Raw genomic sequence first — 57671 nt, 5'->3', positions numbered from 1 at the left:
GTGCGGCCGGGACAACTCCCAGCCGAGCAGCGCGGCCGAGACGAACCCCACGCCACCGGCGACGGCCCTGCGATGCCATGCCGGCGCTACGCGGACGGCGGGCACTCGCGGGAAGGAACGGGGCCGACCTTCGATCTTCATGCCACGAGGGTCCGGCACCCTGTCATACGCACCGCGTGCCGACAGCCGTGCACATGGCAAATGAGAGTCGTTCCGCACCGGATCTTGACCTTGCCGGTTCCCGGGATACGGAACGCCGACGGTTCTCCGGTCCGACCGGCGGCGGGTGGCGCCGCCGACGCCCCCCGCTCGGCCCGCGGGGTGACAAGCTTCGCACCGGCCATCCCGCCTCGCGTGGGATCACCAGGGACGGCCGGCGGTGAAAAGGCACGAACCGCCTCTAGCCGGACTCGGTTGATCGTGCTCAATTGAATAGGTCTGGTCCGTCGCAGGCGATGTGGTCGATCGTCCCGAGGGTGACGGCCCTCCTCAACACCTTGGTGGCATGTATGGAGTTCCGCATCCTCGGCCCGGTCGAAGTAATTGACGACACGGTAAGCGTGAGAATCGGAGGGCCGAAACCTCGGACCATTCTGGCGATGCTCCTCATGGCCCAAGGGCGGGTCGTTCCCGACTACCGGGTCATCGAGGTCGTCTGGCCCGGCAACGAACCCGCGACGGCCGAGGCCCAGCTGCGGACGTACATCTACGGGCTGCGCAGGAGCGTGGGGTCCGGAGCGCGCATCGTGCGGCACCCACCCGGTTATCGGCTGGAGACCGCTCACGACCAGATCGACCTGTTCGCCTTCGAGCAGCTCATCCGGGACGGACGCCGCGCGGCCGCGACGGGCCGGATGGAGGAGGCCGCTCGCCGTTTCGCCAAAGCGCTGTCGCTGTGGCGCGGCCCGGCCCTGTCCGGCGTCACCGAACCGCTCGCGCGCCTTGAGCAGCCCCGGCTGGAAGAGGCCAGGCTGGCGGCGGTGGAGGACTGGGCCGACGCGCTGCTGGCCCTCGGCCGGCACCACGAACTCATTCCGGAACTGACCAGCGTCGCCTCACAGCAGCCCTTGCGTGAGCGGCTGCGTGCGCAACTCATGGTCGCGCTGTATCGAAGCGGAATGCAGGCCGATGCCCTGAGTCTGTTTCATGACACGCGCCGTATTCTGGCCGACGAACTGGGGATCGACCCCGGTGCCGAACTCCGTCAGGTCCATGCGGCGATTCTCGCCGCCGACCCGGCTCTCGGAGCCGGCGGTGACGGTGCCGTCAGAATCCATCGCGAGGTTCCGGCGGAACCGGGTGGCCGTACCCGTCCGGTCGCGCGCCGCAAACAGCTTCCGCGCAACATCCCGGATTTCAGCGGCCGGGAGAAGCAGATCGGCCAGCTCTGCACCTTGTTGAAGGCACCCGCGGACCGGTCGGCGAAGGAAGCGCCGACCGTGCCCGTGATAACGGGCATGCCCGGGGTCGGCAAGACGGCCCTCGCGGTGCGCGTGGCTCACCTGTGCGTCGAGCACTATCCCAACGGCCAGCTCTACATCGACCTGCGAGGCGACCGGCCCGACCCCCTCTCGGGGATGGAGGCGCTGAGCCGGCTGCTGCTCATGCTGGGCGTCGACGGCTCGGCGATACCCGACGACCTGACGGAGCGCGTCCGGCTGTACCGGGACCGGCTCGCCGACCAGCGGATCCTCCTGCTGCTCGACAACGCGGCCGGGGAGGGACAGGTCCGGCCGCTGCTGCCGAACAACCCGGGCTGCCGGGCGATCGTCACCAGCCGGACCCGGCTGGCGGCCCTCGAGGGCAGCCAGATCTTCGACCTGAGCGTCTTCGAGCGGGACAGCGCTCTGGAACTGCTGGGCCGGGTGATCACGTCCGAGCGCGTGGCGGCCGACCCGCGGGCCGCCGAGCGGATCCTGACGATGTGCGGCTACCTGCCGCTGGCGGTGCGCATCGCGGCGGCCCGGCTGGCCGCCCGGCCGCACTGGCCGCTCGCCCGGATGGCCCGGCTGCTGGAGAACCACCATCGGCGGCTCGACGAGTTGCGTTTCGCCGATCTGGAGATACGCGCCGGACTGATGCTCGGTTACCGCGGGCTGCCCCCGACGGCCCGCCATGCCTTCCGGCTCCTCTCCCTGCCCGACGTTCCGCACGTCGGCGTCTGGCTCGCCGCCAGCCTCCTCGACGTGCCCATGGAGACGGCCGAGGAGTTACTCGACTCGCTCGTGGACGCTCACCTGATGGAGGTCGAGGGCGGCGACGGGCCCGGGCGTTTCCGGTACCGCTTCCACGACCTGGTCAGGGTGCTGGCGAGGGAGCTCGCCGCCGAGGAGGGCTCGGAGGAGGAGAACACCGCCGCCTGCGACCGGGCGCTGAGCGCCGCGCTGCACCTCGCCCGGCAGGCCGACGACCGCCTGCCGAGCCAGTGCTTCGGCGTCCTCGGCGACGTAGGGCCGGTCCGGGGCGTCGATCCGCGCGCGCTCGACCTCGTCGCGAGCGATCCGATCGCGTGGTTCGCGACGGAGCGAGAAGGGCTGGTCGGCATGGTCGTGCAGGCCGGCGCGCTCGGCCGCCCCCGGTTTCCGTGGCTGCTGGCCCAGGCGCTGACGAACTTCTTCGATCTGCGCGGTCTGTACGACGACTGGTCGCACACGCACCAGCACGCTCTCGACGCGGCCCGGGGGACCGGCGACCGGCTGGGCGAGGCGGTGATGCTGCGCGGCCTGGCCGAGCGGTGCGCCTTTCTGAGCGACAACGCCACGCGCCTGTCGTACGCGCAGCAGGCGCTCGCCCTGTTCGAGCAGCTCGGTGAGCCGGCCGGGCAGGCGGACGCGCTGTACCACTGCGCGGACGTCCACCGGCAGACAGGGCACACCGAGACCGCGATCGCCCTCCTCGAGCAGGGACTGCGGCGGGCGACCGATGCCGGCCACCTGGTGGGCGAGGCGCAGGCACAGGAAGGGCTCGGCAAGGTGCACACCGACCAGGGCCGCCTGGAGGAGGCGCTGCGCAACTACGAGCGGAGCGCGGCGATCTGGCAGGGGCTGGGCCGGCATCGGTACCGGGCGCTCATCACCCGCAGCATCGGCATCATCGAACGGGAGCTCGGCCGGTACCCCGCCGCCGCGCTGCGGTTCGAGGAGTGCCTGGCGGCGTTCCGTGACGTCGGCGATCGCGTGGGAGAGGCGTACACGCGCAACAGCCTGGGCGACCTGTGCCGCAAATGGGGGTCCACCGACCGGGCCAGGGTCCAGTACGAGCAGGCGATCAGCATCTTCACCGATCTGGGCCTGCAGCGCCACTTCGGGCACGCGGTGGCGCTGCGCGGGCTCGGCGCACTCGATCTGGCCGCCGGCCGTCTCGATTCGGCGATCGACCAGCTCACCCGGTCGCTCGGCCTGTGGCGGGAGCTCGACATGCCGGTGTGGGAGGCACGTACGCTGCTGGTCCTCGGCGAAGCGCACGCCATGCACGGCGACTCACGCGCCGCGCGGGACACCTGGCAGACCGCCCTGCTCCTGTGCCAGCGCCTCGGCCTGCCGGAGGCCGCCGAGCTGGCCCTGCGGCTGACGACCGCGAAGGGGAGCACCGCGGGCGTCTCGGTCTTGTCCGCCCACCGGCGGTCGTAGTTCTTTCAGAGATTTTTCGTACTCCCGCCGGGACGAGGCGGGCGAGACCTCCCGGAGCCGCCGACCTGGCCGGACGCCGCGGCGACTTTTTTCGTACGCGCCGGCCGCAGTGTGAATCCGACGACACAGCGACCTGATGTCGGAGGAGATCACGATGAACGGCCCTTGCCCCGCGAGCGTCCGGGTGAGTCAGTCTTCGCGGCCCGAGACGGCGATGTCCCTTGCGCGCTTCCGCCACTCCGACGACGAGTGGCGCGACCAGTCCAAACGCCTCGCCAGGTTCGCTTGGCGGCCCGGAACGCGCTGACGGCGACCCGACCGGTATCGAGACACGTCCCCCTACTTCCCGAGGAGATCGCCATGTCCATCGCAAATCCCCCTTCGTTCCTGCGGGTGAACGGATCCGCCATCACCGACGCCACCGGGCGCCCGGTCCGGTTGTACGGGATCGGGCTGGCCGGCTGGCTGAACATGGAGAACTGGATCACCGGCTATCCGGGGCACGAGAACGGCATGCTGACGGCCGTCAGGAACGTGCTGGGTCCGGACCTCGCCGCGGTGTTCCTCGACCGCTTCCTGGAGCACTTCTTCACGGCCGACGACGCCGCCTACCTCGCCTCGCTGGGGATCAACGTGGTGCGGATCCCGTTCCACTACAAGTACCTCGAAAGCGATGACGCCCCCTTCCAGCTCAGGGACGACGCGTTCACCCACCTCGACCGGGCCGTCCGGCTCTGCGCCGAGCACGGGATCCGGACGATCCTCGACCTGCACACGGTCCCCGGCTGGCAGAACCAGGACTGGCACTGCGACAACCCCACCAACACCGCGCAGTTCTGGCGGCACCCGCATTTCCAGGACCGGGTGCTGAACCTCTGGAAGGCGATCGCCGCGCACTACCGGGACGAGCCCTGGGTGGCCGGCTACAACCCGCTGAACGAGCCGGCGGACCCGACCGGCGAACGTGTCCTGCCCTTCTACCGGCGGCTGGTCGAGACGATCCGGGAGATCGACGACCGGCACATCATCTTCCTGGACGGCAACCGGTACGCCGTGGACTTCCACATCTTCGAGGAGACCTGGCCCAACGTCATCTACTCACCGCACGACTACCCCCCGCCGGGCCACACCCCCGGCAGCCGCTACCCCGGCCGGATCAACCTCGTGCACGTGGTGGCCCCCGAGGAGGGCAAGTCGGCCGAGGTGGAGCCCGCGATCCAGTACTGGGACAAGGACGCGGTGGAGCGGGGCTTCCTCGGTCGCGTCGAGTTCCCGCGCCGCACCGGGACGCCGATCGTGGTCGGCGAGTTCAACGCCGTGTTCCCCGGCGACCCGGAGACCGACCGGATGCGCCTCAACCTCATCGGGGACCAACTGGACGTCTTCCGGCGGCACGGCGCGCACTGGATCTACTGGTCGTACAAGGACGTCGGGCTGGCCGCCCCGCTCACGCTCGACCCGGACAGCCCGTGGATGCGCCGCGTCCGCCCCATCATGGAGAAGAAGGACCGTCTGGCGGTGGACCTCTGGGGCGGTCTCCTGGACAACATCGCACCGGTGCTCGACCCGATCCGCGACGTCTTCGCCAAAGAGTTCCCCGACTACTGCCCCTTCCCGTGGGGCGCCCAGTTCGCGATCAACCGGCTGGTGCCGAACATCCTGTTCGCCGAGGCGATGATCCCCGAGTTCGCGGAGCTGTTCCGCGGCATGGACGAGCAGGAGATCGACGACATGATGCGGTCGTTCCGCCTGGAGAACTGCCGGCCGAGAGAGCAGCTGGTCGCCACGCTGCGTGACGCCATCGCCGCCACCGAGGCGGCGGTCCAGCCCTCCCCGGCCGCGCCCTCCCTGGCCGCGCCCACCACGGTCCGCTGAACGGCCGCCGCACCGCCACCGCCGGGAGTTCGACCAATGCACCCCACGCTGACCGGCCTGCGCTCGGACCCGTGCCCGCCGTACGACGGCGAACGCTCTCTGCACGCCACGTTCACCGCGTCCTACCGCGTCGACGCCGTGCCCGGACTGTTCGATCACGGCAACGACACGTTGATCGACATGCTCGGGCCGGCTCGACGGCTGGTCGTCGCCTGCGACTCCACGGCCGCCGTCCGCAGAGACCTGCTCGTCTCCTATCTCGAGAACGCCCAGAGCCGAGGGCTGCTCGAAGACCTCATCGTGGTCGACATCGGCGATGACCACGAGCCGGACACCGACGGGATGGACGCCTGCGACGCCCTCGTCGATGCGGCGGTCAAGGTCCAGCTCGGCCGCCGAGACGCCTTCCTGGCCTTCGGCGGCGAACGGATCGGCCAGATCGTCGCCGTCACCGCCGCCTCGTTCCGCCGGCACACCACCGCCGTCCGCATCCACCGGGACCTCGCAGCCGTGGTCGCCTCCCTCCGCGATGGGGTACGGGTGCGCATGGCGGGCGGCCCGATCAGCGCGCTCCAGCGCCAGGCCCACGTCATCGTCGACGAGGACGGCCTGGCCGAGATTCCACTCGGACCGGCCGAGCCCGCGGCGCTGCTCGCCCTGGCACTGCTCGACCGGTCGCTGCTCGACCGGCTGCTCACCTGCGCGCCGCAAGAGTGGCGGGCCGAAGGGCTCGCCGCGGTCCTGCGCCTGTGCCGCAGACCCGGGCCCGGCAGCCCGGCCTGGCAGGTCGGGGAGGCGTGGTCGGGATTCGCGCCGAAGGAGCTGGACGCCGGACGGCGGCGGGTCTGGTCGATCCTGCTCGCGGCCAGGGTGGCCGAGCGAATGCGCCTCCTGCCGGCCGACACCCGGCTCAAGCTGACGGCCCTCGCCCGCCGGCTGGAGCCCGACCTGACGGCGGCCCGGGCGGTGACCGAGGGGATGGCCGATACGGCGGCTGACGCGGCGGCCGTACGACGGTGGCGCGCCGGCCACGAGGGCGGCAGAGGCGTCCTGGCGGTGGCGCTGCCGACCGCGCACGGGGTGGAGCTGGTGGAAGCGGACGTCACGGTTCTGGAGACCGCGCTGGCCGCCGCCCCGGAGGACGCCCTCGCCCGGCCCCACGCGGACGTCACCGTGCTCAGATCGGAACGGATCGTCCCGGCGGCCCTCCGGGCCCAGGCCCGGACGACCGTGTCCGCGGGCTTCTCGGTGGGGTTCACCGAGCGCCTGCTCGATCCCGGCAGCGCGGCCCTGGCCGACCTGCTGCCCACGGGCGGTGACGTGCTGGCGTTGGTGGACCCGTACCGGCCCGACCAGCTCCATCGGGTGCGGCGGCTCATGGCCGGGTACCAGCGCGAGGGCTACGTGGCGCGCTTCACCATCCTGCCGGTCACCCCGACCGATCGGGCCAAGACGCTCGACCAGGTCACCCGGATCGTGCACGCGGCGGAGGGGCTGGGGCTGGGCGAACACGACCGGATCATCGTGGTCGGCGGCGGGACGGTGATGGACATCGCCGGCTACGCCGCCTACCTCTACCGCGGCGACACGCCGTACATCCGGGTCCCGACCACGTTGGTCGGCATGATCGACGCGGGCATCGGCCTGAAGGTGGGCGTCAACGTCAACAACCAGAAGAACCTCATGGGCGCCTACCACCCGCCGCTCGCGTGCGTCTGCGACCCCGAGTTCCTGCGCACGCTGTCGCAGGACGAGCTGAGGTGCGGCCTCGCCGAGGCGGTGAAGATCGCTGCGGTGTGTGACGCGGGGCTGTTCGACCTGATCCGGGACCACCATCCCGACGTGCTGGCCAGCCGTGACACCACCGCGGTACGGGAGATCCTCGACCGGTCGATCCGGGCCATGCTGCAGCAGCTGCAGGCCAATCCGTTCGAGGACGACCTGCGCCGGCTGCCGGACTTCGGGCACGAGTTCGGCCATGTCCTCGAGTCGCTGTCCCGGTACCGGCTGCGGCACGGCGAGGCGGTGGCGATCGGCATGGCCCTGTCCTGTTGCCTGGCCGTCCACACCGGCCACCTGAGCCGGACCGACCTGGACCGGCTGCTGACCCTGCTGCGCGCGACCGGGCTCGCGCTGTACGACCCGGTCTGTGACCCCGACGTGCTGTGGCGAAAGCTGCACGACGACGTCATCCCGCACAAGGCAGGACGACTGCATCTCGTCGTGCCGCACCAGATCGGCGTGGGCGGCTTCATCGACTCCATCGAGGAGCTCGACGTGCGGATGCTGCACGAGGCCTGTGCGGAGCTGCGGGCCTGGACCCGGAAGGACCACGATGAACCAGACCACTGAGCCGGCCTCGATCGTGGTGGACATGGGCGGCACCACCACCCGCGTCGGCGCGTACCGCGACGGGTGGCTGACCGGCGACACGGTGCGCTTCGCCACGCCCAAGCCGGCGGGCGGCCGGTCCGTACGCGAGGAGCACCTGGACCGGATCGCGGCCGAGGTGGACCGGATGCGCAAGCGCCACCCCGCCCCGGACGTCCGCGAGGTCGGCGTGGCCGTCGGCGCCACCGTCGACTCCCGCGGCCGGATTCGCAACGCCTCCCTGCTGTGGAACGAGCCCGGCACCGGGTTCGATCTCGGCGCCGCCCTCGCCCGGCGGCTCGACTGGGCCCGGATCACGGTGTGCAACGACATCGCCGCCGCGGCCTGGCGATACCAGGACCTGGGCCGGTTCGCGCTGCTCACCATCAGCACCGGCGTCGCGATCAAGGTCTTCGACGCCCGGCTGCCCTTCGCCGCCCGGCTGCTGCTCGACGACGAGGGCCTGGGCGGAGAGATCGGCCACGTCCGCGTCGACCCCGAGCGCCGGGCCCCGCACCGTACGCTCGGGCGAGCGGCCGCCGCCGGGGACCTCGTCGCCCGGGCACGGCTCGGCGACGCGGGCCTGCGGTGGTGCGAGTGCGGGACCGTCGGGGACCTGTGCGCCCACGCCTCGGGACCCGCGACCGTGCGGGCCGCCGCCGCTCTCGCCCGCAGCGACCCCGGGCTCTGGGACGGCTCGGGACTCGCGGGCCGGTGCGAAGGCGACCCCGAGAAGATCACCGCGCCTGCCATCGCCGCGGCGGCACAGACCGGCGACGCGTTCACCCGGACGCTGCTGTCGGCCGCGACACGGCCGCTGGCGGCGCAGATCCTGCAGTTGTCCGCCGCGCTCGGGCTGCGCACCTTCGTGGTCATGGGCGGATTCGCCAACGGTGTGGGTGAGCCGTGGTTCGCCGAACTGCGCGCCAACCTCGCCGATCTGCTGCCCGACGGCGGCTGGTTCACCGGCTGGACGGACGCGGACGTGGACGCACTGGCCCGGCCGTCCCGCGACCGCGACGACAGCCTGATCGGCATGGGATGCCTCCTCGCCGAACGGCGCACCCAGGTCAGGGAGGTGCACAAGCCCGTCGGGGAGGCCCGCGCCCTGCTCCGCCACCGGAGCGCGCCACGGTGCGGCCGCAGGCAGTTCGCCGTGCGGATGGCGTTCGCCGGCATCTGCGGCACCGACCTGCAGGTCATCCGTGGCGACAGGGGCTGTGAGCCCGGCATTCCGGGTCACGAGTGCGTCGCCCAGGTCACCGAGGTCGGCGCCGACGTGTCGGGGGTGAGCGTCGGCGACGTCATCGGCGTGAACCCGAACCGGCCGGACGACGAGCACGACAAGTTCGGCCACAACCTCCCGGGTGTCTTCCGGGAGCGGGTCGTCTGGGACGAGCACCTGATCGACCGCGGTCAGATCATTCCGCTGCCCGCCGCCGGACTGGCCGAGTGGACGCTGCTGGAACCGCTGTCCACCGTGGTGCGCTCGGCCCGTGCCGGCCGGGACCGATGGCGGGACCGTCGTGTCCTGATCGTGGGGGCGGGCGTTTCCGGGCTGCTGCACGCGATGCTGGCCCGGCACGACAAGGCTCGACGCGTCCTGGTCGCCAACCGCAGCCCGCAGCGGCTGGAACTCGCGGTGGAGCGCGGCATCCTCGCCCCTGAGGACTGCCTGGCACTCGACGGCTCGCTGCCCGCCGCGATCGCGGAGGCGACCGGCGGCGCCGGAGTGGACGTCGTCGTCCTGGCCGTCCCGCGCGGCACCGGGCCCGCCATCCTGAACGACCTGTGGCCCGGCGTCGCGGACGGCGCGACCGTCCACCTCTTCGGCGGGTTCCACCCCGGCTCGACCGTACGCCTGCCCGGCGGGGAGCAGGTGGCGGCCCATCCGATCCGCGTTCGCGGTGAACGGCACCGGGCGAGTCTGGGCGGCGGCCGCGAGTGCACCCTGGTCGGGTCGAGCGGCGCGGATCGCGAGGACTACCAGCGCGCTCGCGACCTGTGCGTCGCCGGGGAGGACCGGCTGGACCTGGCCCCGCTGATCAGTCACGTGGTCTCGCTGGACGCCACGCCCGAGGTCCTCCGGCAACTGATGTCCGACGGCCGGCTCGGCGGCCGCCCGGCGCTACGGGTGATCATCGACTTCAGCCTGACGGGCGACGTCGTCCGGGCGGTGGACGGCCGTGACCTGCCCCGGATCGGAGTACGCACATGAACGACGCGAAACCGACAGGTCAGGCCGGTACGGGTCAGGCCGGCGCGGGACTGGACGGCGCGAGGCCGACCGGTGCGCCCGTGGCGGGTCAGGCCGGCGCCGGGTTGGACGGCCTGGACGGCGACACGCTGTGGACGGCCGTCCTCGCGGCCGCGGCCGGTTCGCGTGCCGGACCCGCCGCCTCGGTCGCACGGCTGTGCGAGGGCGGTGGCTCGACCCGGCTGGGCTGGGTCCGCCCGCCGGGCCGGCACCTGGTCGAGCAGAACCTCACGGAGATCCAGGCCGCCCTGGCCGTCCCCGAGGGCCGGCCGGTGGTGCTCCTGGGGACCGGCGGCTGGACGTTCGCCGTCCAGGCGCTGCGGGAGGTCCTCGGTCCCGACTCCGGAGTCGTGCCGATGGACAGCCTCTGTCCGGCGGCGATCCGCGCGACCCTCAACGACGCCGGTCCGCCGGGCGCCTACGTGGCGGTGTCCGCGTCGCGATCCACGATGGAGGCGGTGCGGCTGGCCGAATGCGTCCCGGCGTTCGCCGGAGCGGAGGGGGGCCGGCTGGTCTGGCTGAGCGACCAGGCCACGCCGCCGTCGGCGTTCGCGCTGTCCCCGCGGCACCTGCGGGACCAGACCGCGATCATCGGCGCGCCGCTGTCCACCGCGTTCCTGCTGCCGGCGGCGATCATGGCGGGGGCACGGCTGGCCGCGGTCTACACCGGTTTCGTGCGCCGCTACCGGCTGCTCGGGCTACGCGCCGCCCGGGAGGCCGTCGAAGCGCCCGCCGACGGTGCGCCGGACATCCACATCGTCGCCCCGCGCTGGGCGGGCCCGGGCCTTCGGCTGTGGCTGCTCCAACTCGGCAGGCAGGCGCTGTGCGGCAAGTCCGACCGCTTCCGGCCCGCGATCGCCGTGGTCGGCCCCGATGAGGACGCCCCGGCCACCGTGCGGCTGGATCTCTCCGCGGCCGAACCGGGGCTGGCCGGGCTGGTGGACACGATGTACCTCGCCGGGGCGTTCGCCGCCTGCCTCGCCCTCCGCGCCGGGGTCCCGGTCGCCGAGGAGTGCAACGTCCACGCGTACAAGGACCTGCTCCGCGGACCCGCCACGCCGGAGGCCGGGTCCCGGGCGCCGACCGCGCGCGCGCTGCCCGACGCGGCGGCGGACTGGCTGGCCGACCGGCCGGAGCTCACCAGGCTGCACGTGGTCCGCTACGACTCCGCCGCCGAGCTGCCCGACGCGGTGCGCGTGCGGTTCGCCGCCGTCACCCGGCGGCCCTGCGAGGTCCACGACGGCAGCGCCTGGAACCACCATTCCTTCCAGGCGGTCTACGCCGACCGGTCGGCAGCGGTCCTGGTGCTCGCGCCGCCGGAACCGGCCGGGGATCTCCCGCTCGCCGAGGCGGCGCGGGCACAGCACCGGATCGCGGTGGCGACGCACCGTTCGCTGGCCGATCGCAGCCGGCTGATCCGGGTGCAGCGGGAGGAAGACCGCTGTGAGGGAGACCGCCGTGGGTGAGGCACGGGCCGTCCTGCTGGACGTCGACGGCGTCCTGGTCGACACGACCGCGCTGTTCGCCGGGGTGTGGCGCCGATGGGCGGCCGCGCGATCGCTGGATCCGGTCCTCGTGGCCGGCCGTACGTCCGGGCGTCGCGTCCGCGACGTGCTGGCGGAGGTCGCCCCGCACCTCGATCCCGCCGCCGAATCGGCGGTGCTCGACGAGCTCACCGCAGCGGAACTCGGCCGGGTGCGGCCGATCCCGGGGGCGGCGGACCTGCTCCGGCGGCTCGACGGCGTTCCGTGGGCCATCGTGAGCAGCGGCAGCGAGTGGTGCGTCGAGGCATGCCTGCACGCGGCCGCGCTGCCTCTCCCCGCCGTCCGCGTCTTCGCGGAGGACGTACGGCTGGGCAAGCCGTCGCCCGAGGGATACCTGACCGCCGCCCGGCGGCTGGGGATCCCGGCCGCCGACTGCGTCGTGGTCGAGGACAGCCCCGCCGGCGTCCGGGCGGGCCTGGCCGCCGGATGCACGGTGGTCGCCGTGGCGACGACGCACAGCCCCCGCGAGCTCCAGGCGGCCGACGTGCGCGTGCCGACCCTGGCGGCCGCCTCCCGCCGGCTGGCGGGCGCCGTCGGCCCTTCCACCGCCACGGCCCACCTCCGGGCCCGGACACACGGAGGCCACCGATGACCGATCATGTGATGAGCGCGCGGGACCTGCGCAAACGTTACCGTCGCGGGGTCGCGGTCGATGGCGTCAGCCTGCACGTCGCGCCCGGCGAACGCGTGGCCCTGGTCGGGCCCAACGGCGCGGGCAAGACGACCACGCTGATGATGTGCCTCGGGGCGGTGCGGCCCGACGCCGGCACCGTCGAGATCCTCGGGCAGCGCACGGAACGCCAGCGCCGGGCCGTGCTGGCCCGGGTCGGGTTCGCCGCCGGCTATCTGCCGCTGCCGCCGCACATCCGGGTGATCGAGTACCTGACGATGTTCGGGCGGCTCTACGGGTCGCCGGATCCCAAAGGGCAGGCCCGCGCCGCCCTGGACCGGTTCGGGATCGGGCATCTGGCCCGGGCGATCGGCACGGAGATGTCCAGCGGCCAGCGCACCCTGGTCGGCATCGTCAAGGCCACGATGCACGCGCCGGCGCTGCTGATCCTGGACGAGCCCACCGCCTCACTCGACCCCGACATCGCGCTGCGCGTCCGTACGAGCCTGCTGGAGTTGTGTGAGAGCGAGGGCACCGCGCTGCTGGTGACCAGCCACAACATGACGGAGGTCGAGCGCCTCGCCGATCGCGTGGTCTTCCTGATGAACGGCCGGGTGATCGTCGACGGGGCGCTCGAGAGCGTCGCGGCACGGCTCGGGCAGTCGAATCTGGAGGACGTCTATCTGCACCTCAGCACGATTCCCCAAGCGTCCCGAGCTCGGAGGGCGACATGATGAGCACGATCTCGGCCGGGCGTCCGCGGGCCGTTCTCGCGATCCGCCGGATCCAGGCGATCGCGATACGCCATCTCCTGGTCACCGTACGGAATTGGCAGCGCGTGTTCGACATCGCGGTCTGGCCGGCCGTCGACACGATCCTCTACGGCTCCATCGCCACCTACGCGCAGCACGCGCCCGCCGGAGGTCCGGCACGGACGGCGCTGTCGGTGGTCGCCGGAATCGTGATGTGGCACCTGGTCTACCAGGCCGAGATCGCGGTCGCGACCGGGTTCTTCGAGGAGAGCCACTCGCGGCAGTTGCCCGGCCTGTTGGTGACACCGCTGCGTCCCCTCGAATGGGTCCTCGGGACCGCGCTGCAGGGAATGGCCAAGGTGGTCCTGGGCGTCACCGCGGTCGCCGGAACGGCGGCCCTGCTGTACGGCTACGACATGTTCGACCCGGGCCCCGGCATCGTGCCCGTCATGGGCCTCCTGCTGCTCAACGGCTGGGCGCTGGCGCTGATCGTCGTCGCGCTCGTCCTGTACTTCGGAGCGGGTTCGGAGGGACTCACCTGGGGGCTGCTGTTCGTCATCCTGCCGCTGTCGGGCGCCTTCTACCCGGTGTCGGCGCTGCCGGCCGCCGTCCGCCCCCTGTCGGCGGTGCTTCCGACGAGCTACACCTTCGCCGCGGCTCGTGACGTCACCGCCCACAGCGCCTCGGCCGGAACCCACATCGCGATCGCCGCGCTGGCCACCGTGGCACTCGTGATCGTCTCGGTCGGTTTCGTCACCGCCTCGCTGCGCACCTTCCAGCGGCGCGGGTTCATCAGCCGCTACCAGTAGGCAGGAGGATCCCGTGCCGAGCAGCGTGGACTATCTGCGCCGACTGCGGACCCCCGCCCCCGTGGCGCACCGCGACGCGGCCGGGCCGGGCGTCACCGTCCTGGTCCCGACCTACACCGCCCCGGAGACGGACCGGATCGAGAGCCTGCGGCTCTGCGCCGACAGCGTGCTGCGCGGCGGCCCGGCCCGCGGCGGCCTGCCGGTCTCGTTCGTCGTCGTGGACAACGGCCTGTCACCGGCCGCCGCCCGGCGGCTGGGCGCACTTCTGGCGGCCACCGGCCGCCCCCATCACATCGTGCGGAGCCCGAGCCGCCCGCCAGGCGATCGCTACACGGCGGCACACGCGCGGAACGCTGGCCTGGCCTACCTCGCCGGTCTGCCGGCCGACTCACCGCTCCGCCATCGGTACCTGCTGTTCCTCGACGACGACACCGCGCTCGCCCCGGACGCCCTCGAACTCCTGATCGCCACCCTGGAGACCCGCGGGCAGGCCGTCGCGGCCTGCCCGCGGGTCGTCCCCGTCGCCGATCCGGCCCGATGGCTCCATCGGCCCCGCCCGGGGCCCGCCCCGGCCGCGGTACGGCTGCCCGGCGCGCTGCGCGATGGCGAATACGACCTGTTGTCCACCACGTCGCACGGCAGCCTGGTGACCGGCCGTACGGTCGGGCTGCTGGTCCGCCAGGGGCCGGTGCTGGCGTCGGCCCGGCGCCACGGCCCGTTGTTCTACGAGGCGACGCCGTACGGCAGCACCGAGGACATCCTGGTCATGGCCGTCCTGTCGCACCTGGGCGAGCTGTGGTCGGTGCCCGCCGCCGAGGTCGCCGACGAGACCCGCAAGACCCCTGGCACGACCCGGGCGCAGCAGTACAAGTGGGGCTACGACCACGCCTGGCTGAGCAGGGCCATGTCCGACGCCGGTCTTCTCCGGCCCGGCGTCCACACGCTGAGCTGGACGCCCGGCCACGGATGGCGCTACGCCCGGCACGCCTGGGGCCCGGTGACCGGGTTCCTCATCAATCCCGACGAACTCGCCCTCGGACACCGGATGCTGTCGACCCTGACCGAGCAGCGATCGGTCGCCGCCGGCATGTTCGGCCCGCGGGCCGGTCAGATCACCGCGGGCACCCGGCTGCTGGGCCGGATCCTGCGACGGTGGCGGACCGGCCCCGCGCCCGAGGAACAGACGCCCCGCTCCGACCTGCCGCCCCTGGCCGGGCGTGACTGGGCCGGCCTGCGCGACGGGCTCGACGCGCTGGTCGGCCACCTGGCCGGAAACGCCGTCGGCAGTCTCGACAACCGCCCCGGCCCGGACGGCGTTCCCCTCTCCTTCCTCTATGGCGCCCGGCAGCCCGCTGTCCAGGGAGCGCCCGCGCTGACCACCCAGACCACCTCCTGACCCGAAGGGAGCGCCAGATGGATCTCAGGATCGGCATCGTCGGAGCCGGCTTCCTCACCCGTCACTCGCTCATCCCGGCACTGCGCTCGGTTCCGAACCTGCGGCTGGCCGCCGTACTCGACACCGAACCGGAAGCCCTGCGCGCGGTGACGGCGATGTGCTCGGACGTCGAGACGTACACCGACGAGGACGCCTTCTTCGACGCCGGGCTCGACGCCGTGCACGTGGCCACGCCCAACCACCTGCACGAGCACTTCGCGGTGCGGGCGCTGGACTGCGGGCTGGCCACGCTGATCGACAAGCCGCTGGCGCACATGGTGACCTCCGCCCAGCGGATCCTCGCCGTCGCGGCCAAGGCCACGGCCCCGGCCCTCGTCGGCTACATGTCGAAGTACAACGTCTACAACCGCGAAGCGCGGCGGCTGGTGCGCTCCGGGGCGATCGGCGCTCCGCGTGCCATGTCCGCGGCCCGGCTGGGCTGGCGCAAGTACGACTGGCGCAGCCGCCGCCGGTTCAGCGGCCTCGGCTGCCTCGCCGACCTCGGCATCTATCCGGTGCTGACGGCCATCGACCTGTTCGGCGAGGATCCGGTGCGCTGCCAGGGCACGCTCTGGCCGGTGAACGATCCCGAGTGCACCGACCTCCACGCGCAGGCGACCCTCTGGTTCGACGACCGGCGGTATCTGCAGTTCAAGACGGCCGCGACGTTCAACGAGGAACCCGCGTCGGCCGAGGTATCGGCGTACACGCTGGTCGGGGAGGAGGGCATCATCCAGGTGCGGGACTCCTGGGCCATGAGCGGTGCCGGGCATCTGGAACTGTGCGACGGCGGCGGCTGGCACCGCGCCGATCTGGTGCCCACCGATCCTTACGCCGAGCAGTACCGGCTCCTGGCCGAGTGCGCGGCCGGCGCCCCCGTACCCGAGGAGGTGGGCCTCGCGCGCGGGCTGGCGGACCTGGAGATCCTCTACGCGATCGCGGACAACGCCGCCGGGGCCGGCGGGGTCACGCCCATCCGGCACTCCCCGGCCGGGAACGGAACCGAGGCGGCAAGATCATGAAACTCGTCATGCACAGCTACTCGTTCCGGAACTACCCGATCGAGCACGTCTTCGCCGTCGCACGGCACTTCGGCTTCCCCGCGGTGGAACTGGCCTCCTGCCACTTCGACGCCGCAGAGGCCCGGCGCGACCTGGCCGCGGCGGTCCGGCTGGGCCGACGCTTCGGCGTGCACATCCACTGCGCCGGGTACTACGGCGACTTCATCGCCGACGGTGCCGTCCGCACCCGATCCATCGAGCTCGTCCGGGCGGTCATCGACGCCTGCGCGGACAACGGGATCGATCTCGTCAACGGGTTCGGCGGCTGGCTCGTGCGCGACGAGCCGGACTGGCGCCGCAACGGCAGCGCCATGGCCGGAGAGCGGGAGTACGAGCGCGCCGCGGCGGCCTATCGCATGCTCTGCGAGTACGCCGCCGAGCGTGGGGTCCGCGTCTCGGTGGAGGTGCACCCCAACACGGTCCACGACACGATCGAGGCCGCGCTGCGGCTGCGTGACCTGGTGGGCGGCGACTCGTTGATCATCACCCCGGATCCCGCCAATTCGTACATCCTCTCGGAGCCCGACCGCGATCCGGGCATCCTCGACCGGCTCGGTCAGGTTCCCTACTTCCACCTGAAGAACTGCCGGCCGGCCGACCCGTGCCCCGACTTCACCGTGGGTACGGCGGACGGGGCCATCGACAACCACCGCTGGCTGGAGAAGCTGAGTCTGCTGAAGGTGCCCGCCGTGTGCCTCGAGTACTGCGGAAGCGGCGACCCCCACCCTCCGATCGCGGCGGCCCGCGAGTACGTGCACGACTGCCTGCGGCTCGGCGAAGCCCTCCGGGACCACGGCCGGGGGAGCTCATGACGATCACCTGGGGCGTTCTCGGCACCGGCTGGGTCGCCGGAGTCTTCACCGAGGACCTCCTGCTGGCGGGCCACCGGGTCGCGGCCGTCGGTTCCCGCGACCCCGGCACCGCGGCGGCCTTCGCCGCCCGGTACGGCATCGGCCGCGCCTACGGGTCATACGCCGAACTGGCCGCGGACGACCGGCTCGACATCGTCTACGTGGCGACCCCGCACAGCTCGCACCACCCGCTGGCCCGGCAGTGCCTGGAGGCGGGCCGGGCGGTCCTCGTGGAGAAGCCGTTCACCACGAACCCGGCCGACGCCCGGGATCTCGTGGCGCTGGCCCGCGGCCGTGGCCTGTTCCTCATGGAGGCCATGTGGACACGCTTCAATCCCGTCATCGTCAAGCTGCGGAGCCTCGTCTCCGAAGGCCGCATCGGCGAGATCAAGGCCGTGTACGCGGACTTCTCCGTGGCGCACGACTTCGATCCCGCACATCGCCTCTGGGCCCCCGGGCTGGGCGGCGGTGCCCTCCTCGACCTCGGTGTGTACGCGCTGTCGTTCGCCTCGATGCTCCTCGGCCGGCCCGACTCGGCCGAGGCGATGATCGCGCCCGCGCCGACCGGGGTGGACGCCAACACCGGAATCCTGCTCGGGTACGGCTCAGGGGCGGTCGCCCTCCTGCACTGCGGGCTGCTGGCCGAGTCGCCGCAGGCGGCCACCGTCGTCGGGACCACGGGGTGGATCGAGGTCGGCACGCCGTTCTTCCGCCCGACCCGGCTCGTGCTGCACCGGCACCGGGCCGCCGCCGAGACGTACAGCGCGGACATCCGCGGACACGGCTACGTCCACCAGGCCGAGGAGGTGGCCCGCTGCCTGCGGGCGGGCCTCATCGAGTCGCCGATGATGCCGCTGGACGACAGCCTCTCAGTGCTCGACACCGCCCACGCCGTGGCTCAGCGGTCCACGACCGCTCGGCGATCGATTCTCGAGAGGACCCCGTCGACCTCCGGTACGCCGTGAACGGCGGCGGCGCCGGCCAGGGTGGGGTCCGGGCCTCGCGCCGGACGCGTCCTCGGGCACGGTAGGCGGAAATGTCATCGCCGACGATCCGGGCGGTCGATCGAGTCCCTTTCTTCAGAGGGCCGGTCAGAGGTGGTGGTGGGGCGGAGCAAATATGAGGCGGGGAGATAAGTCAAGGGCCCGATGCGCATCGTGAGAACGCGGCGAGGCCGAGTGCGGCTCATCTGGTGTTATCCGCCCGGACACACCTGGCCGGTGAAGCGCCCGGATGAAAGCTTTCATCGTCGATCGGTGCCCTGGCGGACGGCATCGAAAGTTTTCGATGCAGTCATCGCCCACTGGAAGGGGTCCGTGGTGGGGGCGGACCGGGATGAGCATCCGAAATCTTTTCGAAAGTCTTGACACATTTTCTGGGTGTTACTCACACTGAGTCCCCAAGGCGGTCGGGCCCGCCAGACGTGGCAAGGCCCGCCAACTGGCGACGCCTTGGTGGTGGGCGTCCCGGCGAAGGGACGCGGCGTCGATTCCGCGGGGATATTCCCCGTTTCCGGCCTTTCCCCTGCAGTTATGGAGGCTCAGGAGTGAGCACCAAAGAAACACCCGCCCCCGGAACCCGGCGATCCGTCCGCCGCTTCCGCCGGGCCCTGGTCGCCCTCGCCCTCGGCGTCGCCGGGACGACAGGCGTCGCGCTGGCGGTGGCGGTCCCTTCGAACGCCGCGGCGAGCACGCTCGGCGCGGCCGCCGCGCAGAGCGGGCGGTACTTCGGCACCGCCATCGCCTCCGGCAGGCTCGGTGACTCGGCGTACACCACGATCGCGGGCCGCGAGTTCACCATGGTGACGCCCGAGAACGAGATGAAGATCGACGCCACCGAGCCCCAGCAGGGCCAGTTCAACTTCAGTGCCGGTGACCAGGTCTACAACTGGGCGGTGCAGCACGGGATGCGGGTCCGTGGCCACACCCTGGCCTGGCACAACCAGCAGCCCGGCTGGATGCAGAGCCTCAGCGGCAGCGCGCTGCGCCAGGCGATGATCAACCACATCAACGGCGTGATGGCCCACTACAAGGGCAAGCTCGCCTACTGGGACGTGGTGAACGAGGCCTTCGCCGACGACGGCTCCGGGGGGCGCCGCGATTCCAACCTGCAGCGAACCGGCAACGACTGGATCGAGGTCGCCTTCCGCACCGCGCGGGCGGCCGATCCGAGCGTCAAGCTCTGCTACAACGACTACAACATCGAGAACTGGACCGCCGCCAAGACACAGGGCGTCTACAACATGGTCAAGGACTTCAAGTCCCGCGGCGTTCCGATCGACTGCGTCGGCTTCCAGTCCCACTTCAACAGCGGCGACCCCTACAACAGCAACTTCCGCACCACGCTGCAGAACTTCGCCGCCCTGGGCGTCGACGTGGCCATCACCGAACTGGACGTCCAGGGCGCCTCGGCCACGACCTACGCCAACATCACCAACGACTGCCTGGCCGTCTCGCGCTGCGTCGGCATAACGGTCTGGGGCGTACGGGACAGCGACTCCTGGCGGTCCGGCGACACCCCGCTCCTCTTCGACGGCAACGGCAACAAGAAACCGGCCTACAGCTCTGTCCTCAACGCCCTCAACGCCGGATCATCCACCAATCCGACCCCGACCCCGACGCCGACTCCGACCCCCACCCCGCCCGGCGGCGGCGCCGGACAGGTCAAGGGCGTCGCCTCCGGCCGCTGCCTGGATGTGCCCGGCGCGAGCACGACCGATGGCGTTCAGCTGCAGCTGTGGGACTGCAATGGCAACAGCAACCAGCAGTGGACCTACACCTCCGCCAACGAGTTGCAGGTCTACGGCAACAAGTGCCTTGACGCCGCCGGCACCGGCAACGGCGCCAAGGTACAGATCTACTCCTGCTGGGGCGGCGACAACCAGAAATGGCGCATCAACTCCGACGGAACCATCGTCGGCGTCCAATCCGGACTGTGCCTGGACGCCTCCGGCCAGGGCACCGGCAACGGCACCCAGATCCAGCTGTACTCCTGCTGGGGCGGCAGCAACCAGAAATGGACCTGGGACGGCGGCACCGCCTCCCAGTGAAGTTCCAGCGGTGCGTTGATCGCGCCGAAGCCTGATCGCCCTTTCTGACGAGAGAAGCCTCCGGCGCGGCGAACCCGCCGCGCCGGAGGCTCGTCACTTTCGTACGGTCCGGTGGTGAACCCGATCGCGGTGGGATTCGTATGCCTTACCAAGGGGTCGGCCTGTCGCCGATACCGCCTGCGTGAGGGGCGATAAGGAGAGCGATCTTGTCTTCGCAGTCAGGACCCGGCGACCGCGTGGAGTCGCTCGGTATCCGTCAGCCGGTGGAACTGCCCAAGGTGGACATCGATGAGGCCGGAGACCTGGCGCCGGCCGGCGGCGTCGAGCCGGCCCAGGAGGGCGACGGGCCCGCCACCGAGGACGAGAAGGCCGGAGAGGCGTCAGAGCCGCCGAAGGACGGCGAGACCCCAGAGCCGCCGAAGGATGGCGAGACTCCAGAGCCGCCGAAGGACGGGCCGTCGACGGCGAAGGAGAAGGAGAAGAAGGAGGACGCCGCCCCGGACGCGGACGTCGCGGTGGCGGCCGTCCCGCAGGGCGGTGCGGCGAACGGCGATGAGATGCCACCGGACCGGCCGAAGAAGCCCGTTCTGGCCGCGGTCGCGATCGGCGGGGTCGTCCTGCTCGCGATCCCGATCCTGCTGGTCGACACGGGCTCGCGCCACGCCAGGAAACACCCCGTTTCGGCGGCGGCCGACAGGGTGCTGTCCGGCAACGGCCAGCAACCTCCGCCGGGCGCGTACACCTCCATGTCCCCGTCGGCGACCCCGACCTCGGCGCCCTCCGCGACGCCCTCCGCACACGCGACGCACAAGCCGGCGTCCGGCAAGAGCGCCGCGCCCACGGCCTCCGGCAAGTCTTCCCCTCGCGTCCAGGCGGCCCATAAGGGCGGTTCCTCGGTCAAAGCGGCCGGCAAGAGCGGTTCCGCGGTCAAAGCGGCCGCCCACAAGGGCGTTCCGGCGAGTGAGAAGCCGGTGTCGGGCGGGAACCCGTGGGCACTCGAAGTGCATGCGCCCTACGACCTCAACCCGGGTAAGACCCTGCGCACGAACCGCCTCGCGCTGACCATGCAGAAGGGCGGCAACCTCGTGCTGCGGGACCCCAGCGGCAAGATCATCTGGTCGACCGGGACGCATCACGCCGGTGCGTACGCCGAGTTCCAGACCGACGGCAACCTGGTCGTCTACATCAACGGCCGGCAGGCGGTCTGGGGGGCGGGAACGTTCGGTCACGATGGCGCGACGCTGGTGCTCCAGGCCGACTACAACATGGTGATCTACGACGGCCACAACGCGCTATGGGCGACCAATACCTACAGGTGACCCCGACCGTCCTCCGCTGCGCCGCTCCTAGTCCCGGGTGAGCGAGAGCAGATGCTCGCTCCTGCCCCACAGCTGACGAGAAATGTTCTCGTCGAGGGTCTGGGGATGGGCGCGCTCGGCGGGCTTGCGCTTCTCGTAGTAGCTGCCGAGAGCCGATCCGTGCCGGGGCGGCCCGCGAGGCCACCGCCTGGGAGCGTTTCGCCGCGTACGTCGAGGGTCTGAGCGCCTTGGGGGCCAGTGACGCGGTCCTGCGCGACGCGCTCACCGGGCGCTCAGAGCCCACCCCGCCGCTGCACGAGGTCTGTCGGCAGGGCCTGGAGCGCGGGTTCGCCCTGATGGGGGAGGCGCACCGGGACGGGACCCTCCGAGCGGATTCCGGGCCCGACGACCTGCTGCGAAACCGCCCGGTTCCGTAACGAACCGGTTCCGGAACTCTTTGGTACGGTGGTGACACCGCGACTCCTGAGGACGATGCCCCGATGGCTGTGAGCAGGGATGAGCGTGCCGCGCCCCAGGGGGTGACCCGCCCCGCACGCCCGCTCGGCCGCAAACGCGACCACAGCCGCGACGCCGAGATCCTCCAGGCCGCCCGCGACGTGCTCGCCGAGACCGGTTATGAGGGCATGACGGTCGACATGGTCGCGGTCCGCGCCAAGGCCGGGAAGGCCACCGTCTACCGGCGGTGGGCGACCAAGGAGGACCTCGTCCTCGCCGCCGTCGCGTGCCTGAAGGACAATGGGCCCGACTCCGGAGAGCTGCCCGACACCGGTACCCTCCGCGGCGATCTCCTTGCCATGATCGATCCTCACTGGCTCGGCACCAGCGAACGACGGACCAGGATCCTGGCCGGTCTCGCGTCAATGATCGCCCAGGCTCCCGAGCTCGCCCAGGCCGTCAACAGTGCGCTCGTCGAGCCTTCGGCCGCCGCCTACCGGCACCTCATGCGACGAGCCGTCGACCGGGGTGAGGTCTCGGCCGACGCCGACGTCGACACCGTCGCGCAGGTCATCCCCTCCATGGCCGCTTACCGCGTCATGTTCATGAACGGCACGGTGGACCGCCCATTCATGGAGAACCTGATCAACCGGGTCGTGCTCCCGGCCCTCGGCCTCGGCCCCTCCTGAAGGCCAGGGTCCCTCGTGGAAGGAGGGCGACCTGCAGGTCAGACCGCGACTCCTTCGGCGGTCGGTGGCCGTTCGTGCGCTGCGGGAGTGCCGGAGCCTTGTACGCCGCCGCTTACGACACGCCGGACGCGATCCGCGCGGGGAACGGCTGGTACCAGACGTTCCAGCAGGACATCGCCGACCTGAAGGACTACTCCGTGCTGACCATGCCTGTGCTCGCGCTCGGCGGCCTGTATTACCCGCTCCTGGTCGCGCAGATGGAGGGCAAGGCCACCGACATCCGCTTCCCCGAGTTGAAAGGGGCGGGTCACTACCTCGCCGAGGAGCGCCCCGACGAGATCGTTCGGGAACTCACCGGGTTCTTCGCGTAATAGGCGACCCACTGGCCACGATGTGTCACGGGTTCAACACAGGTGCCGCGGAGCAATATCCCTTACGTGGCGAGGCTCCGCGAGCAGGTCGGCGACCTGCTCGCGGACCGGGTTGCGGTCGGCGTGCTGATCCGGGCCTTCCCGCCAGAACTCGTCGATCGCGTCGTGGATCGGCTCGGTGTGCGGGAGCAGCGCATGCGCGCGCTGCCGGCCCGGCTGATGGTCTACTACGTGCTGACCATGGTCATGTTCTTCCGGTCGGGTTACGGCGAGGTCTGGGACAAGCTGGTCTCGGGGCTGGCCTGGGCGTACCCGTTCACCGGCGAGCCTCCCCGCGAGATGCGGCCGACTCCGGCCGCGATCACCTATGCCCGCAAGAGACTCGGCTCTCAGGTGATGGCCGCGTTGGTGGAGGAGGCCGCCGGGCCGCAGGTCCGGGAGGAGCCCGGGCATCTGCGCGTCGGCGGGATGCGGCTCGTGGCCCTGGACGAGGCGCCGCTGAGCCTGCCGAATACGCCCGGGAACGTCAGCGTGTTCGGCTACCCGCCCGGCGACTCTGAGCCGGACCCGGTCCCGCAGGCCCGCGTCGTGGCGCTCGGCGAGTGCGGGACGTCGGCGATTCTCGGCGCGGGCGTGTCCGGCGCGGCCTTGGACGAGACAGCGCTGATCCGCGGGCTCCTGCGGAAGCTGGAATCCGGTGACCTGCTCCTGTTCGGCGGCATGCTTCCCGCTTACGACCTGCTGGGGGAGGTCATCGCGGCCGGGGCGCACGTGTTGTGGCAGGCGGGGCCGGAGGACGACCTGCCCAGGCTGAGCACGTTTCCCGACGGCACCTACCTGTCCCGCCTCGCCGACCCGGCCGCCCAGGCCGGCTCCGGCGACGCCTCCGGCCTCGCGGTCCGGGTCATCCCCGATGTCGGCGAGGCCCCGCCGGCCGCGGGGAAGCCGGGGAGGCTCCTCCTTGTGACCGACATCCTCGACGCCCGGGTGCTGCCCGGGGAGGCGTGCGTCGCGGCGCATGCCTCCCGCTGGCGTCTCGGGGACTGCTTCAGCACGCTCGACCTTCTGCCTCCCGGAGGGTCGGCGGTGACGCTCCGGTCCAGGGATCCCGACCTGATCCGCCAGGAGGTGCACGCCATCCTGTGCTGCTATCAGGCGGTGCGGCTCCTCGTCAGCCGGCGTCCGAACGGCCAGACCGTTCCCGCGGCGATTTCCCATCAACCGGCAGAGGCTCGCAGATCGGCTCGTGCATTACCCGCCTGGGCGCCCGGGGCCGTCGTCGGGCTGGCCCGGGACCTGAGGCGCAGGCGATTCTCCGGGCGAGCCGGCCCTCCTGAGGCCTAGGCGATTCTCTCGCCGAGCGGGCCCGGGGGGGTCGGTATGGAGGGGCCGTCGGCAGCATTCGACCGTGAGCGGCCCGGCCGGGAGCCGGCGTTGTGGGTCGGCGGAGCGTGTGACCCGCAGGTTGGCCCGCGGACGGACGACCGATATCGACCAATTTCGTCGTCCAGTATCGCTCGATCCCGCCCGCAATGGTATTAAGTTAACGGGGAATGGCCGCGGAAACGACCTGACCGTTCGAGCGGTGGCCGACAAGGGGCCGCACTGCCTGCCGGCAACTCCGCGGCACCCATGGGGGACCGGTGACGCACTGGGGCCTCCCCGGTGCGTCGTCCGCTTCCGCGACCTCGCGGGCCTGCCCCGCATCGTCGTCTGCCCTGCCGCGCGAAATGGCGGCGTCAATTGCGCTCGCCCCTAGGCGGCCCTGCGGCTAACTTAAGAGCATTGTTTTAGGTCCGCAACCGGTCATGAGGATGGCCCTGGCCGCGGGTTCCGGCCCGGCAACTGCTATGCGCATAATCGTCGCTAGTTTGTTGAACGCCGTGAGCTCTTGGAGAGACGATGACATCGTCCAGGACTGCAGCACACAGGCCTATCACCGAACCGAACGTTGAAATGCACCGCCCGGTGCACAGTTCGGCAGCGGGAGCCGCCGAACGAGAAGGGCCGGCCCTGCTCCCCGCGCCCGGTCAGGACGTGCACACCGTCCCGCTGAGCGAGCTTTTGCCGGCCGACTCGCCGCGGCTTGCCGGGGAAGACGAGAATCACACCCGCCGGCTGGTCGAGGCCGAGGCGGAGTTGCCGCCCATCCTCGTGCACCGCAGCACTATGCGGGTAATAGACGGCATGCACCGCCTCCGTGCCGCGATGGCCAGCGGCAGGAAGGAAATCCGGGTACGGTTCTTCGAAGGCGACGAGAACGAAGCATTTCTACACGCCGTCAGGGAGAACGTCACGCACGGTCTCCCGCTCAGCCTGGACGACCGGAGGCGCGCCGCCCAGCGCATCATCGCCGCCAGCCCTGACCTCTCCGACCGTGCGATCGCCGGTTACACCGGGCTGTCGGACAAGACGGTCAGTGCCCTTAGGAAACGCTCAAGCGCGGAGAATCCGCAGTCGAGCAAGCGCATCGGCGTCGACGGCCGCGCCCGCCCGCTCAACAGCACGGAGGGCAGACGGCGCGCCGTGGAGTTCCTCGCCGCCCGCCCGGACGCCTCGCTGCGGGAGATCGCCGCCGGTGCCGGCATCTCGGTCGGAACCGCCCATGACGTCCGCAAGCAGATGCAGCGTGGGGAAGATCCCATCCGCTCGCGCCGGCCCAGCGCCGACCCGGATCGCGCAACGTCTCCCGGGCCCGGCCAGGTCGTCACGGCACGACGCCCCGCCCGGCGCTCCGCTCCCGACGTCACCGGCTTCGATCCCGGCTCACTGCTGGAGAGCTTCGTCCACGACCCCGCGATCCGGCAGTCGGAATCCGGCCGGGGCATGCTCCGCTGGCTGCACGACCACGTGGTCCGCGGGGCCGACGTCAACCAGCTCATCGAAGCGGTTCCTCCCCACCGCGCCGACTGCCTCATCACCCTCGCCGAGCACTGCGCCGGGGTATGGCGCTCCATAGCCGACCGGCTCGCGGCGGATCAGACCTCCCAGTCGTCCGGGCGCCGCCCGACCGACGATCCCGGCAGGCCATCAGCACGCCGAGAACTCTGAGACGCCGGAAGAAAAGGTTCGCGCCCCACGCGGCGAAGGCGACGCGAGGCCCATGCCCGGAAAGGGCCGGCCTCGGTCGCCCGGCTCCAGGCCGCGGTGCGGCTGCCGCTCGCGATCATCGTGCAATTATTTCCGCCGAGCGGAACCGAATGCCTGGATCAGTGCATTCTGGCTGTCTCGTGAGTGTCAGTTAAAATGCCGGAACCGGCGTGAAATAACTGGTCATTTCATGAGGCCAATTGATTCAGGCAGTGAATGCTCCCTACGGTTAAGGGAACTCTATGACTTTCGCTACGGGGCGTGCTCTCCATAAGATGCTGGCGCCGCCATCGACTGAGGTGACCTTTCTCGTGCGCGGCTTCCATGTCGGACGGCCGCAGGCTCGCGACTATCTGGAGCAGGTCGGCCGCTGGTTCCTCATCGGCCTGGAATACGGCATGACCGTGCGGGGAGAGCGTGAGGTCGCGACGCGCCTGGAAACGGTTCCCTCGGAGTACCGCGGTTTCGCCTATGAGGGCGCCTCAATGGCGCTGGCGATCCTTGACGGTCTTCTTCCGGGAGCCGGAGGGCGGCTGCACAGGTTCATCGCCGGCCCGGCGGCGCACCAGATCTACACCGCGCACGTCGGGGCGGGCTGGGCGCTGGCCCGTCTGCCGGGCCCGCTGCGCCCCCGGGTCCGCCTCAGGGATCCGCTGCTGCGCTGGCTGGCCCTGGACGGATACGGGTTCCACGAAGCCTATTTCCGGACTCCGCTCGTCGTAGGCGAGCAACGCCGGCCCCGGATCCTCCGGGGCCATCCAGGGTCCGCCCGTGACGCCGCGCACGTCGTCGACCAGGGGATAGGCCGGGCCCTGTGGTTCGTCTGCGGGGCCGACCCCGCTCACCTGGCCGGCACGATCGCGGGCTTCGCCGCCGACCGCCGGCCGGACCTGTGGGCCGGCGCGGGCCTGGCCGCGGCGTACGCCGGTCAGCAGAGCGCGGCCGGCCCGGCCGGTGGGGAGGACCCGGCCGCGGAGCAGGCGGTCGAGGCATCGCTGCGGGAACTGGCCGCCTGCGCCGGTCGCCACCTGCCGGATGTAGCCCAGGGTGCGGCTTTCGCGGCCAAGGCCCGGCACCAGGCGGGACTGGTCACGCCCCTCACCGCCGCCGCGGTGCGGGTGCTGTGCGGGATGGAGGTCGCGGAGGCGGCGCGATGGACCGATGACGCCCGGCCGGCCGACCCGGCGGCCGGGGACGCCTATCAGGCATGGCGCCTCCGGATCCGCCGGCGCTTCACGCGTGAGCCCTCGCATCCCCATCGAGATGGTCAGAGGTCCGGCGGTCCTGAGTTCCGGACAGAAAGGTTCGCGGGAGAGAAGTGAACATAAGGAAGCTCGCACCGCCGGCCGTCGTGCTCGCGCTGATCGGAGCGCTGTTGCCGCTGGCGCAACCACGCGGAGCGTCAGCCCGGCAGCAGACGACCGCGGCCTCGCGGTATCACTTCACGCCATTGCCCATCGCCGAACCGCCGGGCTTGCCGAACGCCACGATCCGGGACGTCAACCCGGCCTACCGGCGCATTCAGGCGTGGATCTCGTCGGTGGGCGCCGCGGTCGCGATCAACGACTTCACCGGCAGCGGCCGGCCCGACGACATGTGCCTGGTCGACACCCGGAGCGATTCTGTGATCGTCACCCCGGTGCCGGGCACGGAAGCCGTCGGGACGTTCGCTCCATTCGTGCTCAGCCCGTCCCCGGCGCTGCCCTACGACACGTCCACCATGGCCCCGATGGGCTGCGTTCCCGGCGACTTCAACCAGGACGGACTGACCGATCTGCTGGTGTATTACTGGGGCCGGACTCCGGTGCTCTACCTGCTCAAGCGGGAGGCGAAGCAGCTGTCCGCGTCGGCCTACCGGCCGACCGAGGTCGTCCCGCACCAGCCCGGCCCGGGCGGCCGCTACACGGGCCCGCTCTGGAACACCAACGCGGTGGCCGTGGCGGATCTGGACGGCGACGGCCACCAGGACATCGTCATCGGCAATTACTTCCCGGACTCCCCGGTTCTCGGGTCGCACTCCCGGGGCAAGGTGGTCATGCCCGAAGGGTTCTCCCGTGCCACGAACGGCGGCGGCGACCTCGTCCTCCGGTGGGACGGCGCCACCGCGACCGGGGCGCCGAGGTACGCCGAGGCGCGCGACCCGTTCCCGAAGGGTTCGGCGACCGGCTGGACGCTGGCCGCCGCGGCGGCCGACCTGGACGGCTCGATGATCCCGGACCTGTACGTGGCCAACGACTTCGGCCACGACCACCTGTTCGTCAACAGGTCCGAGCCCGGGCACATCCGGTTCACCGAGGCGAAGGGCTGGCGATCACCGGTCGTGCCGAAGTCCAAGGTCCTCGGCAACGGCTCGTTCAAGGGCATGGGCGTCGACTTCGCCGACCTGACCGGCAACGGCAGGCTCGACATGGTGGTCAGCAACATCACCACCTCGTTCGGCCTCGAAGAGAGCAACTTCACGTGGATGAACACGTCGAGCAGCCAGGCTCAGATGCGTCGCGACCTGCTCCGCGGGAACGCCGACTTCGCCGACAGGAGCTGGCCCATGGGCCTGGCCCAGAACGGCTGGTCGTGGGACGTCAAGGCCGGGGACTTCGCCAATCGCGGCACCCAGGACGTCGTACAGACGGCCGGCTTCGTGAAGGGCACGGTCAACCGCTGGGCGCAGTTGCAAGAGCTCGCGACGACGAACGACAACTTCCTCTCCAACCCGGTGTACTGGCCCAACATCGAGGCGGGCGACGACGTCGCCGGGCACCAGTGCCCGGCGTTCTTCGCCCCGGGACAGGACGGCCGCTACGTCGACATCAGCGGCCCGCTGGGTCTGTGCGTGCGCACCCCGACGCGCGGGATCAGCATGGCCGACACCCGTGCCAACGGGGCGCTCGACCTCGCGGTCGCCCGCCAGTGGGGGCCGCCGGCGTTCTACCAGAACGACGCTCCCCATCTCGGTGAATACCTGGACCTGCGGCTCTTCCGCCCGGTGCCGGGGCAGCGGGCACCGCTCCAGGCGGCGGGTACGCCGGCCATCGGAGCGACGGTCACCGTACGGACCTCCTCGGGCAAGACCATGATCGCCCAGGTCGACGGCGGCAGCGGGCACTCGGGCAAGAACGACTTCGGCCTGCACTTCGGGCTGGGCGAGTCCGGCGCTCCGGTGGCCGCGACGGTGACCTGGCGGGACACGAACGGCCAGGTCCACCGCGAGACGACCCGTTTCACCCCCGGCAGTCACACGCTCCTACTCGACTCGACCATTCATGAGGTACCGGCGCGATGACATCACTCCGCGGAAAAAGCTCGCGTACGCCGGCCCGGCCGGCCGGCCAGGAGCCGCCGAAGGACGTCCCTCAGGACCCGCCGGACGACGTCCGTCCGAAGCCGCCGAAGGACGTCCGGATCGCGGCCCTGCGCAGGTTCGCGATCTCGATCACCGTGTTCAACATCATCGGCTACCTGTTGCTCGGGTTCGAACAGCCATGGCTGTGGCCGTTCATGGCCGTGGGCACCGCCTACGCCACCGAGATCCTGGTGGAGGCGGTCACGGCGTGGGCCCACCACCGGCCCCCCGCCTACCGGGGGCACGGACTGAGGGGCCTGGTCGACTACCTGCTGCCCGCGCACATCACCGGCCTCGCCGTGAACATGCTCCTGTACGCCAACGCGCAAGCGTGGCTGGTGGTCTTCGCGGTCGTGGTGGCCGTCGGCCAGAAGGCGATCCTGCGCGCCCCGATCAAGGGGAAGTCGCGGCACTTCATGAACCCGTCGAACTTCGGCATCGCGGTGGCGTTGCTGTTGTTCTCCTGGGTCAGCATCGCGCCGCCGTACGAGTTCACGGAGAACACGGGGGCGGTGCTGGACTGGCTCATCCCGGTCGTCATCCTGGCGTCGGGGACGATGCTGAACGCCCAGCTCACCAAGAAGATGCCACTGATCGGCGGGCTGGTGCTGGCGTTCGCGGCCCAGGCCGTGTTCCGGGCCGCGGTGTTCGGGATCGCCTGGCGGCCCGCGCTGCTGATGATGACGGGAACGGCGTTCGTGCTGTGGCTGAACTACATGGTCACCGACCCGGGCACCACCCCCGTCAGGCCGCGCGACCAGGTCATGTTCGGCGCGTCGGTGGGTGTCATCTACGGCGTCCTGATGGCGCTGCACATCGTGTACGGCCTGTTCTTCGCGCTGGTCGTCGTCTGCGCCGTCCGCGGCGCCTACCACTGGGGCAAGGCGCTGCCGGCCGCGCGGCGGCTGCGCCGCGAGTCCGCGCCGCCCGTCCAGGTCGCGGCCACCGTGGCCGAGGCCAGGTGACGACATGGGACAACGGATCGCGATCATCGGACTGGCGTGCGAGTACCCGGATGCCTCCTCGCCCGCCCAGCTGTGGGAGAACGTGCTGGCGCAGCGCCGGGCGTTCCGCCGCCTGCCGGACGAGCGGCTGAGCCGCGCGGACTACTACTGGCCCGACCCGGATGCCGGCGACCGGTTCTACACGGACATGGCCGCGGTCATCGAGGGCTACGAGTTCGACCGGGTCGGCTTCCGGGTGGGCGGCAGCACCTACCGGTCCACCGACCTCACCCACTGGCTGGCCCTGGACGTCGCATCCCGGGCGCTCGCCGACGCGGGATTCCCCGGCGGCGCGGGCCTGCCCGCTCTGACCACAGGCGTCATCGTGGGCAACACCCTGACGGGTGAGTTCAGCCGGGCGAACCTCATGCGCCTGCGCTGGCCGTACGTCCGGCGGACCGTCGCGGCGGCGCTGCGCGCGGAAGGTTTCGACGACCGCCGGCTGGAAGGATTCCTGGCCGGTCTCGAGCGGCAGTACAAGGCTCCGTTCCCCCAGGTGGGCGAGGACACCCTGGCCGGTGGGCTGTCGAACACCATCGCCGGGCGCATCAGCAACCACTTCGACCTGCGGGGTGGCGCCTACACCGTCGATGGTGCCTGCTCCTCGTCCCTGCTGGCGGTGGTGACCGCGTGCACGGCGCTGGCCGACCACGAGATCGACGTCGCGATCGTCGGCGGGGTCGACCTGAGCATCGACCCGTTCGAGCTGATCGGTTTCGCCAAGGTCGGGGCGCTGACGCCGGGGGAGATGCGGGTCTTCGACCGGCGCAGCTCCGGTTTCCTGCCCGGCGAAGGCGCCGCGATGGCGGTGCTCGTACGCGAGGAGGACGCGACCGGCGGCTACGCGGTGATCGAAGGCTGGGGGAGGTCCTCCGACGGCCGCGGCGGAATCACCCGCCCGACCGTCGACGGTTACCGGCTGGCGATGCGCCGCGCGTACGAGCGGGCCGGGTTCGGCCCGGACACGGTCGGCTACTTCGAAGGGCACAGCACCGGCACGCCGACCGGCGACCAGGTCGAGCTCGAGGCCATCTCGGCGGAACGCGACGCCGCCGACCCGCAGGCGCCGCCGGCCCCGATCGGCAGCATCAAGGCCCTCATCGGGCACACCAAGGCGGCCTGCGGCATCGCGAGTCTCATCAAGGCCACGCTGGCGGTCCGGGACGGGATCATCCCGCCCACCGCGGGCTGCGTGGACCCGCACGACGTGCTGCTGCGGGACCGCCCGGCACTGCGCGCCTCGGCCGGCGAGCCGTGGCCGTCCGGGCGGCCGCGCCGGGCGGGCGTCACCTCCATGGGCTTCGGCGGGATCAACACGCACGTGGTCATCGGGCAGTCCCGCGACCGCCGTACCGATGAGGCGCGGTCGGTCGCGCTGCTGTCCTCGGCGCAGGACCGGGAACTGCTGCTGGCGGACGCCGACGAGCCCGCGGAGCTGCGGGAGACGCTGCTGCGGCTGGCGGACTCCGTCTCCGCCCTGTCCTTCGCCGAGCTGGGGGACCTGGCCGCCGTCCTGCACGACGGATATCGCGGGCGGCCGCTGCGGGCCGCCATCGTCGCCGGGCACCCGGTCCGGGCGGCGGAAGCGCTTCGGCGCGCCGCCGACGCACTGGGGGAGGGGAGCGAATCGCTGTTCGACCCCGATGCCGGTGTCTTCCTCGGCCGGGTCACCGGCCCGGTCAAGGCCGGGCTCCTGTTCCCGGGGCAGGGCTCGATCCGGGGCTCCCGGCACGGTCACAGCGCCGCCCGCGGCCGCTTCCGCGCCGTGCTCGACTCGTGGCCGCTGCCCGACGGGGACCCCGTCGACACCGCCGTGGCCCAGCCCCGGATCGTCGCCGCCTCGCTGGCCGCCGTACGCGTCCTGTCGGCCCTCGGGATCGAGGCGGAGGTCGCGGTGGGGCACAGCGTGGGCGAGCTCGCGGCCCTCGCCTGGGCCGGGGCGGTCGACGAGGCCGCGGCGCTGCGGATCGCGACCGTACGGGGACGCATCATGGCGGGCCTCGGCAGCGGGGGAGCGATGGCCGGCCTCGCCGCGGCGCCGGACCGGGTGACGCCGCTGCTGGCCGGCGATCCCGTGGTGATCGCGGCGCTGAACGGACCCGGCCAGACGGTCGTGTCCGGGCCCGCCGACGCGGTGGACCGGGTCGCCGTACGGGCCCGGCAGGCGGGCATCGAGTGCACGCGCCTCCGCGTGTCGCACGCCTTCCACTCCCCGCTGGTGGCGCCCGCCGCCGCCCCGCTGGCCGAACACGTACGGGACCAGGAGTTCCGGCCGCTCCGCGGCCGCGTCATCTCGACCGTGACCGGCCAGGAGCTCGCCCCCGGCACCGACCTGGTCCGGCTGCTGACCGAGCAGGTCACCGCCCCGGTTCGATTCGGCCCGGCGGTCGCGGCCGCGGCTCATGACGTAGGCCTGTTCATCGAGGCCGGGTCGGGTTCGACGCTGAGCGGGCTGGCCGCGGGCAACGCCGGCGTTCCGGCGCTGAGCATGGATCTCGACGCACCGTCACTGGCCCCCCTGCTGCAGGTCGTGGCGGCCGCGGTGGTCCTCGGGGTTCCGGTCCGTACCGAGGCGCTGTGGAACGGCCGGTTCACCCGGCCGTTCCGGCTCGGCGCGCCGCTGCGGTTCTTCGCCAATCCGTGCGAGTCCACCCCGGACCTCGACCTGCCCGCCGCCCCGGTCGTGCCGCGTGACCGCGGCGAGGCCGAGCCTCGGAACGGCGCGTCCGGGGACGAGGCCGGCGCGACCGAGGACAGCGCGATCGAGCGGCTGCGGAGACTGACGGCCGAGCGGGCGGAGCTCCCGCTCGAGGTGGTCCGCCCGGACACCAAACCGCTGGACGACCTGCACCTCAGCTCCATCGTCGTCGGCCAGATCATGAACGAGGCGGCCGCCGAGCGCGGGCTGACCACGCTCGCCCCGGCGACCGGCTTCGCCACCGCCAGCCTGGCCGAGCTCGCCGAGGCGCTGGACGACCTCGCCGCGGCGGCATCGCCGGGACAGGACGCGCGGCGTGACGCCGTGGAGGGGGCGGGACCGTGGGTGCGCCCGTTCGCGGTCGCGTGGGTGCCCGCGGATCCGCTGCCGCCGCGGGCGGACGCCGCCGCCGGAACGGGCTCGTGGCAGGCGTTCGTCTCGCCCGGAGGCCCGGAGGCCGAGCCGCTCCGCCGCGCCCTGGAGACCGCGGGCATCGGTGACGGGGTGCTCATCTGCCCGTCACCGGCGCACGACACGGCGGAGACCGGGACGCTGCTGGCGGGCGCCCGCGCCGCACTCGCCGGTGCCCGGCGCTGTCTCGTCGTCCAGAGCGGCGGCGGCGCCGCGGCCCTGGCCAAGACGCTGCACCTGGAGAATCCGGAGGTCGTCACCTGCGTGGTGAACGTACCGGCCGGTCCCTTCCCCGTCGCCGCCGTCGTACGCGAGGCCGCCGCCGCGACCGGCTTCACCGAGGTGCGCCTCGACGAGCGCGGCCGGCGCAGCGTTCCCGTGCTGCGCCCCCACACGTCCAGGCCCGGCCCCCTGCCGCTCGGGCCCGAGGACGTCGTGCTCGTCACCGGCGGCGGCAAGGGCATCACGGCCGAGTGCGCGCGGGAGCTGGCCATCGGCACCGGCGCGAAGCTCGCGATCCTGGGCCGCTCCGATCCGGCGCGCGACGCCGCCCTCGCGGCCAACCTGGCGCGGCTGGAGGCCGCCGGCGTCGAGCACGCGTACTTCCCGGCGGACGTGACGTCGGAGGAGCAGGTCGCCGCCGCCGTGGCCGGCGCGCGCGAACGGCTGGGCGAGGTGACGGCCGTCCTGCACGGCGCCGGCCGCAACCGGCCGGCCGCGCTGACCAACGCCGACGAGACGTCGTTCCGCGCCACCGTGGCGCCCAAGGTCGACGGGCTGCGCGCCGTCCTCCGCGCGGTCGGCCACGATCGGCTGCGGCTGCTCGTCACGTTCGGCAGCATCATCGGCCGGACCGGCCTGCGCGGACAGGCGGAGTACGGCACGGCCAACGAATGGCTGACCGACCTGACCCTCGACCAGGCCCGCCGCCACCCGGACTGCCGCTGCCTGGCCATCGAGTGGTCGGTGTGGTCGGGCGTGGGGATGGGCGAGCACCTCGGTGTCCTCGACGCCCTGGTACGCGACGGCATCAGGCCGATCCCGCCCGACGAGGGCGTCAGGATGTTGCTGCGGCTGATCGCCGACCCCGGAGCCCCCGGCGTCACAGTGGTCGTCGGCCGCGCCGGCGACCTGCCGACGGTCTCGTTCGAGGAACGGGAGCTGCCGCTGGCGCGGTTCACCGAGAATCCGCTGGTCTTCTACCCCTCGATCGAGCTGGTCGCCGAAGCCCGCCTCACCGGGCATGACGACCCGTACCTGGCCGACCATCAGGTGGACGGGGTGGCGATCCTGCCGGGCGTGCTGGCCCTGGAGGCGATGACCGAGGCGGCCGCCGCGGTCACCGCGTTGCCCAACCGGCCGGCCTGGGAGAACGTGGAATTCCTCCGGCCGGTGACGGCCGACGGAGACCTGGCCGCCACGATCAGGATCGGTGCGGTGGTGCGGGAGGACGGGGACTCGGTCGACGTGGTGATCCGCAGCGCGGAGACCGACTTCGCCGCCGAGCACGTCCGCGGCACGTTCCGGCCCGGGCCGGTGCCCCCCGCCGGTGACGCGCCGACGCATCCGGCCGCCCGCCTGATCAAGGCAGTGGACTGGTACGGCCCGTTGTACTTCCAGGGCAGCCGGTTCCAGCGGGTCATCGGCTACCGGAGCCTCACGGCGACGGGCTGCGTGGCGGAGATCTCCGGAAGCCCGGACAAGCCGTGGTTCGGGCCGATGCTGCCCGCAAGACTGCTGCTCGCCGACCCTGGACCCAGGGACGCCTTCATGCACGCGATCCAGGCGTGCGTGCCCGACGCGACGCTGCTGCCCGACCGGGTCGAGCGCCTGGTGCCCGCGACGGGCCTGTGGCCCGACCGGATCTTCCTGGACGCCCGCGAGCGCAGCCATGACGGCGACAGTTATCTGTACGACCTCACGGTGTACGACGAGGCGGGCCGGGTCGTGGAAGAGTGGCAGGGACTACGGCTGCGGGCGCTGCGCCGCCATGGCCCTCCCGCGATCGCGGCTCTCATCGGGCCCTACCTTCAGCGGCGGCTCCCGGAGGGCGTCGGGGTGGCGGTCGAGCCGGAGGGCCACGATGAGCGCGCCGAGGCGACTCGCCGTGCCGTCAGCCGCGCGGTCGGCGCCGACGTGTTCGTACGTCACCGCCCCGACGGACGGCCCGAGATCGAGCTCCAGGTGGGCTCCGGCCACGGGCCTGAGATCTCGGCGTCCCACGGCCCGGGGTTCGTGCTGGCCGTCGCCGGGAACGGTCCGCTCGGCTGCGACGCCGAGGAGGCCGTCGACCGTCCCTGGCCGCAGTTGCTCAAGGCCGGCCGGATCACACTGGCCGAACGGGCCGCGGCCGAACTCGGCGAGCCCCTCGCGGTCGCCGCCACGCGGGTGTGGGCAGCCACCGAGTGCCAGGTGAAGGCCGGCGGCTCTCCCACTGATCCGTTGAGTCTCATCGGCTCGACCGAGCCGGGCTCGCTGACGTTCGCCTCGGGCCGGGCGCGGATCGTCACGATCGCCACCGCCCTGAGCGGCACCGAGCCCCCTGTCGTGTTCGCCGTCCTCACCGGAGACGAGGGTCGCGCATGACGCCTTACTTCGAGTACCGCCACGTCGTCGGGCTGGACGAGACCAACGTCGTGGGGAACGTCTACTACGCGCACTTCGCCCGCTGGCAGGGCCGGTGCCGGGAACTGTTCCTCCGGGACCGTGTGCCCGGGCTGCTCGCCGAGCTCGGCGACGGCCTGAAGATCTTCACGCTCACCTGCTCATGTGAGTACCTCGCCGAGGTGTTCGCGTTCGACGAGATCGCCGTACGGATGCGGCTGGCCGAACTGACCCAGACGCAGGTGGCCTTCACGTTCGAGTACGTGCGGGTGCGCGAGGAGGCGGAAGAGCTGGTGGCCAGGGGGCGGCAGCGCGTCCTGTGCATGCGGGCCGAGAACGGCGGGATGAAGCCGGCCCGCGTACCGCCGGCCTTCCGCCAGGCCCTCACCCCGTTCCTGGCGCGGGTCGGCTGATGGAGCAGCTCAGGCGCGCGATGGCGCAGCACGCGGCGGCGGTCGCCGTGGTGACCGGGCCGGGCCCGGTCGGGCTGACCGTGACCACGTTCACCTCGGCCAGCCTCGATCCGCCGCTGGTGTCGTTCTTCGTGTCGAAGACGTCGACGACCTGGCCACGGCTGCGCGACGCCCGGGTGTTCGGGGGGAACGTGCTGGCCGCGGACCAGGCCGGCATCGCCGACCGGTTCGCGCGCCGCGGCACCGATCGGTTCGGGCCGCACACCCGGTGGTGGAGCGGCCCCCTCGGCGTCCCGCTCATCGCCGGCGCCGCGTGTCACGTGGCCTGCGAACTGGACAGGGTCATGCCGGTCGGCGACCACTGGCTCGTCGTCGGCCTGGTCGTCCACGCGGAGGCCGGCGGCGTGCCCCCGCTGCTCCGCCACTCCCGCCGGTACGGCCGCTTCCAGGGCATCCAGCCACCGGCCGGCGAACCCGAGCCGGGCCCCGCGGCGACGCTGCTGCACTAGTCGTGCGGCCTCGACCGCTCGGCGATCTGTTCATTTATCGGTAGTTAAGGCGAACGGTCCGGATCGCGAACGCGGAGCACAAAGCTCGATATCCAGCTGATTCGTCCTCTATTGCGGTGCACAACTGCGGAACCCGACCTTGATTGCGGTCCTGACGCTATGTAAAACTGAACTGTCGATCGATCGATGGCAGTGAATCACCCGGGTCCCCAACCTCCCGCAAGCGAACAGGAAGGAATCCCCATGATTCCCCGCATTGGCAGCAGGGTCGCTGCAGCGGTCGCCACTCTCGCCCTTGGCGGCGTGGGCGCCGTCGCGGCTCAGGCGCCGGCGAGCGCGTCCAGTTTCACCGCCACCTACCTCTGTAACGTCCCCGGCGCGGGTACCGAGACCTCGACGATCAACGCTTCGCTGACGGCCTCGCCGAACCCGGCCACCTCCGGCTCGACGGTCGGCTTCGCGCTGGACGTCGCCAACATCAGCGCGCCCGCGCCCACGGCCATCAACTCCTGGAACGCCACGGCCGTCATCGAAGGCAGCGGCGCGGAGATCTCGGCGTTCAAGGCCACCGCCTCCGGCGGCTCGGTCCCGGCCGGCCAGCCGATCAGCAACGTGCACATGACCGGATCCTGGACGCCCTCCGCCTCCGGCACGGACAAGTTCCTGATCGGTGACATCACGATCAACATGGACTCGGCGTCGTTCGGGAACGTGACCGTGTCCTGCACACCCAGCGGGTCCCGGCCGACCGCCGGGACCCTTACCGTCCGCTGAGCCGCCACCGCTGACCGATTCCCCGGCCGGGCGCTCCCGGCCGGGGAATCCGCACGCTATGTGCCGTTGACTGCCATTACGTCCGGGATTCTCCGGCGGTGATTCGATAACGCCTTAGCGTAATCGTTGAACATCCTTTACAAGGTCGAGCTCATCGATACAGCCTTTACGGACGCGCGCTTATCGATCTCCCTCAGGGCCGGCGGGGAGCCGGAGCCTCGAACCCATGGATGTCATCATGTCTAAGACCGCCGTACGCCGGCAGACGCAGCAGTGGAACCGTTTTGAACATCCAGTCGCGTTCTGGCTGGGAGCCGCGGCCTGCACCGCGGGCGTCGCATTGCATCTTCCGATGTATTACAGCGCGCGCGACATGGGGTACCGCATGGCGGGGATGCGGCCCGACGCCGAGATGCTGACCGGTATGGCCCTGATCATCGGCGGACTCGCGGCGGCGCTGTACGGCCTGCTGCCGAGGAGAACACGGGAGTTCCGGCAGGCCGCCGCCGGGATCCGGGTACGGGCGCTCGACGATGCTCCGATCCGGCCGCGGCACGTCGCGATGCTCCTCGTCATCTCGGTCGCGATCGTCATCGACGTGATGAAGCCGGCCGCGCTGGCGTTCGTCGCACCCGGAATGGCGAAGGAATACGGGCTCAAGGCGGCAGGCAACCCGCACGGCCACATCCCGGTGGCACTGCTGCCGTTGTCGGGCATCACCGGGACGGTCATCGGATCCTGGCTGTGGGGGTGGCTCGCCGACCGTATCGGACGCCGGTCGTCCATTCTCTACGCCGGTCTCCTGTTCGTGACCACGTCCATCTGCGGCGCCATGCCCGGTTTCAACTGGAACCTGCTCATGTGCTTCCTCATGGGCATCGGCGCGGGTGGCATGCTGCCCATCACCTTCGCCCTGCTGGCCGAGACCATTCCGGCCCGTCACCGCAGCTGGATCATGGTCTTCATCGGCGGCGGCGTTTCGGGTGCCGGTTATGTGCTGACGAGCTGGCTGGCGGGCGCGCTGACCCCGCACTACAGCTGGCGCATCCTCTGGTTGATCGGACTGCCCACCGGGGTTCTCTTCATCGCGCTGAGCCACTGGATTCCCGAGTCCCCGCGGTTTCTCCTCGCGGTCGGACGCCGGAAGGACGCCGAGACGATAATGGCGCAGTTCGGCGCCGTGGTCGTCGAGGAGACGGACGACGCCGAGGCGGCCGACGACCGGGGGCGCGGCGGATTCCGCCGGCTGTTCGGCTCGCCGCTCGTCGGTTCGAGCGTGGCGATCAGCATTCTGGCGCTGGGAGTGGGACTCATCACGTACGGCTTCCAGCTCTGGATCCCCACGAACCTTCAGCACCTCGGTTACACCACCGTCAACTCGGACTACATCGTCCGGAACGCCGCGCTCATCGGGCTCCCGATCGGCCTGCTGGCCACGGCCATGTACGGCTTCTGGAGCAGCAAGAAGACCATCATCGCGTTCTTCGGGCTGCTGGCGCTGGCCCTGTTCGGATTCGTCCTGGCTGGTGACTCGCTCGCGCACGACCATGTTCTCCTCACCGCCCTGCTGGTCGTCCCGCTCTCCGGGACCGGCCTGGTGGCGGCGCTCATCACGGTCTACGCGTCCGAGGTGTACCCGACGCGGATCCGGTCCCGGGGCACCGGGCTGGCCGCCGGGATCACCAAGGCGGGAGGCGTGCTGATCATCGTCATGGTCGTCGCCGCGGCCACCACGCCGTCGATCGCGGTGACCGCGATCATCGGGGCCGCGCCGCTGCTGATCGGCATGGCCGTCTTCGCGCTCACCGGTCACGAGACGCGTAGCAGGCGGCTGGAAGAGATCAGTCACGCCGAGTCCGTGGCGGCGTCCGCGCGGCCCTGAGGCACCGCGCCCGGCCGGCCGGCACCTGCGGCGCACTGCGAGACGGACCCTCACGGTATGCGGATGGTGCGGAAGAAATGGCGCAGCCGCCAGGGGCGGGGCCCGCTGATGACGACCTTGCCCGTGAGCACCGCCCGCGGTCTGCCGACGCGGCGGAACAGCATCAGGGCGAGCACCGCCGGGTCGTACGAGACGCGTACGTCAGGCTTGCGCCCGGGCCGTTCGGCCAGGACACGGCCATCATGCACGACGATGGTCACCGGCGTCGTGTAGCGGGAGCGGAACTCCGCGACCAGCCGGCCGGTGCGCACCGGCCGGCCGGTCGCGCCGGCGTCCAGGACGTGACCGGCGCCGTAGGTCGTGAGCCCGATGAAGAAGAATTCGAAGAACCACGCGGCGTCCTCCGGTGGGATCGGCCAGGGAAGCCGCGTCGCGCGGGCGATGTCACGCCCGTGGATGAGCAGCTCGTTGAGCAGGTGAGCGAGCAGCCCGGCGACGGGCACGCGGGAGCCTCCCAGCCACGGCACCGGCGTATGCGGAGCGGTTCCGGCGGTGGCCGAGAGCACGGCGCCGACGTTCGCCCGCAGCGACGCGGCGAGTCTCTCCGGATCGCGTTCGGTGAGTTCCCGCAGCCAGGCCTCGTTCATCGCCCCGACGGTGTCCAGGGTGGCGTTCGCCGCGCGGGCGGGCAGTCTCGCGTCAGGACCGCGGCCGGCGTCGAGCGCCGTCAGCGAGACGTACAGCCCGGCGATCGTGGCCACGTGCGCGGCCACGTCGGTCACGGACCAGTCCCGGGTCGCCTTCGCCCACCCGTCCGGCAGCGACGCCACCAACGCCGCGAACCGGTCGGCCGTCGCGTCCAGAGCGGCACGGACCTTCGCCCACGACTCCTCGGTGATGATCGGCAGTGGCTGGTCGGCCGGTTCTCGGCCCGTCGTCACAGGAGACATCGTCTTCCCTTTTCAAGAACTCACGGCGACGCATCATGGCGGTCCGCACTTTCTTGACGCCATTATGAGCGCGCCCTAAGCTGATTTGCACTTACTATATTTTTCGAAAGTAAGACGGCCGGAAAAGGACGCGGATAATGACCACGACCTCGGACCAGTCGATCGCCGCCGAACTGGCGGGTACTCCCTCCACCGCCGGTGAGTGGGTCGATCGCGGGCGTCAGGTAGCCAAGATCCTCGCCGTCGACGCGGCACAGCGGGACGGCGAGGGAAAACCCCCGTACCGGGAGATCGAGCTGCTGAAGGACAGCGGGCTGGTGACCTTGCTGGGGCCGGAGGCGCACGGTGGTGGAGGGGAGACCTGGCCGACGGCGCTGCGGGTGTGCCGGGAGATCTCCAAGGCGGACGGCTCGGTGGGCCAGTTGCTCGGGTACCACTACCTGTGGGCCTGGGCGACGCGATTCTTCGGCACCGACGAGGAGATCGCCCGGGAAGAAGAGCGTTATACGCTCAACCGTTACTTCTACAGCGGCGCCATCAATCCGCGGGACAAGGACATCGTGGCGACCGACGAGGGGGACACTCTTCGGCTGAACGGCGGCAAGTCATTCGCCTCGGGAAGCCTGGTCTCCGACCTGACCTGCCTGACCGCCGCGCTGGAGACCGGCGGGAGTCTCTTCGTCATCGTGGACACGAAGTCACCGGGCCTGTCCTACAACCATGACTGGGACAACATGGGCCAGCGCCTGACGGAGTCGGGCAGCATAACCGCCACGGATCTGGTCGTGCCGTGGAGCGCGGCCATCGGTCGCGGCGGCAAGAAGGCGACTCCCATGGTCTACGGCTCGCTGTCGCTTCTCACGCTCCAGCTCGTCATGACGAACATGTACCTCGGCATCGCGGAAGGGGCGATGGAATCGGCCGCGGAGTACACCCGGACCAGGACGCGGCCCTGGCCGTACGGCGGCGATGACAAGGAAGCGGCGACCGACGAGTGGTACATCCTCGAGGCGTACGGTGACTTCCGCGCCAAGCTGTGGGCGGCCGAGGCGCTGATCGACCGGGTCAACGACGAACTCGCCCAGCTGCTGCACGGGCAGCGGGAGGCCGTCACGTTCCCGCAGCGGGGCGAGGTGGCGGTCCGGATCTCCGCGGCCAAGCATCGGATCGTCCGGGACGGGCTCGACGTGTGCTCCCGCATCTTCGAGGTGATGGGGGCCCGTTCGACGGCCGCGAGGTACGGATTCGACCGGTTCTGGCGGAACCTGAGGACCCACAGCCTGCACGACCCGGTGGCGTACAAGGCCCGGGAGGTCGGACGTTACACACTGCTGGGCGAACCGCCGCAGCCCTCCTGGTACACGTGACCGGCCGGCTCTCCCGCCTCGGTGGTCGTCAGGTCCCGGTGCGCCGGCGGTCGCGGCGCGGCTGAAAGGATCGCGGGTGGAATATCATTATCAAGCGATTCCACCGGAGGTCACGGTCGTGAAGCACCAACGCCGCAACTACGGCCAGTACTGTGGCCTCGCCGCCAGTCTCGACCTCATCGGCGAGCGCTGGACGCTCCTGATCATCCGGGAGCTCCTGGCCGGGCCCTGCCGGTACAACGTGCTGCTGGCCAACCTGCCGGGCATCGGCACCAACCTGCTGGCCGACCGGCTGAAGTTCCTCACCGAGTGCGGGATCATCCGCCAGCGGGCCCGTGAGGGCTCGAAGCTCCGCGACTACGAGCTGACCGAGCAGGGAGAGGGTCTGCGCGAGGCGGTGCTCGCCCTGGCCCGCTGGGGGCTGGGCACGCTCGAGCAGCCCGCCCCCGGCGACATCGTGCGCCCCCGGTGGGCGGCGCTCGCCATCGAGGCGATGATCGACCCGAGCGCGGCAGGACCTGACGAGCAGTACGAGTTCCGCATCGACGACGAGGTCTTCCACGTGAGCGTGCTCGACGGCCAGGTGACGGTCGCCCAGGGGAAGGCCACCACCGAGCACGCGCTCACGCTCACTACGGATTCGCTCACCTTCGTCAAGATCGGCGCCGGCTTGCTGAACCCACTGGAAGCCACGCTGACCAACCACCTCGTCATCGACGGGGACGAGGACGCGATCGTCCGCTGCTCGCGCCTGCTCGGCCTGATGGCCTAGAAGGAGCAGCGCACAAGGGAGGTACCCGGTGACGGAAGCGTACGGACGCGGGCGGGCCCGCGCGAACCTCAGTGTCGGCACGAGCGTGTCGTACGCGTTCGCCGTGGAGGCCACGATCGGGCAGCGGGGCATGCGCTACCTGATCGGCCGCCGGTTCGGCGAGCACACCGCCGTGACGGTGCTGCTCGTCTCACATCCGGCGAATCTCGCCGGCACCCACGTGCGCATCAACGAGGACTCGGCGGCGGGCAGCTGCGACGTCGTGACGTACGTGCCCACCATGAAGACCCCGATCCACCTGGTGGAGCGCCATGTCCTCGGCTGCCTGCCGCTCACCGACATCGGCTACCTGGATCTCATGGCCTGGCGTTACCCGGGCCTGGGCCCCAGCGAGGAAGGCCGCACGGCGGACATCTCGTGGAGCCGGTGGGCCGACGCGGAGGCCCGCACCTACCCTGGACCGGCCTCCACCCCGGGGCTGACCGTCACCGAGGCGATCGACCGGTCCACCCGCCTGGTCGTGGCGCGGGCCGTCGAGCGCCTCGGCATGCCGGTCCGGCGCTGGGAGGTGCTCGAACTGGGCGACCCGGACACCGGGGACCTGCCCCTGCGCATCCGGGTCTCCCGGCCGCAGACCGGGCACTGCACCGAACTGCAGCGCACCACCGAGCCCGTGGAGATCCCCGAGGGAGAGTTCGACGCCGGACCGGTCGCCCTCGGCCGGACGATCGAGGAGGCCCTGGGCGGCCGGGCGGCCTGAGCCGCGCGGCAGGCCGGGCGGCCCGTGGCCTGCGGCGTGCGGCGTGCGGCACGCGGCTTGAGGCATGCGGCTCGAGGCATGCGGCAAGGCCGGGCCGGCCCGTTCAACCTCGGAAATCTCGCGATCGAGCGGTGTGCTCGGTCGGCGTGACGTGAGGCCGACCGTTCACCGGGTCGGTGCGAGGCGGCGGGCCAGCCAGGCGAGTGACAGCAGGTGGCGCTGATCGAGGTCGCCGTGCCCGCCGGGGAAGAGCTCGAAGTGCACGGTCTCGTCGGGCACCCCCGCCCTGACGAGGGCCTGGTGGAACGCCTGCGCGCCGAGGTCGAGATGATGCTCGTCCCCTGCGCCGCTGTCCACCCAGATGCCGCGCATCGATCGCATCGCGTCGGCGTGCCCGGCGACCATGCGGACGGGATCGAGGTCCAGCCAACGCTGCCAGATGTCCGGGAGCAGCATGCCGCTCTGCCCGTCGAAAGGAATCTCGGGCGTGCCGTCCTTCCGCGCGGAGAAACAAGCGGACACACCGTACAGGATGAGCAGGGAGCGGTCCGCCGCCTTCGCCGGCACACCGCGCTCCCGGAATTCTTTCCACCAGCGCTGGATATCGCCGTCGTAGGAGCGCAAGAAGCGGATGCAGCCGAGGAACTTCGCCACGCAGGTGTATTCGAACAGGGCGTCCCCGGCGTGGGTGGCGAGGCCGCCGAAGAGATCGGGACGCAGCATCGGGGTGATCATCGCCCCGTAGCCGCCGCTCGACTTTCCGGCGATGCCGCGATGATCGCGATGAGCCAGGGTCCGGTAATGCCGATCGACCCAGGGCACGATCTCGTCGCACAGGTAAGAGTGGTACCGGCCCGTGCCCGGCGAGTCCACGTACTGGCTGCCCCCGTAACCGGTCCAGGCGTCGACGTACACCACGATGGCCGGCGGTGCGGACCCTTCGGCGAAGAGCTCGTCCACCGCCTCGATGAACGTCTTGCGAAACGGTCCGCGGTTACGCCACATCCCAATATGTCCCAGATACCCGTGTATCACGTAGACCGTCGGGTAGCGGCGGTCCGGCGTATCCTCGTAGCAGGGCGGCACATAGACCCACAGCGGGCGTTCCCGGGGATCACCCAACGGATTATCGCGAAGCATCTCACTTTCGAATAGGTGCTCATCGAGGCGGCCGGACAAGTCCGCTGACCACGGAAGCATTTCTCCTCCTGAATGCGCTTTACCGGAGATTGATGAGCGGCCATTGGCGATGTTTAACTGTACGCCCGGCCTGTCATTCAGGACAGCATTCCGGCGATCGCTGCATGAGGCTGCGGTGAATAGGCGAGCGGCACCAGGGAGGGAATTCGAACATGACCGGCCAGGTGACGTGGGCCGCGATCGGCCGGAGGCTGGCCCGGCTCTGCGGGCTGTGCCTGCTGACCGGCGGGCGCATGGCCGTCATCGTGATCACGACGAGGCGTTCCCGGCGCGCCGGACGCCTGACGACCGAGCTGGTCCGCATGATCGAAGAACTGGGAGGCGCGTTCATCAAGGCGGGTCAGGTCGTGGCGACGCGCGTGGACCTGGTGGGCCCGGCCGTGGCCGGCGAGCTCAACCGGCTCCACGACCATGTGACGCCGATGACGGCGGTGGAGGCGATCGGCACCGTACGGCGCGCCCTCGGCCCGCTGTCCGACGACCTCGTCGACGCGCTGGCCCGCCCGCCGGTGGCCAGCGGCTCGATCGCGTCGGTCTACCGGGTGAGCCTCAATGACCGGACGGTCGCGCTGAAGGTCCGCCGCCCCGGTGTCGGCGCGACCATCGCCGCGGATCTCGCCATCATCAGGTGGCTGGGCAAGGCGGTCACCAGGACGCCCGCCTTCCGCCGGGTGCCGATCGTCGAGATCACCGACCAGATCGGGCGCTGCCTGATCGGGCAACTCGACTTCGCCGCCGAGGCCGACAGCCTCCGGCAGATGAAAGAGCACCTCACCGCGGTGCCCGGAGTGCACGTTCCCGCGGTCGTCCCCGAACTCTGCGGAGACGGCGTCATCGCCATGGAGTTCGTCGACGGGCTGACGCACGCGTCGATCGAGAGGCTGCCGGCGCCCGTTCGCGAGGCGGAGGTCGCCGTCCTTGTCCGGGCCGTCTACCACCTCCTGTTCGGCGCCGGATTCGTCCACGTGGACCTGCACCAGGGCAACACCTACTTCCAGCCCGACGGGACGGTCGTGCTGTTGGACGCCGGCTTCACGTACGAACTGAGCCGCGAGGCCTCACGGAGCTTCACCGCGTTCTTCGGCGGCATGATCCAAGGAGAGGGCGAGGCCTGCGCCGACATCCTGTACGCGACCGCGCGAGGGACCACGTCGCCGGCCGCGACCAAGCAATTCCGCACCGGGATCGCCGATCTGGTCGAGCGGAACACCGGCTCCCGCGTCCAGGACTTCAACCTGTCGCTTTTCTGCGTGGAGCTGTTCGACCTCCAGCGCCGCTGCGGGCTTTTCGCTGAGGCGGAGTTCATCTTCCCGATGCTCTGCCTGCTCAGCCTCGAGGGACTGGTCAAGGAACACCATCCGACGATGGATTTCCAGATCGAGGCGGCGCCCTACGTCATGCAGAGCCTGCTCACCGAGCCGTCCGATGAGCCGCAGCGGATCGCCTCGCCCTGAAACCCGACGACATCACTCTCGAATGACGATTCCGTGCAATCCACCGACCATTGAATGAGGAGCCAGGATGACAACGCCAGCGCAGACCATGGCCGAGCGGACGCGCCAGATGTGGGCGGCGGTCGACTACCACCCCATCGCCGTGCAGGACGTCCTGGTGAGCGAGCTGCTGGCCCGGGCCGCGGACGTGCACAGCGGACACCGGGTCCTGGACGTGGCCGCCGGCTCGGGGAACAGCGCCCTGGCCGCGGCCAGGCGCGGAGCGCGGGTGACGGCCACCGACATCGTGCCCGCCGCGCTGGAGACCGCCGTGCGGCGGGCGGCGGCCGAGGGCCTGCAACTGGAGGTGGAGGTCGCCGACGCGCAGGACCTGCCGTTCGAGGACGGCACGTTCGACGTGGTGCTGTCGAGCTTCGGGGCCATGTACGCGCCGGACCAGCGGCGAACGGCGGGCGAGTTGCTCCGGGTCTGCCGTCCCGGCGGGCGGATCGCCATGGCGAACTGGACGCCGGACGGGGTGGTGGCGAGGCTCCAGCGGGCCATGGCCTCGGTCATGCCCCCGCCCGCCCAGGCCGGCCCGCCGCGCAAGCCGCCGGTGGCGTGGGGCAGCGAGCAGCACTGCCGTGAGCTCTTCGGCGACCGGGTGACCTCGCTCAGCGCGACCGTACGCGTGGACGAGATGTGCGCGCCGTCCGCCGGGGCGCAGGTCGAGCTCATGGCCGGCCACCTCGCGCCCTGGCACATGGCGACCAAGGTCCTGCCTCCGGAGTCCCAGCAGAAGCTGGCCGAGGCGGCGGCCGCCGAGTACGAGCGCGTCAACCGGGCCACGGACGGCACCCTCGTCGCCCGCGCCGAGTACCTGGAAGTGGTGGCGGTCAAGGCCTGAGCCTCCGTCCCGCGACGAACCCCGGGCCCGCCGTGCCGGCGACGTGCGGCGGGCCCGGGGGCCGAGCACGCCCTTCAAGGGCTGACGTAGCAATAGAAAAGGTAACGATTACGCCTTGCCCTGACAGAAGAGTTGACTAGGCTGCGGTGGGCGCAACAACGTGCAGCGTGAGAAGGCACCAGCCGAGGAGGATGACCCATGCCCAATCCCAACCTGATCACCTGCCTGTGGTTCAACGGTAACGGTGAAGAGGCGGCCGAGTTCTACACCAGCGTCTTCAAGGACTCATCGATCGGCCGGATCAACCGGTTCACCGCGACCGGGCCAGGTCCCGAGGGATCGGTCGCGAGCGTGGAGTTCACCCTGAACGGCATGGATTTCATCGCGCTCAACGGCGGTCCGGCGTTCACCTTCACCGGGGCGATCTCCTTCCAGGTCCCGTGCGCGGACCAGGCCGAGCTGGACTACTACTACGACGCGCTGGCGGCGGGCGGCGAAGAAGGCCCGGGCGGCTGGCTCAAGGACAAGTACGGCGTGTCCTGGCAGGTCTTCCCGGCCGTGCTTCCGGACATGCTCAACGCGCCGGACCGAGAGAAGGCGGCCCGGGCCGCGAAGGTGATGATGGGCACGCGCGGCAAGATGGACGTCGCCGCGCTCCAGCGGGCGTTCGACGGGGACTGAGCCATCGGGCCGGCCACGGTGGCGGCAGAACACACCTACCGTGATCGTCGCTGCCGGTGATCATGGTAGGTGTGTTCGGCGCCTCGGGCGGGTCGACCGGTCTTCGCGGCGCCGTGCGGTTCGGAGCGTGACTCCGCCTACCAGGCGACGGGCACGGTGGCCGGACCCTTCTGGATGAGCGACGGACGCCAGGTCGCCGGCCGGCCCGGAACGAGGCGAAGTTTCGGGAGGCGCTCGGTGAGAACGCGCAGCGAGATCTCCAGTTCGACGCGAGCAAGCCTGAATCCGATGCAGTAATGCGGCCCATGCCCGAACGCCAAATGGCCGGTTGACGAATCGCGGGTTATATCGAACTCGCCGGGCCGGTCGAAGACCGCCTCATCTCTGTTGGCCGCGGCCGGGCAGACTGCGACCTCGGTGCCTTCGGGCAGTTCCTGCCCGGCCAGCACCGTATCCCTCGTGGTCTGCCGCAGGAAGAGATGGCCGGGGGCGCAGAAACGAAGGATCTCCTCGACGGCGTGCGGGATCATGTCCGGCCGCTCGCACAGCAATCGCCACTGCTCCGGGTGCTCGAGCAGCCGGAGGACCCCGGCGCCGATCACGGCGGACGTGGTGATCTGGCCGGCCAGCGTGACGCCCCAGGCCGAGCCCACCAGTTCGGCCTCCGCGTCCTCGGAGAGCTCGCCGTCGGGCGCGTAGGCCGCGATCGCTTCGCTGATCAGGTCGTCACGCGGCTCTGCCCTGCGCGCGTCCACGTAGCTGCCGATCAGTTGCTGGGAGTGCACCCACGACTGTGCGGCCTCGGCCTGCTCTTCCTCGGAGGGGGCGACATAACCGATGGCGATCTTCACGGCGTTCCTGGTGTCGTCGCCCAGTGCGGCGTGGTCCTCCGGCGCGATCCCCATCACGTGGGCGATGACGGAATTGGCCAGCGGGTTGGCGTAGGCGGCCATGAGCTCGGCCGTACTCTCGCCCGCGGTCAGTTCGTCGGCCAGCGCCGTGGCCCGCTGTGTGATGTACGGCCTGACCGCTTCCACCCGCTCGGCCGTGAATCCGGCGGCCCACGGCCGCCGGTGCTCCAAGTGCTCCTCGCCGTCCATCACGAGGAAGACGGGTACGAGGGGGTAACCGCTGAACATGATGGGAAGCACTTCCATGCTGAGCGGTTCCAGCGGCCGCAGGTTGTTGACGGACGAGAAAGTCCGTCCGTCACGCATGACCTTCTTCACATCCGCCATCCGGGTCACCACCCAGACACCCAGCTTGGACGAGAAGAAGACCGGCATCTCGCGTTGGGCGCGTCTGTAGAAGTCGAACGGATCGTCGAGATGCGTTCCCATCGGGTCGTACTCGTCCCCCAGGGACTCAGACATCGCTTCCTCCATCTGCTCGCGAAGCCACTCTCACGTCGCCTGGTCTCCTGCCGTGGAAATAGGCGTAGGCGCCACGCTGCCTGACCTGAGGATCGGCGATTCCCGCCCGGGCGAGCCACCGCTCGATGTCTTCGGCCTTCCCGACGGTGGCGAACTGATCGGCATGCTTGAAGATCGCGATGCATGCGGCAGGAACACGGCCGGCGCCGGCGACCACCGCGGTTCCGCGTATCCGTCCGCCGGGACGCAGGACACGGACCATCTCTGCGACGGCGAGCTCAGGGTCTGGAAAGCAATGCAGGCCGTTGTAGGTAAGGCACAGGTCGAAAGTGGCGTCCTCAAACGGCATCTCGTTCACATTCGCGTGCACGAAATCGATCCCCGCCAGGCCCCGACGCGCCGCCTCCGCCCTGGCTCGATCCAGCATGAAAGGCGATATGTCCGCGGCGACATAGCGCACCTGCCGGCCGGGCGTCAGCCCGCGAAGGGCCACCCCTCCTCCGCACGGGATGTCGAGGATCTCCGATCCCGCGGGCACGTCACCGAGCCTGGCGATATCCGCGTAGAGATCGCCCATTTCGTTGTACCACATGATGCGGCCGAGGGGATCGGCGAGCCACTTGTGCATGACGATGAAGTCGTACATGCGTGCCCCGAAGTTGTCTCTGCTCCACTGCCGGGCCACGCGGTCAGCGGCCTGCGGAAGTTTCCCCGCGGCGCCGGCTTCGCCTGTCATCGCAGTTCCTCCTGAACGGTCGCGGCGAGCTCGATCCTCGACACGTCGCACCAGTTGCTAAAGCTATTGTTGGCGAACTTCCAGTGCAACGTGCGCGACTGTTCAGCGGCCGTCCGGCGACGATTCGCGTGCTCAACTGCGGGAATCCGCAGTTGAGCGGGGAATTCAGGGCGAGAGCGACAGGATTGGATGTTCGGTTTCCCGGTTGAGCGCCTTGTGATTCATGGCGCCTAAATACTATATCTACCTAAAGTGTTGGATGGAGGAACCTGTCGTGCGCATTGTGACAGCAAGTGAATCACCGGCCGAAGATCCCGCGGGCGTGTCGTCGCGGCGGCAGCGACAGACGGTCATCATCACGTCGGTCACCGCCTTCATGGTCGGCTTGGACGTACTGGTGATCATGGTGGCCCTGCCCACCCTGCTCCAGACGCTGCGGGCGAACGCCAGTGGCCTCGCCTGGACGGTCAACGCCTATGAGATCGGCTTCGCCGGAGCCCTCCTGACCAGCTCGGCGCTCGGCGACCGCTACGGCCGGCGCGCGGTCTTCATCGCGGGCGTCGCCGTCTTCACGGCGGGGTCGGCCTGGTGTGCTCTGAGTTCCGCATCCGGAATGGGGATGTTGATCGTCGCGCGCGCGTTCCAGGGGATCGGCGGGGGCACCGGGATGGCGCTCGGGCTGGCCATCGTCACGGTGGTCACACCACCCGCCAAACGGGGCACGGCGTTCGGCATCTGGGGTGCGATCATGGGAATCGCCGTCGCCGTCGGGCCGCTGATCGGCGGTGCCATACTCTATTTCCTGCCCTGGCAGTGGATATTCTGGGTGAACGTTCCGATCGGCGTGACCCTGATCGTGCTGAGCTTCTTCTCGATCGAGGAGACCAAGGGCGATGTACGGCGGCTCGATCTCATCGGGCTCATCATCGCCACGACGGCCATCGTTCTGCTGCTCCAGGCGCTCATCCGCGTCGGAAGCGTCAGGTGGTACGACCCGGCGATGCTCGTAGGCCTGGTCGCCGGCATCATCGGATTCTTCGTATTCGTACGCTGGGAACAAAGGTGTTCGCACCCGATGATCCCGCTCGCGATGTTCCGCAATAAGAGCTTCACCGGGGGGTGCCTCGCCAGCTTCGCGCTCGGCGCGGGCCTTTATGGCAATGCCTTCATATTCACCCAGTACCTCGAACTCGTACTCGGTGCGAATTCCATCGGAGTCGGGCTGCGCCTGCTCCCTTGGGTCGCTCTGGCGCCCTTCGTCGCGCCGGTGGCCGGTGTGCTCGCCGACCGGCTCGGCGAACGACCTATCGTCACCGCCGCTCTCGCCATGTTCGCCGCGGCGTTCTTCACGATCGGGATACTCGTGACGTCAGGGCAGACGTACGTGACGCTCATCGTCCCGTTGCTGGTCGCGGGGATCGGAGTCGCGGCCGCGTTTCCCACGACCGCCACCGCCGTGATGAGGTCGATGGACCCCGGGCGGTTCGCCATCGCCTCCGGAGTGAGCACCACCATACGACAGACGGGAGCGGGCTTCGGGGTGGCCCTTGCCGTGGCGATGTTCTCCGGCTTCGGCGGTTACGGATCAGGGCGACAGTTCTTCAACGGATTCGGCGCGGCCGTCTACGCGCTGGCGGCGATCACCCTGCTGGGCGTGATCCCCGCCCTGATCATCCCGGCCTTGAAGTCCCGCAGCGCCGAACCGGTCCCGCCGTCGGAGATCCTGACCGGGCCGGCGAGATCGTCGTAGCCGGCCCGGCGGGCCACCACGTTGACGTACGACCTCCCCTTCGCCGGCCACTCATCTCGGCGCGGCTCGTCGGAGTCCCGCCTCGGCTCCGGCAGCCGAGGGGGCACTCGAATGGATGTCCAATGAAAACGAGAACGAATTCCTGTCTGCTGGGTACCATCGCACTGCTCGTCGTCCTCATCAGCGCGTGCGGATCCGCCCAGAAGAAGCCGGCGGACTCCGTGAACGCCGGGATCACGTTCCGGAACATCGCGGTTCCCGGAACGACGCTGGCCGCGTACCGCCGATGCGTGACCGGGCCCGAGCACCAGAAGCGGGTGAACAACAAGAAGAGGTTGTTCATCACGATGAACGACTTCACCGATGAGCCGATGCACGACCGGGGAATCCCAGGTGTTGTGATCTTTGATTACAACAACGACGGTTACCAGGACATCTTCGTCTCCAACGGGCCGTGCCGGCCGAGTTCCCTCTACGAGAACATGATGGGGACGGCGGGAAAGCTCGAGTTCCGCGACGTGGCGGCCCAGGCGGGGCTGGCGCTGCCGGGGTTCAACGCCAACGGTGCCTGTGCGGGCGACATCAACAACTCCGGGTACGAAAGCATCTACGTTCTCGGGCGAAATGGCCCCAACCACTTGTTGTTGAACGAGGGAAACGGCCACTTCAAGGACATCACGCAGGCGAGCGGAGCCGAGGCGGGCGTTCACAGTCACATAAGCTGCACGATGGGGGACTTCTCCGGAAACGGGCGGCTCGATATCGCGATAGCGAACTCGAGTGACATGAAGAACGCAAAAGCGATCATGAAGAACACGGCGGATTACAACCAGCCGAACCAGTTGCTGCAGAATATGGGCGGTAACGCTCCCCGGTTCAGGGATGTCAGCGTGAGCTCGGGATTCGCCACCACGACGCCGCTCCCGGGCCAGACCTGGGCGATCGCAGCGGTCGATCTCTTCCAGAACGGCTGCACTGACATCGTGGCGGGCACCGACCAGGGCGCGGTTCCGATGACGAAGTACGGTGGCGGCGGCGACCGAGGATTCATCCGGGTGTACAAGAATGACTGCCACGGTCGATTCACGGACGTCACGCGGCAAGTCGGGCTCATGAGCTCTCCCGGCGCCTGGATGGGCTTCGCGTTCGGGAACTTCAACTTCAACGGCAAGATAAGCATCTTCGGCACCAACTTCGGTGACTTCCTGCTGCCCATGTACGGTCTGCCGCAGAACCTCGGCGACCTCTCCAGCCGCTGGATACTGCAGCGGCCGAACGGGACCTTCGCCGACCCGCGGAGCTCGACCTTCAAATATCCCGCCAAGAGTGGCGCGGACCCCAGTCTGGGCGGTCTGCATGCGACGCCGTTCGGCTGGGGCGTCGCCGCCCTCGATTACGATAATGACGGCTCCACCGACATCGCCTATGCCGGGAGCATGGACGGCATGAACGGTGCTGACGCCGATAACCCCGGAACGCTGCTGCGGAACAACGGCCCGAAGAAACTCATCAAGGGATTCTATCCATCGTTCTCCTACGATCCGGCCCTGGCCAACGACGGCGCCGACGACCGCAGGCGGATCATCACCGGCGTTGCGGCGGGCGATCTCGATAACGATGGACACGCCGACTTGGTGACCGCCGCCCAGGGAGTGATGGTCGGCAAGCTCACCGAGGACCACCAGCACTTCGGCTCGCCATTCGATGACAGCCGATACCTTGCGGAATACACGTCGGTCGGCGTCATGAGCTACAAGCCGGCCCCGGGCAACACCACCGACGGGACACTCGCCGTCGAGATGAACAAGGGCGGTAACGGGAACAACTCGGCCGCAGTGCGCACACTCGGCGCCGTGGGACTGGTTCCGGGGGCGAAGGCGAACCGGGACGGCGTCGGCGCCGTCGTCGGTTTCACCCCCGCCGGTCTTCCCACGCAGCTCGATCCTGTCGTGGCCGGTTCGAGCTACGCGTCCCAGAACTCGCTGGTCCAGACCTTCGGAATGGGCAAGTCGAGGACCGGGACGCTGGAGGTCCTCTGGCCAGGGGGCGTCCGCAACAAACTCTTCGACGTCCAGGCCGGCGAGCGGATCACGTTCCCGGAGATCCCATGCAGCTATACCGATAAGTCGATGTCGGTGCGGGACTACACGTCATGTGTCCGGGGATCGCTCGACGCACTGGTTCACAAGGGCAAGGTGAGCGGTTCGATGGCGGCGCGGTTCACCTCCAGCGCACTGAAAGCGTTCAACGAGGCGCACCAGCCCGGCTAGGGGAAAGGCCGCCCACGGCGGAGTGCCGAGATAAGACATCGGAATCCGGAAGCAGGTGAGTTTCATGGCGCACGGTTCGGAGGCGCTGACCCCCGCCGAGGCCACTGCCCGCGCGCGGGCGCTCATTCCCGTCATCGCCGAGCGCGCACTCAAGACCGAAGCACTCCGCCGACTACCGGACGAGACGTTCACCGACCTCGCCGATTCGGCCCTGATGCGGATCACGCAGCCGCGGCGCTTCGGCGGCTCGGAGCTCGACCTGGCCGACGTCTTCGACGTCATCAACCTGCTCTCTCAGGGCTGCGGGTCCACCGGCTGGACCTATTCCCTGATCATCGCTCACGGCTGGTTCGTGGCGTTGTTCGGTGAACGAGCCCAGCAGGAGGTCTGGGGATCGAACCCAGACGCGATCTTGAGCACGTGCTTCAGCGGTGGATGTCCGCCGGATGCCGTCGACGGCGGCCTGCACATCCGAGACGGCCGGTGGCGGTTCTCGACCGGCGTGCACCACGCGGACTGGGTGGCGCTGCTGGCCCCCGTACGTCAGGAGGACGGCCCGCCGGACATGCGGTTCCTACTGATCCCGAAGGACGAGATCGAGATCGTCGAGGACTGGCGCGCCGCCGGGCTGGCCGGCACGGGCAGCTGCAGCGTCGAGGCCCGGGACGTCTTCGTGCCGCACCATCGCACGCTGCGGCTCCAGGACCTGCTCAATGGCACTGCGCCCGGCTCCGCGGTCAACGACGGCCCGATGTACAGGCTTCCGCTCGTCGGCACCTGGCAGGTCTTCCTCACCGCGCCCGCGGTCGGCATCGCGCGGGCCGCGATGGCCGCGTGGATCGAGCGGACGAAGAGCAGGCTGCGTCCGGCCACCGGCGCTCCCCGGGCGGCGGACCCGATCGGCCTGGTCCGGCTCGGTGGTGCGGCCGCGCGCATCGAGGCCGCCGAGACTCTGATCCGGCGGGCGGCGGAAAGCGTGACCTCGGATGTGCGCGCCCTGGGCGCGGCCGCCCCCGCGACGCTCGCCCGCAGTCGCCGGGACAACGCGTTCTCGGTCGGACTGTGCGTGGAGGCGGTCGAGGACCTGTTCAGGGGTGCCGGAGCGAGCGCGCTGGACGAGAACTCGCCGCTCCAGCGGAACTGGCGGGACGTGCACGCCGTGGCGCAGCACGTCGCGAACAGCCTCGACATGAACCTCCGCGCCTGGGGCGAGCGAGCCGTCGGACTGAGCGACGGTCTCCGCTTCGGCTGAGGACCGGCGGTACACCGTCGTAGGCCGGTCAACGGCTCGAAGGCCGCGGCGACGTCGCGGCTTGCCCTCTCAGCGATCCGGTCGGGTCTCCGGGCTGCGGCTCACGGCTTGCGCTCTTCATGATCCGGTCGGGTCTCCGGTCGGCCGGCCGGTCATCGGCGGCGTGGACCTGACCGATGCCGGCGTCGCCCTGCCTGGGCTCTTCGGGCCGGCGCCGTCGACCGCTGACCGCCGACCGCCGACCGCCGATCGGCTACCGGGCGCCGCGGCGGACCGGATACAGGTTCCGGGCAGCACCGGGCCCTCCGGCTGCAACGGCGACGGGAGTGCTGCCTGACCTGGGCGACGGGTACCTGCTGCGAAGCGGGACAGACGCCGCATTCCCCTCGTACGCGATCGCCCGGGAAGCCGCTACGACCGGTTCTGAGGAAGCGCCGGGACGGCAATGCGCTGGGGCCGGCTCGACCGCGTCGGCCGGTCCGCGGGGCATCGCGGTCGCGCCCTTCATCTCACTTACGCTGGATCACGGCGAGCCATGCCTGCGCCTGAGTCACACCGTGGAACGGATTGAGCTCGAACGTGTCGGCGGTGAGGGACTCGACGGTCCATCCGTCGCTGAACGCGGCGCGCAGCTCCTCCGCGTGGAACCGGTGCGGGCCCCACTTGCCCGGCTGCCGGTCGCTGAAGCAGATGAGGTAGCACATACCACCAGGTCGCAGCACTCCCGCGAGGCTCGCGACGTACTCAGCCCTGTCCTCCGCGTCGAGCACGTGGAGAACGGCGCTGTCGATCACCGTGTCGACGGTCATGGCCCGGCGCGGCAGATCGAGTGCGTCGGCGACCTCGAATCGCGCGCTCACACCACGCTCGGCCGCCTTCGCGCGGGCACTCGCGATCGCGGTCGGCGACAGGTCGATGCCGAGGACATCGGCGCCGCGGCTCGCCGCGAGCAGTGCATGCTCGCCGGTCCCGCACCCGGCGTCGAGAACGTGACCGCGGAGCCGGCCTTCGTCCGCCAGCCGTACGAAGGCCGGCTGCGGACGGCCGATGTCCCACGGCGGCGGAGTCTCCCCGGCATAGCTGTCGTCCCAGGACTCCTTCATGTCGCGAGCAGCGATGACGACGGCCTCCTCGCCCTCGGCGATCACCGACACCAGCAGGTGGCGGCCCCCGTGGGTGAGGCCGTAGACCAGGGTCGTGCCTTCCGGGCCGGGAGCGGACCAGTAAGGGCGCTCGAGGATCGCCTCCCGCGCTTCATCCGGGCTCACGCCGCGAACGGCGACATCATTATCCGACCAGTCACTTTCCCGGACCGCCTTGAACATTCCAATCACCCTCAATGTCAATTACTTAATTATCAGCAGCGTAATGCGTTGGCGGGAAAGGGGAAGCCCGCCGGATTCTCCCGGCGGGCTTTCTCGACCTGTTCTCCCGACCGGCGGCGCCGTTGCCGACAGCGAGTTCGGATCAGGCCATTCCGTTGCGGCTGGGTGACGGCCGTCCTGGCGGGCCGCGAGCGGCCCGCCAGAGCCGGCCTCACACCTATGCCTTCAGGAGCACCTCGGCCAGCGCCGGCGAGATGGTCACACTGTCGATCGGAACGTGGTGGAGCAGCGCACCGATCTCGATGTCGGCCGCGATGAGCTCACCGACCGGGCGGTTCTCGCTGTCGTACAGCGGGTACCTCGTCGAGGTCCGCGACACGTCGCCGATCGGGGGGACCATCGCGACCCGGGACTCGAGCCGCACCACGCGGTCGCCGGTGTGGATGATCTGGCCGAGCTCTTCGATCTCGAACTGCGGGTAGATGTCGGTGACGCAGTCCTTGATGGGCATCAGGGTGCCATCACGGTAGGGCGTCGGCCGGACCCTCGCCCCTTCCGGCCTGGAAGGAGTGTTGGAGACCTTGACCTGGCCGAAGACGTCGCTGTGGCCGGTGACCTGAAGGGTCAGGAACTGCGCGGTGATCGTGGAGGTGACCCACTCCAGCTCCACGCCTTCGGCCGCGTACGGGTCGTGACGGCGGTACATCGCCATGCCGTGCAGGTCCACGATGTCCTCGCCGAGGCCCTCGACGAGGACGTGGATGCGCTCGCGCACGGTGAACGCCTCCAGAGCCGGAGGGGTCAGCGTGTACGGGCGGATCGGGTACAGGTTGCCGGGCCCGCCCCAGGCGGACTCGTGGCCCTTGACGACCGCGTCCGGGTTGGGGGTCTTCGAGCCTTCGGACCCGACGGCGACGCCGCGTTCCATCACGCGTTTGAGGATGTTCTCCGATTCGCTCATGACTGAGCCTTTCCGTGGGGGAAATGGGACTGGACTGCGGCGTTCCGGCCAGGCGGCCGGTGACGCCCTGAGCTGGTCGACGATGTGGGCGCAGTCGACCAGGCTTGGTGGATTCGGGTCTGTGCCGCGGCGATGCTGACGACGTAGTGGGTT

At 70.4% G+C, this 57671-nt stretch carries 43 protein-coding genes (1 of these 43 cut by a window edge); 36 read left to right on the top strand and 7 right to left on the bottom strand.

Annotation, left to right across the window (positions count from 1 at the left end; all coding sequences use genetic code 11):
- On the bottom strand, positions 1–141 hold the beginning of the coding sequence (locus NE234_RS32450; protein ID WP_252784691.1) for a tetratricopeptide repeat protein. Its footprint begins 1938 nt before the window's first position; the window shows 141 of its 2079 coding nt (coding positions 1–141); the start codon lies at positions 139–141; its stop codon lies beyond the left edge, outside the window.
- 458 nt (positions 142–599) lie between these two features.
- Between NE234_RS32450 and NE234_RS32445 the strand changes: the two genes are divergently transcribed.
- From NE234_RS32445 to NE234_RS32315, 27 genes are all read left to right on the top strand, one after another.
- A complete protein-coding gene (locus NE234_RS32445) occupies positions 600–3629 on the top strand; it encodes an AfsR/SARP family transcriptional regulator (RefSeq protein WP_252784690.1) in 3030 nt (1009 codons plus the stop codon).
- A 360-nt stretch (positions 3630–3989) separates the two neighbouring features.
- Positions 3990–5504, top strand: coding sequence for a glycoside hydrolase family 5 protein (locus tag NE234_RS32440; RefSeq protein ID WP_252784689.1), 1515 nt, complete (start codon positions 3990–3992; stop codon positions 5502–5504).
- A gap of 36 nt (positions 5505–5540) precedes the next feature.
- Positions 5541–7856 (top strand): 3-dehydroquinate synthase family protein, encoded by a 2316-nt coding sequence (locus NE234_RS32435; RefSeq protein WP_252784688.1) that lies wholly within the window; start codon positions 5541–5543, stop codon positions 7854–7856.
- On the top strand, positions 7840–10092 hold the full coding sequence (locus tag NE234_RS32430) for an ROK family protein (protein WP_252784687.1): 2253 nt from the start codon (positions 7840–7842) through the stop codon (positions 10090–10092). The genes NE234_RS32435 and NE234_RS32430 overlap by 17 nt, the downstream gene beginning before the upstream one ends.
- Positions 10089–11597: a hypothetical protein gene (locus NE234_RS32425; protein ID WP_252784686.1), complete on the top strand. Its 1509-nt coding sequence runs from the start codon at positions 10089–10091 to the stop codon at positions 11595–11597. Before NE234_RS32430 ends, NE234_RS32425 begins: the two co-directional genes overlap by 4 nt.
- A complete protein-coding gene (locus NE234_RS32420) occupies positions 11590–12267 on the top strand; it encodes an HAD-IA family hydrolase (protein WP_252784685.1) in 678 nt (225 codons plus the stop codon). The genes NE234_RS32425 and NE234_RS32420 overlap by 8 nt, the downstream gene beginning before the upstream one ends.
- Positions 12264–13019 carry an ABC transporter ATP-binding protein gene (locus tag NE234_RS32415; protein WP_252784684.1) on the top strand — a complete coding sequence of 252 codons (756 nt, stop codon included), beginning with the start codon at positions 12264–12266 and terminating at the stop codon, positions 13017–13019. The genes NE234_RS32420 and NE234_RS32415 overlap by 4 nt, the downstream gene beginning before the upstream one ends.
- Positions 13019–13846 carry an ABC transporter permease gene (locus NE234_RS32410; protein ID WP_252784683.1) on the top strand — a complete coding sequence of 276 codons (828 nt, stop codon included), beginning with the start codon at positions 13019–13021 and terminating at the stop codon, positions 13844–13846. The genes NE234_RS32415 and NE234_RS32410 overlap by 1 nt, the downstream gene beginning before the upstream one ends.
- A gap of 13 nt (positions 13847–13859) precedes the next feature.
- A complete protein-coding gene (locus NE234_RS32405) occupies positions 13860–15242 on the top strand; it encodes a glycosyltransferase family 2 protein (protein WP_252784682.1) in 1383 nt (460 codons plus the stop codon).
- A gap of 17 nt (positions 15243–15259) precedes the next feature.
- Entirely contained in the window at positions 15260–16303 is a 1044-nt protein-coding gene (locus tag NE234_RS32400; RefSeq protein ID WP_252784681.1) for a Gfo/Idh/MocA family protein, read from the top strand.
- A complete protein-coding gene (locus tag NE234_RS32395) occupies positions 16300–17154 on the top strand; it encodes a sugar phosphate isomerase/epimerase family protein (protein ID WP_252784680.1) in 855 nt (284 codons plus the stop codon). Before NE234_RS32400 ends, NE234_RS32395 begins: the two co-directional genes overlap by 4 nt.
- Positions 17151–18158 (top strand): Gfo/Idh/MocA family protein, encoded by a 1008-nt coding sequence (locus NE234_RS32390; protein ID WP_252784679.1) that lies wholly within the window; start codon positions 17151–17153, stop codon positions 18156–18158. The genes NE234_RS32395 and NE234_RS32390 overlap by 4 nt, the downstream gene beginning before the upstream one ends.
- A gap of 581 nt (positions 18159–18739) precedes the next feature.
- Positions 18740–20242, top strand: a complete 1503-nt coding sequence (locus NE234_RS32385) for an endo-1,4-beta-xylanase (RefSeq protein WP_252784678.1) — start codon at positions 18740–18742, stop codon at positions 20240–20242.
- A gap of 206 nt (positions 20243–20448) precedes the next feature.
- Entirely contained in the window at positions 20449–21561 is a 1113-nt protein-coding gene (locus tag NE234_RS32380) for a hypothetical protein (RefSeq protein ID WP_252784677.1), read from the top strand.
- Between the two features lie 227 nt (positions 21562–21788).
- Positions 21789–21977, top strand: coding sequence for a hypothetical protein (locus NE234_RS32375; RefSeq protein ID WP_252784676.1), 189 nt, complete (start codon positions 21789–21791; stop codon positions 21975–21977).
- 63 nt (positions 21978–22040) lie between these two features.
- Positions 22041–22685, top strand: coding sequence for a TetR/AcrR family transcriptional regulator (locus NE234_RS32370; protein ID WP_252784675.1), 645 nt, complete (start codon positions 22041–22043; stop codon positions 22683–22685).
- A gap of 98 nt (positions 22686–22783) precedes the next feature.
- Entirely contained in the window at positions 22784–23056 is a 273-nt protein-coding gene (locus tag NE234_RS32365; protein WP_252784674.1) for an alpha/beta fold hydrolase, read from the top strand.
- 66 nt (positions 23057–23122) lie between these two features.
- A complete protein-coding gene (locus NE234_RS32360) occupies positions 23123–24400 on the top strand; it encodes a transposase domain-containing protein (protein WP_252784673.1) in 1278 nt (425 codons plus the stop codon).
- A gap of 624 nt (positions 24401–25024) precedes the next feature.
- Positions 25025–26107, top strand: coding sequence for a ParB/RepB/Spo0J family partition protein (locus NE234_RS32355; RefSeq protein ID WP_252784672.1), 1083 nt, complete (start codon positions 25025–25027; stop codon positions 26105–26107).
- A gap of 281 nt (positions 26108–26388) precedes the next feature.
- Positions 26389–27468 carry a DUF1702 family protein gene (locus NE234_RS32350; RefSeq protein ID WP_308206955.1) on the top strand — a complete coding sequence of 360 codons (1080 nt, stop codon included), beginning with the start codon at positions 26389–26391 and terminating at the stop codon, positions 27466–27468.
- Positions 27465–29426 (top strand): CRTAC1 family protein, encoded by a 1962-nt coding sequence (locus NE234_RS32345; RefSeq protein ID WP_252784670.1) that lies wholly within the window; start codon positions 27465–27467, stop codon positions 29424–29426. The genes NE234_RS32350 and NE234_RS32345 overlap by 4 nt, the downstream gene beginning before the upstream one ends.
- On the top strand, positions 29423–30451 hold the full coding sequence (locus NE234_RS32340; RefSeq protein WP_252784669.1) for an RnfABCDGE type electron transport complex subunit D: 1029 nt from the start codon (positions 29423–29425) through the stop codon (positions 30449–30451). Before NE234_RS32345 ends, NE234_RS32340 begins: the two co-directional genes overlap by 4 nt.
- Before the next feature lie 4 nt (positions 30452–30455).
- Positions 30456–36185 carry a polyketide synthase family protein gene (locus tag NE234_RS32335; RefSeq protein WP_252784668.1) on the top strand — a complete coding sequence of 1910 codons (5730 nt, stop codon included), beginning with the start codon at positions 30456–30458 and terminating at the stop codon, positions 36183–36185.
- The gene (locus NE234_RS32330) at positions 36182–36616 is read left to right on the top strand and encodes an acyl-CoA thioesterase (RefSeq protein WP_252784667.1); all 435 of its coding nucleotides are present in this window, start codon (positions 36182–36184) and stop codon (positions 36614–36616) included. The genes NE234_RS32335 and NE234_RS32330 overlap by 4 nt, the downstream gene beginning before the upstream one ends.
- Complete coding sequence (locus tag NE234_RS32325; RefSeq protein ID WP_252784666.1) at positions 36616–37125, top strand: flavin reductase family protein; 510 nt, start codon at positions 36616–36618, stop codon at positions 37123–37125. Before NE234_RS32330 ends, NE234_RS32325 begins: the two co-directional genes overlap by 1 nt.
- 243 nt (positions 37126–37368) lie before the next feature.
- A complete protein-coding gene (locus tag NE234_RS32320; protein ID WP_252784665.1) occupies positions 37369–37899 on the top strand; it encodes a hypothetical protein in 531 nt (176 codons plus the stop codon).
- 238 nt (positions 37900–38137) lie between these two features.
- The gene (locus NE234_RS32315) at positions 38138–39781 is read left to right on the top strand and encodes an MFS transporter (RefSeq protein ID WP_252784664.1); all 1644 of its coding nucleotides are present in this window, start codon (positions 38138–38140) and stop codon (positions 39779–39781) included.
- Positions 39782–39831: 50 nt separating this feature from the next.
- Here the strand turns inward: NE234_RS32315 and NE234_RS32310 are convergent, their stop codons facing one another.
- The gene (locus NE234_RS32310; protein ID WP_252784663.1) at positions 39832–40722 is read right to left on the bottom strand and encodes a maleylpyruvate isomerase family mycothiol-dependent enzyme; all 891 of its coding nucleotides are present in this window, start codon (positions 40720–40722) and stop codon (positions 39832–39834) included.
- 146 nt (positions 40723–40868) lie between these two features.
- On the opposite strand from NE234_RS32310, the gene NE234_RS32305 reads away from it, so the two are divergent.
- The 3 genes from NE234_RS32305 to NE234_RS32295 all read left to right on the top strand — a co-directional run bounded on the left by NE234_RS32305 (position 40869) and on the right by NE234_RS32295 (position 43630).
- Positions 40869–42098 carry an acyl-CoA dehydrogenase family protein gene (locus tag NE234_RS32305; protein ID WP_252784662.1) on the top strand — a complete coding sequence of 410 codons (1230 nt, stop codon included), beginning with the start codon at positions 40869–40871 and terminating at the stop codon, positions 42096–42098.
- A gap of 118 nt (positions 42099–42216) precedes the next feature.
- A complete protein-coding gene (locus NE234_RS32300) occupies positions 42217–42870 on the top strand; it encodes a winged helix-turn-helix transcriptional regulator (RefSeq protein WP_252784661.1) in 654 nt (217 codons plus the stop codon).
- Positions 42871–42898: 28 nt separating this feature from the next.
- Positions 42899–43630, top strand: a complete 732-nt coding sequence (locus NE234_RS32295; RefSeq protein WP_252784660.1) for a hypothetical protein — start codon at positions 42899–42901, stop codon at positions 43628–43630.
- A gap of 165 nt (positions 43631–43795) precedes the next feature.
- Here the strand turns inward: NE234_RS32295 and NE234_RS32290 are convergent, their stop codons facing one another.
- Positions 43796–44830, bottom strand: a complete 1035-nt coding sequence (locus NE234_RS32290; protein ID WP_252784659.1) for an alpha/beta hydrolase — start codon at positions 44828–44830, stop codon at positions 43796–43798.
- Positions 44831–44982: 152 nt separating this feature from the next.
- Here NE234_RS32290 and NE234_RS32285 point away from each other — a divergent pair, with 152 nt between their 5' ends.
- The 3 genes from NE234_RS32285 to NE234_RS32275 all read left to right on the top strand — a co-directional run bounded on the left by NE234_RS32285 (position 44983) and on the right by NE234_RS32275 (position 47851).
- Positions 44983–46284, top strand: a complete 1302-nt coding sequence (locus tag NE234_RS32285) for an ABC1 kinase family protein (protein WP_252784658.1) — start codon at positions 44983–44985, stop codon at positions 46282–46284.
- 67 nt (positions 46285–46351) lie between these two features.
- On the top strand, positions 46352–47170 hold the full coding sequence (locus tag NE234_RS32280) for a class I SAM-dependent methyltransferase (protein WP_252784657.1): 819 nt from the start codon (positions 46352–46354) through the stop codon (positions 47168–47170).
- 198 nt (positions 47171–47368) lie between these two features.
- Positions 47369–47851 carry a VOC family protein gene (locus NE234_RS32275; protein ID WP_252784656.1) on the top strand — a complete coding sequence of 161 codons (483 nt, stop codon included), beginning with the start codon at positions 47369–47371 and terminating at the stop codon, positions 47849–47851.
- A 137-nt stretch (positions 47852–47988) separates the two neighbouring features.
- Here NE234_RS32275 and NE234_RS32270 read toward each other — a convergent pair whose 3' ends face one another.
- The gene (locus tag NE234_RS32270; RefSeq protein ID WP_252784655.1) at positions 47989–49236 is read right to left on the bottom strand and encodes a cytochrome P450; all 1248 of its coding nucleotides are present in this window, start codon (positions 49234–49236) and stop codon (positions 47989–47991) included.
- On the bottom strand, positions 49217–49960 hold the full coding sequence (locus NE234_RS32265) for a class I SAM-dependent methyltransferase (protein WP_252784654.1): 744 nt from the start codon (positions 49958–49960) through the stop codon (positions 49217–49219). Before NE234_RS32265 ends, NE234_RS32270 begins: the two co-directional genes overlap by 20 nt.
- Positions 49961–50234: 274 nt before the next feature.
- On the opposite strand from NE234_RS32265, the gene NE234_RS32260 reads away from it, so the two are divergent.
- From NE234_RS32260 to NE234_RS32250, 3 genes are all read left to right on the top strand, one after another.
- On the top strand, positions 50235–51710 hold the full coding sequence (locus NE234_RS32260) for a DHA2 family efflux MFS transporter permease subunit (RefSeq protein WP_252784653.1): 1476 nt from the start codon (positions 50235–50237) through the stop codon (positions 51708–51710).
- Positions 51711–51832: 122 nt separating this feature from the next.
- Positions 51833–53980 (top strand): CRTAC1 family protein, encoded by a 2148-nt coding sequence (locus NE234_RS32255; protein ID WP_252784652.1) that lies wholly within the window; start codon positions 51833–51835, stop codon positions 53978–53980.
- A gap of 64 nt (positions 53981–54044) precedes the next feature.
- The gene (locus NE234_RS32250) at positions 54045–55232 is read left to right on the top strand and encodes an acyl-CoA dehydrogenase family protein (RefSeq protein ID WP_252784651.1); all 1188 of its coding nucleotides are present in this window, start codon (positions 54045–54047) and stop codon (positions 55230–55232) included.
- A gap of 509 nt (positions 55233–55741) precedes the next feature.
- On the opposite strand, the gene NE234_RS32245 is transcribed toward NE234_RS32250, so the two are convergent.
- Entirely contained in the window at positions 55742–56500 is a 759-nt protein-coding gene (locus NE234_RS32245) for a class I SAM-dependent methyltransferase (protein WP_252784650.1), read from the bottom strand.
- Between the two features lie 274 nt (positions 56501–56774).
- Positions 56775–57518: a DUF6073 family protein gene (locus NE234_RS32240; protein ID WP_252784649.1), complete on the bottom strand. Its 744-nt coding sequence runs from the start codon at positions 57516–57518 to the stop codon at positions 56775–56777.
- Positions 57519–57671: the final 153 nt, after the last annotated feature.

It is taken from the genome of Actinoallomurus rhizosphaericola (genome assembly GCF_024055675.1).
GTDB classification, from domain to species: Bacteria; Actinomycetota; Actinomycetes; order Streptosporangiales; family Streptosporangiaceae; genus Actinoallomurus; species Actinoallomurus soli.
Note: the sequence above shows the minus strand (reverse complement) of the source record. Positions and strands in the feature narration are given on the sequence as shown.

Coding starts and splice junctions, on each gene's coding strand:
- NE234_RS32335 (WP_252784668.1), top strand. CDS start 30,456: ATGGGACAACGGATCGCGATCATCGGACTGGCGTGCGAGTACCCGGAT.
- NE234_RS32275 (WP_252784656.1), top strand. CDS start 47,369: ATGCCCAATCCCAACCTGATCACCTGCCTGTGGTTCAACGGTAACGGT.
- NE234_RS32395 (WP_252784680.1), top strand. CDS start 16,300: ATGAAACTCGTCATGCACAGCTACTCGTTCCGGAACTACCCGATCGAG.
- NE234_RS32265 (WP_252784654.1), bottom strand. CDS start 49,960: ATGACAGGCGAAGCCGGCGCCGCGGGGAAACTTCCGCAGGCCGCTGAC.
- NE234_RS32400 (WP_252784681.1), top strand. CDS start 15,260: ATGGATCTCAGGATCGGCATCGTCGGAGCCGGCTTCCTCACCCGTCAC.
- NE234_RS32290 (WP_252784659.1), bottom strand. CDS start 44,830: ATGCTTCCGTGGTCAGCGGACTTGTCCGGCCGCCTCGATGAGCACCTA.
- NE234_RS32240 (WP_252784649.1), bottom strand. CDS start 57,518: ATGAGCGAATCGGAGAACATCCTCAAACGCGTGATGGAACGCGGCGTC.
- NE234_RS32250 (WP_252784651.1), top strand. CDS start 54,045: ATGGCGCACGGTTCGGAGGCGCTGACCCCCGCCGAGGCCACTGCCCGC.
- NE234_RS32315 (WP_252784664.1), top strand. CDS start 38,138: ATGTCTAAGACCGCCGTACGCCGGCAGACGCAGCAGTGGAACCGTTTT.
- NE234_RS32415 (WP_252784684.1), top strand. CDS start 12,264: ATGACCGATCATGTGATGAGCGCGCGGGACCTGCGCAAACGTTACCGT.
- NE234_RS32430 (WP_252784687.1), top strand. CDS start 7,840: ATGAACCAGACCACTGAGCCGGCCTCGATCGTGGTGGACATGGGCGGC.
- NE234_RS32305 (WP_252784662.1), top strand. CDS start 40,869: ATGACCACGACCTCGGACCAGTCGATCGCCGCCGAACTGGCGGGTACT.
- NE234_RS32370 (WP_252784675.1), top strand. CDS start 22,041: ATGGCTGTGAGCAGGGATGAGCGTGCCGCGCCCCAGGGGGTGACCCGC.
- NE234_RS32445 (WP_252784690.1), top strand. CDS start 600: ATGCTCCTCATGGCCCAAGGGCGGGTCGTTCCCGACTACCGGGTCATC.
- NE234_RS32330 (WP_252784667.1), top strand. CDS start 36,182: ATGACGCCTTACTTCGAGTACCGCCACGTCGTCGGGCTGGACGAGACC.
- NE234_RS32350 (WP_308206955.1), top strand. CDS start 26,389: ATGACTTTCGCTACGGGGCGTGCTCTCCATAAGATGCTGGCGCCGCCA.
- NE234_RS32270 (WP_252784655.1), bottom strand. CDS start 49,236: ATGGAGGAAGCGATGTCTGAGTCCCTGGGGGACGAGTACGACCCGATG.
- NE234_RS32410 (WP_252784683.1), top strand. CDS start 13,019: ATGAGCACGATCTCGGCCGGGCGTCCGCGGGCCGTTCTCGCGATCCGC.
- NE234_RS32255 (WP_252784652.1), top strand. CDS start 51,833: ATGAAAACGAGAACGAATTCCTGTCTGCTGGGTACCATCGCACTGCTC.
- NE234_RS32435 (WP_252784688.1), top strand. CDS start 5,541: ATGCACCCCACGCTGACCGGCCTGCGCTCGGACCCGTGCCCGCCGTAC.
- NE234_RS32425 (WP_252784686.1), top strand. CDS start 10,089: ATGAACGACGCGAAACCGACAGGTCAGGCCGGTACGGGTCAGGCCGGC.
- NE234_RS32440 (WP_252784689.1), top strand. CDS start 3,990: ATGTCCATCGCAAATCCCCCTTCGTTCCTGCGGGTGAACGGATCCGCC.
- NE234_RS32280 (WP_252784657.1), top strand. CDS start 46,352: ATGACAACGCCAGCGCAGACCATGGCCGAGCGGACGCGCCAGATGTGG.
- NE234_RS32325 (WP_252784666.1), top strand. CDS start 36,616: ATGGAGCAGCTCAGGCGCGCGATGGCGCAGCACGCGGCGGCGGTCGCC.
- NE234_RS32320 (WP_252784665.1), top strand. CDS start 37,369: ATGATTCCCCGCATTGGCAGCAGGGTCGCTGCAGCGGTCGCCACTCTC.
- NE234_RS32285 (WP_252784658.1), top strand. CDS start 44,983: ATGACCGGCCAGGTGACGTGGGCCGCGATCGGCCGGAGGCTGGCCCGG.
- NE234_RS32340 (WP_252784669.1), top strand. CDS start 29,423: ATGACATCACTCCGCGGAAAAAGCTCGCGTACGCCGGCCCGGCCGGCC.
- NE234_RS32390 (WP_252784679.1), top strand. CDS start 17,151: ATGACGATCACCTGGGGCGTTCTCGGCACCGGCTGGGTCGCCGGAGTC.